This is a genomic window from Janthinobacterium sp. 64, from assembly GCF_002813325.1.
GTDB lineage: Bacteria > Pseudomonadota > Gammaproteobacteria > Burkholderiales > Burkholderiaceae_D > Janthinobacterium.
Map to the genome: position 1 here is coordinate 54,982 of NZ_PHUG01000001.1, position 55,906 is coordinate 110,887.

Here is a 55,906-nt window from a genome sequence, read left to right on the forward strand (position 1 = left end):
TGCGTAGTCGGGGGATTGAAAATAAGTTCCACATTCCAAAATTCCTGTTTTGTTGAAAAACAATCAACTATTTTCAAGTTGCGTTGTATCTCAAACTGCGCTACCGAGAGCATTTCTGCCCGTTGCGGCCTAAGCTCCGCCATACACGTGTCTAAATCGTTTGAAAGGTAGAGGTAGGGTATGCCACGAGGATTTGCGCGACCCTCGCCACAATAGTCACGGTTCGGCTTCATTCTCTGCTCGCTAAATCCTCTGATGATAGATTCGCCGTCTAAATTCTCTTCTGCGAACCCTATCTGTGCCCGGCAAAGGAGATTTCCTTTTGATAAACTCCGCGTTCTTTCCGGTAGAGTCGTTTTCAGCGCCTTAAGGAACTCGACTACAGGACCAGTATGAACATACCGTTGTTTGTAGCGAATATCTCGCTGGAAAATGTCGTAGTCGTTATGGTTCTTAAAGTCCACTTGGTTCCTTGTCCGTGAATTGTTGATTCGCGACATTCTGTGTTGCTTAGTTGCTGGGTGGTGGGTGGCATCACTCAAGAATTTCACTCACCATGTCGCTCGACTGTGCCGGTAAAATAATTGGTTCTTTCCTTCCACCTGGGCCTACTGCCAATCGAGAGTCGGTGTTGAACTTGACGTACCTGATTAATAGCACCTAGTGAGTAGCCCCAGGTGTAGTTTTTCACGGGCTATTTTCTAAGATACTGGTATTAAAACCAACACCAAGTACCAGCCAGGAAACCATCATCATGGGTTGGTGGTAATGTCGTGGTCTACTGATTTTGCTACTCCTGTACCGGATTTGGAACGCCTTGATAAACATCGGCTAGCTCCCAATGGCGTTCCAGTTCTGCTGCATCGTTGGTGTCTAAACCGATAGCGGCAAGTGCCTTGATCGCTGTTACGAGGCCAACTGCGATCAGCAATCGCGTGTTATTGATGTAAAACCGCCAGTCTTGATCGTTGGTGTGTGTGATGCCGAGTAACTTTGATGCTAGCTCCCGTTTCCTATCGGGAGAACATTGTTCAAAGAAATTGGATAGTGAGCCGCCGAGATTACTCACCTCATGAGCAAATGAATTACGGAACTGTGCAACGGCGTTAAGCTGATCTTTGACACCTTTGGAAATCACGCGCAGTTTAACCGCTAACTCTAACCGCTTGCCATTTGGAAGATCGCTAAAGTGGTCATACCAGACGCTACGATTTTCTTCATCCGCAACTGTGCTAACAAGCGCATGTGTTACCGCTGCCTCGCAAAGCACAGCAGTTTTTACGATGTAGGCCCAGTCATCTTTCTCAGAATCGAGATTTTCAATGAATCCGTTGGGAATACCCAACCGAGACTCAAGACTTGTATAAAGGCGTAGCCTTTCTGCGTGGCGCACGGCCTGTTCTGCCAAGTGCTGCCGATCTTCATCGGACCAATCATCGTCTGCTTCATTAACGGCCACTGGGTTCTCCCACTGCTAAATCAGTTAACGCGTGCTGCCGACAAGTCCACGCCAGCAGCAACCATAGCTTTTACCCAGTTCGGCTGACGACCACGGCCAGTCCATTCCTGCGATGCGTCTTGCGGTATTGTACGGCTACTTTGCCGGTTGACTTCTTGATGTTGCCATTGCCGATCAGGTCTTTCAGCGGCTAGCCCATGCGATGTGCAATGGCGTAAATTTCATTGCGTGCGGCTTCAAGGTCAGACTTGGCACAGCTCTTTTCTTCTGCCTTCGCGGCTACCTATGAAGCCGTCTGGCTTCCACACGATGCCAAGCACCAGACTTTCGTGACAAAGCAATCTGTCATCGACAGGTTTATGGCGCATGACTTGCCAGCACGTATTTCACCAGACCCAGATGCAGGCCGTCGCATCATGCACGGTAAGCGTTACACCATCGACCATGGTGCACCAGTGCCAAAGCCCATTACGTTGGTAGATTGCTATTTTATTCTCCTGAAGTGATGCAATACCGACTTCGTACACAAAAAATGCGCAAATTTTGTTTTGAAAGCGTGTACAAAAAATGCACAAATTCTGTTACGGAATTAGTATTGCAGGGGTCAGGACGGATGCATTCTGGCAACTAAGAAATCAACAAAATTATGGCAATAATAACATCAAAAAAATGCCTCGGTAGCTTCTACTCAGCCGATGGCGCGCAAGTTGCGTGCATGGAAGCGCACATGCTCTTCCATGAAGCTGGCGATGAAGTAATAGCCGTGGTCATAGCCGGCATGGCGGCGCAGTCGTAATGGCTGGCCGGCGTCGCGGCACGCCGCTTCGAAGATGTCGGGGTGCAGTTGCTCGGGCAGGAACTTGTCGGCCAGGCCCTGGTCGATCAAAATGCCTTGTGGGAACAGCGGCGGCTGGTCTTGCCGGCCGCGCATCAGTGCGCTGGCGTCGTATTGCTGCCAGCTGGCTGCATCGTTGCCCAGATAGCCCGTGAAGGCTTTTTTGCCCCACGGACACTGGCTCGGTGCGGCGATGGGCGCGAAGGCGGACACGGAACGGAACAGCTCAGGATTGCGCAAGGCCAGCACCAGCGCGCCGTGGCCGCCCATCGAGTGGCCGAAAATGCCCGTGCGCTGCGCATCGATCGCCAGGTCCTGTTCCAGCAGGGCGCGCAGTTCCAGGATGTAGCTGTACATCCGGTAATGGCTGCGCCACGGCGCCTCGGTGGCGTCGACGTAAAAGCCGGCGCCCGCGCCGAAATCCCAGGAGTCGCTTTCGCCCGCAATGTTCGCGCCACGGGGGCTGGTGTCGGGCGCGATCAGGATCAGGCCTTCCTCGGCCGCCACGCGCTGCGCGCCGCCCTTGATCATGAACGTTTCTTCCGTGCACGTCAGGCCCGCCAGGTAAAACAGGGCGGGGCGCTTGGTGCTGGCCGTGGCGCCTGGCGGCGTATCGGGAATGAAGGCCGAGAAACGCATGGGCAAGCCGATCGCTTGCGCGTCGTGGCGATAAAAGCGTTGTACGCCGCCAAAACAGGCGTGTTCACTCAACAGTTCCAGCATGAATTCTCCTCGTTAATCTCACAGTATAGCCAGAGCGGCGCAACGCTGAGGCGGGATCAGTCCAGCATGGCCGCTAATGCTGGCAAGATGTCCTGTGCCGGCGCTTCGGTCTTGAAGGCCAGCAAATGGTCGGCGCGCGTCTTGCCCAGGTTGATGGCGGCCACGGGCTTGCCCGTTTCGGCCGCCATGCGGCACAGGCGAAAGCTGGAATACACCATGACGGACGAGCCCACCACCAGCAGGGCGCTGGCCGCCTGCATCTTGCTTTCCGCTTCGGCCGCGCAGGCGGCGGGCACGCCGTCGCCGAAAAACACCACGTCGGGTTGCACGGTGCCGCCGCAGCGGGGACAGACGGGCACGTGGAATGTGGCCAGCTGCGATGGCTCCAGCAAGGCGTCGCCATCGGGCGCCGGCGTGGCCGTGGCGCCCAGCAGTTGCGGATTGTCGCGTTCGAGCTGGGCCTGGATCAGGCGGCGCGTATGGCGGGCGCGGCAATCGAGGCATACGACGCCATGTATGCTGCCGTGCAACTCCGTGACGGCGGTGCTGCCGGCTTGCTGATGCAAGCCATCCACGTTTTGCGTGACCAGGCCGCCGATGTGCTGGCGCTGCGCCAGATGCGCGATGGCCAGGTGACCGGGATTGGGCATGGCGCGCGCCAGGGTGGGCCAGCCCACCATGCTGCGCGCCCAGTAGCGGCGGCGTACGGCTTCCTGGCGGCGAAAATCGGGGCCTTGCACGGGCGCGTTGCCGCGCCGCACGCCTTCCGTGTCGCGGTAGTCGGGTATGCCGGACGCCGTGCTGATGCCGGCGCCCGTCAGCAGCAGCACGTCGGGATGGCGCTGCAGGAATTGCGCCAGCTGTTCCAGGGCGGCATCGTCGCTGGCGGACTGCTGGCTGGCTGAGGAAAAATTTTGCATGATGCGCCATGCTAACCGAAAAGCATGGCGCCGTTGCAAGGGCAGTGTTTACTCCAGCTTCATGCCGAAACGCTGCAGCCGCGGCTGCCAATGCTCCTGGATGTTGGCCGAGACGAGGATGCGCTCGGCCTTGCCGATCAGCAATGCGCGTGGCACGAAGCCGAAGTAGCGCGAGTCGGCGCTGTTGTCGCGGTTATCGCCCAGCATCATGAAGTGGTCGGCCGGCACCGTCACGGGGGCAAAGCTGCGGGCCGCGCCCGCGATTTCCGGCAAGACCTGGATGCGGTGCTGCTCGGTCGCGTTGCGTTCGCTGATGCGCTGCGCCGTCAGCTGGCCCACGTGGGCGATGGTTTCGGGCGCCGTGTCGAGCGCCGTGTAGCGGGCGGGCTGGCCATTGATGACCAGCTGTTCATTGCGCATTTCCACCGTGTCGCCGGGCAGGGCGATGATGCGCTTGATCAATCGCGTGCCGTCTTTCGGCGAAGAAAAGGTGACGATGTCTCCCCGCTGCGGGTCGCCCAGGCGTTGCAGCACGATATCGGTGAGCGGCACTTTCAGGTTGAAGGCGAGGCGGTTGACGAAGACCACGTCGCCTTCGAGCAGGTTGGGCCGCATCGACGCCGACGGTATCGGATTCCAGTCCGCCACGGCCGTGCGGAACACGCCGAACAGCAGCAGAAACATCAAAAAACCTTTGTTGGCGCGCATCCATGTTGTCATCTTGGCTCTTTCGCTGGGCAGTGCCCGTGATGGTGAGGGAGGCGCCATTGCTGCTGGCGCCCTATGCACGATGCACGGCGAGGCTGAAGCGAGTCTTAAATCAAGCGCATGCGCGGCCGATGGCGTGGCCGTTGTTGCGTGCAAGCATCACGATGCCTGTTTCAGGGATGCCGGCAAGGTGCTTGCGCGTCGTCGTCGCCGTTCCGCAGGTGCTTGCCGTGCATCTCATCCCACAGCTCGCCCAGCGCCACCAGCAAGCCGCCGGCCACGAGGGGGATCGCCACCAGCCATGGAAGGTTGTCGATCCAGGGGCCCAGCACGATGGCCGAGGCCACGGCGATGACGAGGGCGCTGCACCAGAAGCGGCGCGGATGCCTGAGCGTGAACAGGTAGTGAAGGTGGTTCATACATCCTCCTTGGTGAGCAGGCGGAACAGCCGGGCGGCCAGGATGCTGCTGACGGCAATGACGATGCAGCCATCGAGGAAAAACAGCACCTTGCCCACCAGATGCATGCCCTGTACGAGATAGAGGGGCAGTTCCCGCGCTTCCGCCCACTGCGTCATGCGTGCCAGCACGATGGCGGCGGCAAAGATGACAACGGCCAATGCCAGCACCAGCAGCACATGTTCGAACAGGCGTAGCCGCAGTTTCATGTTGGACTCGGCAAGATAGGGGAAATTCCCGAATCCTGACGTTATCAGTCCAATATCGCCGTGCTTTGCGCTGCGACAAAGGCGCGGCCGACAGCACAAAAACTGCGTTGACGCCGGGAAATGCGCTTATTTGAAGGCCTTGATGACGGCATCGAGCTTGACCTTCAGCGACTTGTCGTGCGCCTGGATGGCCGGCACTGCGCGCTGCACGCCGAGCAACTGGTAGACGGCCGTCTGCGCCGCGCGCACCGAGTATTCCACGGTGAAGACGACATCGTCGGCGAGCTCCACGAACTGGCTGACGAAGGCCAGGTTGACGGAGTTGGCCGGCACGGGCAACGGCCGGTCGCTCTTTGCGCGGGGCATGAACATGCTGGTGATGTAGGGCATGCGGCAGGGAATGCAGTTGGCCGTGGCCATGATGTCGAGGTCGAAGTTCAGGTGGCCGCACAGCTCGCGCAGGATGTCTTCGCCGCTGCATTCGGACATGGGCTTGGCGACGAAGTTGCCGATGCGGTCAGGGTGCAGCGCATAGCCCCAGAATACTTGCACGCCCTCGGGCTGGCCGGCGAAATGGGGCTGGTGCGCCAGCACGATGGACATGAACCAGTTGCTGTCCTTGAAGGTGACGAGGCCGCCCGTGCCGGCGCTGTTGCCCGTGAATTGCTCCATCCGGTCAAAGAAGGCGCTGTCTTTCAGGGTGACCGTGTACGAGGCCCAGTACGATTCGGGGATGCTGCTGTTGAAGGCGGCTGGACGGCCCAGCGCCGGGCGGCCTTCGGCCAGTTTTTCCCACAGCAGCCAGCCTTGGCTGTCGTTTTTCGTGCGCTTGGCCGGTGCGCCGTGCATGCTGCCGTAGCTGGCGGCATCCGTCATCGAGGCGTTCTGGAAAAACACCAGGTCGCCGGCGGCGACGGGAATCACGTCGGCCAGGCCGCGTCGCTGGCAGTGCAGGGCGGTGGCAGTCAGGCGGCCTTCGGGTTCCTGGACCTCGATATCGGTCACCGTGCAATCCATGATGATGTTGACGCCTTGCTCCTGCAGCCACGCGACCAGCGGGCGCACCAGCGAGTCGTACTGGTTGTAGACGGTGCGCTTGACGCCGGCCAGGGTTTCGATGCGCGAAAACTCCATCATGAAGCGGTGCAGGTAGCGCTTGAACTCGACGGCGCTGTGCCAGGGCTGGAAGGCAAACGTGGTGGCCCACATATACCAGAACTTGGTGTCGAAAAATTCGGGCGAGAGCCAGTCCGTGATGGCGCTGCTGCCCAGCGTGTCTTCATCGGCTTCCGTCAGCTTCAGCAGTTCCAGCCTGTCCTGCATGGAAAAGCCCATGCTGCTGACGTCGACCTTGAAGCGGTTGCGGTCGACCAGGCGCGCGCGCGAGTGGGGAAGGTGCCGTTCGTTGAAGGCGATGGTTTCATCGTAGACGCTCTGGCCCGCATGTTCGAGCGAGGGGATGCTCTTGAACAGGTCCCAGGTGCACTCGTAATTGTCGGTGGTCAGCATGCGCCCGCCGCGCAAGGTATAGCCATCCTCGGCATTGCCGCCGCCATCGAGGCTGCCGCCCGTCACGGGCGATGTTTCGAAGATGGTGATGTTGCTGCCTTGCATGCCGCCGTCGCGGATCATGAAGGCGGCCGCGGCCAGCGAGCCGATGCCGCCGCCGACGAGGTAGGCTTTTTTGTCTGTATGACTCATGGTTTTTCCCTGAATGTGAGTGCATCCGCATGCGCGAAAGGCTTGCAAGCGGCACGGCTGATGCCGTGCCATATTTGCCTATTTTACAACATCCAGGGGAGGCTCGGCGGATAAATAGAGCGTTCGTTCGGTTTTTTCAGGCGTCAGCGTGTTCCTTGCGCCGTTCAAAGTACAGCAGATCCGACCAGGCATCCTGGAAGCGCATGGCTTTTTCCGAGTGGCCATATTGGTGAAAGCCGTTGCGCTGCATGACGGCGATCGACCCCAGGTTTTGCGGCCGCGCTGTCGCTTCCACGCGCCACAGTTCCAGTGTGCCGAACGCCTCTTCCAGCAACAGGGCGACCACGCGCGTGGCGTAGCCGCGTCCGCCGAACCGTTCGCCGATGCGATAACCGAGCGTCGCCTTGTTGAAGTAGGGGCGCGTGACGGCCGTCAGGTTGACCCTGCCGATGATTTGTCCGTCCAGCTTGGCCAGGTACTGGTAAGCGAGGTCTTGCTGGCGCTCGCGCTGCGCCTGCTCAATGGCGGCGGCGATGGCTTCCTGGTGGTAATAGGACGGTGCGCGCGCCGTGACCCAGCTTTCAAAATACGCCCGGTTGTCCAGTTCGAAGGCCAGCAAGGCAGGAAGGTCGGCGCTGGAGGGTGGGAGCAACTGAAGGCGGTCGAGGTCTGGCATGGAATCGTGTCGGAAAGCGATACGCCATTATAATCAGCTGGCGCATTTCGCCGCACATGCTTGAATTCATGAAGGAGCAGCATGCTGTCCCATCTCTGCCTCGGCACCAACGACTTTCCCCGCGCCTACGCCTTCTACACGGCCCTGCTGGGAGAACTCGATTTGATCGAGAAATTTCATGATCCGGCCAAGCCCTGGGCGGGCTGGATGGCGCAGCAGGCGCCGCGCCCCCTGTTCGTGCTGACGGCGCCCCACGACGGCTTGCCGGCGACGCCAGGCAATGGCCAGATGACGGCCTGGCTGGCAGCCAGCCGCGCCCAGGTGGACCGCAGCTACCAGGCCGCGCTGGCGCTGGGCGCCGTGTGCGAGGGGCCACCCGGCTTGCGGCCCCATTATCACGCCAGTTATTATGGCGCCTACTTCCGCGACCTCGACGGCAACAAGCTTTGCGTCTGCTGCCACGCCGAAGAATGATTCAGCGCGGGCCCCAGACGTCGTCTTCCGTCCAGCCCAGTTCCAGGAAATCCTGCGCCCGCTCGCCCGCTTCGCCAGCGCAATAGAATTCGTCGAGCTGGGGCGCTTCGATGCGCGTGCCCGCCAGCATGGCATGCACTTGCCCCCGGTGGTGGATCTGGTGCTGGAACACATGCGCCAGCAGGCGCTGGCGCGTGTCGATTTGCGGATTGTCGCGCAGGATCGTCACGGGCCGCGCCAGGTCTGCATCGCACAGGCTGCGGCAATGGGCGATCAGGCGCAGGTCCGAGGCGCGCTGCGCCGCCTGCAGCGCGGCGCAGTCGGTAAATGGCTCGTCCTTTTCAAAGAAGACATAGCAGTCGGCGTGGGGCGCTGCGCCGCGCAGCTCGCGTTCGAGCGCGTCGAGATAAAACCAGTCGCATGTGAGGATGTGGTTCAGGGTAAACTGGATGGTGGGGAAAAAACTCACGCGCGTGGCCTGGAATTCGGCCTGGGTCAGTTGCCCGCAAGCCTTCAGCAGGCGGTGGTTGGCCCAGGCGTTGTTGTACGCCTGGCTGGTGATGTAGTGCGCAAGTGGATTGTTCATGCTGGATCGCCTGTCGAGCAGGGCAGGGTTTATGTCGTGCCACTTTAGCATGTTGCGGCAGGTGGACAAAGCATTCACGCCAGCCGCACCAGTGCTGCTGTCATCAAGTAGAATCACGGAGCGAACTTCGCGATAATGATGCATACAGGGCTTGGATAGCAAAATGGGCTGGATAGGAAAATTACTGAACGGCGGCGACGAAAAAGGCAAGCCTGCGCCAGCCACTGCGGCGGCTCCCGAGGCGACACGGCAGCCAGCCACCATCACCGAAATCGATGCCATGTACTACCGCTGGCTGGCGGCTGCGGCTGCGGGTTCTGCGCAGGCTCCGGCCGAGACCGAACAGCAGATTCTGGACGAATTGGCGCGCCTGGCCCGTGAACCGATCGCTGGCGCCGCGCTGGTGCCGCGCATTCCCGCCATCATTCCGCAGTTGATGCGTACCTTGCAAGATGAAAACATGAGCGCGGCCAAGCTGTCGACCCAGCTGGCCCAGGACGTGCTGCTGGTCGCCGAGGTCTACCGCGAAGCGAACCGGCCCTGCTACCAGTCGCGCTATAACGCCAGCCCGTCGATCAGCAACATGGAAGGCGCCATCATGCTGCTCGGGCAAAACGGCATGCGCATGCTGCTCGCCCGCGTCGCCTTCCGTCCCATCGTCAGCATGCAAAGCGGCGGGCTGACCGTGCGCACGGCGCCGCTGATCTGGCGCCAGTCCGAAAAATGTGCACTGGCGGCCAGCCTGGTCGCGCCAACGATGCATGCCAACGCCTTCGATGCCTATCTCGCGGGGCTGATGGCCAATGTCGGCCTGGTGGTGGCGTTCCGGCTGATCGACCAGATGCATGCGCCCGATGTCTTTCCGCAATCGGACGCTTTCATTGCGCAAGTGTTTGCGCAAGCGCGCATCTTGTCGGTACGGATTGCCGAATTATGGGAATTTCCCCAGTCCGTGACCCGCGCGATCGGGCAGGCGGGCGTCGATGCCGATGCCGATGCCGATGCCGATCCGCAGGCGCAGGCGCTGGCGCTGGGCGAGCGCTTGAGCAAGCTGCGCATGCTGGCCGATAGCGGCCGCTTTCCTGCCGACGATCCCTTCGTGACGACCGGACTGGGCAAGAGTGAGCTGCTGGCGTTCGGCAAACTGGCCGACGACGACGAGTGATGCCAGCCGCGTGCGGCGGATATCCCTCAGCGCGCAAAATACAGTTCATGCAGGTGATCGAGGTCGACGTCATCGGCTTTTTGCGACAGTGCCACTTTGCCGCTTTGCATCAGGTAGACGTGGTCGGCCACGCCCACGGCGCGCGCCGTATTCTGTTCCACGAGAATGATGGTGCGCCTGCCGTCGTTCAGGCGCGCGAGGATCTCGAACAGCTCGTTGACCACCAGCGGCGCCAGGCCCAGCGAAGGCTCGTCGATGATCAGCAGCGACGGGTCCGACATCAGGCCGCGCGCCATGGCCAGCATCTGCGCCTCGCCACCCGAGAGTGACCCGGCCAGCTGGCGGCGCCGCTCGTGCAGGCGCGGGAACATGGCGTAGGCCTCGGCCAGGCGCGCCGGCATGTGGCGGCGGTGCTCTTTCGGAAACGCGCCCATGATCAGGTTTTCTTCCACGCTCATGTCGCGAAACGTCATGCGCCCCTCGGGGATCATCGTCACCCTCGCATCGCTCATCTTCCACGTCGGCGTGCCGTTGATGGGAGTGCCATCGAGCGCGATGCTGCCCGCACCGACGGGCAGCAACCCCATGATGGCGCGCAGCAGCGTGGTCTTGCCGGCGCCGTTCGGGCCGATGATGGTGGTCAGCTTGCCCTTCTGGATGGACAGCGACACATCCCACAGCACATTGATGGCGCCATAGCCGGCGCGCAGGTTTTCTATCTCAAGCATGGGCTGCTCCCGTATAACTTTCGATCACGGCCGGATCGCGGAAGACGGCATCGGGCGTGCCATCGGCGATCAGCTGGCCAAAATTGAGCACGGCCACGCGCTGGCACAGATTGCTGATGGTTTCGATGTCGTGCTCGATCATGACGATGCCCACGCCAAAGGCCGCGTGCAAGTCCTTCAGCATGCCCATGAAACGGCGCTTGCCGTTCGTTTCCAGGCCGGCCAGCACTTCATCGAGCAGCAGCAGTTTCGGGTTCGTCGCCAGCGCCTTGGCCACTTCCAGCGCCTTCAATTCCGTCAGCGCCAGTTCGCTGGCCGCATCGCGCCCGGCCTTGTCAAGCAGGCTCGTAAAATCGAGGATTTCATCGATCTTGCGCATGTCCACCTTGCCAGTGCCGAAGCGCTGTGCCACGATCAGATTTTCGCGCACCGTCAGTTCATGCATCGGTTGCGGAATCTGGAAGGTGCGGCCCAGCCCCAGGCGCGCGCGCTGGTACATGGGCGTGGCCATGATGTCGCGCCCTTCGAAGCGGATGCCGCCGCTGGTGGGGCGTACGAGCCCGGAAATGGCATTGAACAGGGTGGTCTTGCCGGCGCCGTTCGCGCCCACGAGGCCGATCACGTCGTGGCTGCCCACGTTCAAGGTGACGGAATCGACGGCCGTCAGGCCGCCGAAGCGCACGGACACATTATCGAGTTCAAGCATGTGATTTCTCCTTCGCTTTCTCCTTGACCAGCGCTTTTTTCAGCCATTTTTGCAGCAGCGGCAGCAAGCCGTTCGGACTGAAGACGATCATCGCCACCAGCAGCACGCCCAGCACCAGCTGGTGGCCAGTGGGGATCAGCGACTTGAAAATCAGCTGGTCGACCAGGTAGACCACCACGGCGCCCAGCACGGGGCCGAGTATCGTGCGGTAGCCGCCGAAGATGGCCGCCACGATGGGCAAGGTCACCCACAGACTATTGAAGGCGTAGTCGGGCTCCAGGAAGTTGATGTAATGGGCGTTGAATGCGCCGAACAGGCCCGCCATGAAGGCTGACACGAGCAGCATCGCGCCTTTGAGCAAGGTGCTGTTGACGCCGACGACGCGCGTGGCGTCTTCGCTGTCGTGCATGGCGCGCAGGGCGATGCCGTAATGGCTGGCGCGGATGCGGCTGTAGGCCAAGGCGCATGCCACCACCAGGGTCAGCACGACCAGGTAGGCGCCCGTCTTGCTGGCCAGATCAAAACCGAAGACGGTGGGCAGGGCGGGAATATTGTTGATGCCGCCGGCGCCGCCCGTCACCGAGCTCCATTCCGTGGCCAGGATGCGGAAGATGTGCGCATAGGCGAGGATGGCCAGCGCAAAATATGGCCCGCGCAGCCGCAGCACGGGCAGCATGATGACGGCGGCGATGGCCGCGCCCGCGCCACCGAGCAGCATGGCGGCAAACACGGGCAGGCCCAGTTTCACGGTGGCCAGCGCGGAGACATATGCGCCCACGCCGAAGAAGGCCGCATGGCCGAAGCTGACCATGCCGCCCAGGTTCCCCAGCAGGGCCCAGGACATGGCCACGCCGCCGATGATCAGGGCCGCCACCACCATGCTCATCACGTACTGGTTGGCGCCCAGGGCCAGCGGCACGGCGACGTAGGCGGCCAGCAGCATGCCCGCCGTGGAAAGGACAGTTGAGCGCTTCATCCGCGCCTCCGTTGTGCGCCGAACAAGCCGTTCGGCATGATGAACAGCACCAGCAGGAACAGCACCATGCCGGACAATTCCTGCAGCGCGGAGCTGGCCAGGGTGACGGTCAGCGCTTCGGCCACGCCCAGCAGCACGGCAGCCAGCAGCACGCCGGGAATCGAGCCGATGCCGGCCAATACCGTGATGATGAAGGCTTTCACCGTCAGCGCGCCGCCGTAGGCGGGCTGGATCACGCCATAGCTGAACAGGGCCACGCCGGCAAACGCAGCCAGGATGCCGGCGACCAGAAAGGACACCAGTTCCGTGCGGCCCGGGTCGATGCCCATCAGCTTGGCCGCGTCGCGGTTGCTGGAGACGGCGCGCACGGCGCGGCCATACCAGCTCGTCGACAGCCAGCGCCACAGGGCCGCCATCAGCACCAGGCTGACGCCAAAGAAAATCACTTCGCTGCGCATGCTGAAAAATGGGCCGATTTCAAACCCTTCCTGCAGCCAGCTCGACGAGGTCGAGCGGATGTCCGCCTTCCATACCAGCAAAATGAAATTAGTGAGTATTACGCCGATGCCGTAGGTGAGGATCAGCGAATTGATTTCGCGGTCTTTCTTGATGCGGCTGACGATCAGGTACACGCCCACGGACGTGAGGCTGACGATCACCAGCGCGATGGGGATGGCGAACATGGGCCCCAGGCCCAGGCCAGATTCGACGCTGTAGGCGATGTAGGCGGCCAGCAGCACCAGTTCGCCGTGCGCCAGGTTGATCACTTTCATGGTGCCGAAGACCAGCGCCAGTCCCAGTGCGATCAGGGCGTAGGAGCCGCCCTGCAGCAAGCCTGAATACAGGGCTTGCAAGATTAATTCCGTCATGTCGTCATCCCGTCAGGCAGCCCTGGCGCATCGCCAAAGATGCACCAGGACTGCCGTTCATCGGTGCGCGCCCGGCAGGCGCGCGCGTGTGCAGCGGGAGGCTGCCTACCAGGGCAGGGCCGGATAGGCCAGCTTGCCCGTCGCGTGCTCCTTCGGCCAGACGATCACCACCTTCTTGTCCTGGTGCTGCGCCATGCGGTGCACGAAGTTCAGGTTGTCGCCATTGGCGGCAAACTGCACGCGGCCGATCAGGGTGTCGCGGTCCGTCTTGCGCATCTCGTCGGCCACGCCGCCTTTCTTGAGCGTGCCCTTGTCGGCCGCGCGCGCGATCGCTTCGAACAGCAGCATCGATTGCACATAGCCGAACTGGCCCAGGTAGTCGGGCTCCTTCTTGTACAGCTGCTTGTAGGCGTCGCTGAAAGCCTTGCCGTCGGCCGTCTTGAATTCCGTGGGGAAGGGCAGCAGGGCCGTGCCGAACACATTCGGCATCAGGTCGGGGAAGTCGGTTGCCATCTTCGGCGTGGCCAGCGACCACACGCCCACCATGGCCTTGATCTTCGGTTTCAGGACGCGCGCGGCGCGGATGATGCCCACGTAATCGTTTTCGTAGCCGACCATGGCCACGACTTCCGATTTATCCTGCAGCTTGATCTTGTTGATGATGGGCTTGAAGTCCGTAATGGCCGGGTCGAACGAATGCGTCGTCACTTTCACGCCCTTGGCCGCCAGGGCCTTTTCCACGTCTTTCGCCAGGCCTGTGGTGGCGTCCTTGGTCGAATACACGATGGAGACGGACTTGGCGCCCACGTCCTGCAGCAATCCCAGCATGGCTTTTTCGTAGCCGGCCGTGTTATTGATGCGGAAAAAATTCTTGCGTCCGCTGGCCACCAGGCTGTCGTCCACGCCGCCCGAGGTGATGTAGACGAGGCCCAGCTTATTGGCCGTGTCCGAGGCGGGCGAAATATTGTTCGAGCCATAGCCGCCCGTGATGGCCACCACGCCCTGGCTGGCCAGCTTTTCCACGGCGGCGATGGCCTTGGCGGGCGCCGATTCGTCGTCGACGGTGATGATCTTGATCGTGTGCTTGCCGTTGGTCTTGTTGAAGACTTCGGCCGCGACCATGATCCCTTCCTGCATGCCGGCGCCGACGCGCGCCAGGTTGCCCGTCAGCGGGATTTCCGCGCCGACCAGGAATTCGTCGGCGCTGGCCTGCGTCATCCAGGCGCTGGCAACCAGCGCTGCCATGGCGATGCGTGTGTAGGTGAGTTTCATCGTGTCTCCTCCGGTGATGTGGCTTGGTGTTATTGTCGGGTCTGGTACTACATGGTTAACTTACCGGGCATTCTGCGCCATTTGCCGCAGCTGCCCTTTTAAAATCTTGCCCGTGGCGGCGGCCGGCAGCGCTTCCATGACGATGATGGCGGACGGGCATTTATAGGGCGACAGCGTTTGCGCCAGCCAGGCCTGCAATTGTGCCACGCTGGCGGGCTGGCGCGGGTCCAGCTCCACATAGGCGATGACATCCTCGTTGCCATCGGCCAGCGTTCGCCCGACCACTGCCGACTGCACCACGCAGGGATGGGCGTTGAGCGCCGTTTCCACTTCCAGCGGATATACATTGAAGCCGGAGCGGATGATCAATTCCTTGGTGCGGCCCACGATGAAGAGGGCGCCGTCCGGGTCCTGGCGCGCCATGTCGCCCGTGTTGAGCCAGCCGCCGTCGCGCATGGTGGCCGCCGTCATGGCCGGTTCGCGGTAATAGCCAGCCATGATGTTCGGCCCGCGTATCCACAATTCTCCCGGCTCGCCCGCCGCCACGTCCAGGCCGGCCACGTCCACCACGCGCACTTCCACGCCCGGGATCGGCATGCCGACGGAATCGTCGCGGCGCGGCGCATCCAGGCGCGTCTGGCTGATGGTGGGCGCGCTTTCCGTCATGCCGTAGCCATTGTGCAGCGCGGTGCCCAGCAGCTTTTCCACCTCGTGCTTGAGCGACGGCGCCAGCGGCGAGCCGCCCGCATACGCAAAGCGCAGCCGCGTCGGCAGGGGAGTCTCCGCGCCGCCCAGGGTTTGCAGCAGCTTGGCGTACATGGCGGGCACGCCCTGCACGATGGTCAACTCATCGTCTTTCAATGCGGCCAGCAGGCCGTCGACGGTAAAGCGCGGCACCAGGTACAGCGCGGCGCCCGCATGCAGGCTGCCCAGGGCCACCGAGGCCAGGCCGTACACGTGCGAAATCGGCAGCACGCCGTAGGCGCGGTCGCTGCGCGTCAAGCCACGCAGGGTGCTGGACACGGCGGCGATGAACAGCAGGTTGCGGTGCGTGAGCATCACGCCTTTCGATTGTCCCGTCGTGCCCGTCGTGTAGATCAGCGCGGCCACCTGTTCGTTGTCGGGCACGCAGGCTTCCGGAATGGACGCTGCATTCAATGCTCCCGCCAGCAGCTCACCCATGCCGTCGACCGTGGCGCTGGCCGCGCCCAGACGTGCCGCATGCGCGGCCGCTTCCGGGGAGGCGCCGGCCAGGAACAGCACGCGCCGCGCCGAGCAGTGGCCTGCGATGCTGTCGATCTCGCGCGCCGACAGCCGCGCATTGACGTTGACGATCCACGCATCGATGCTGGCGCAGGCAAAGATCAGCGCCACCTGCAGTGCGCTGTTTTCGCCCACCACCATCAGGCGGTCGCCGGCGCGCACGTCGAGCTGGCGCAGCAGCTGCGCTGCACTTTCCACACTGTGCTGCAGCTGGGCGTAGGTCCAGTGGCGGCCACCTTCATGCAGCGCCGGCGCGTCAGGCGCGCGCGCGGCCCAGTAGGCGGGGATGGCCGACAGGCGCGCCGGCAAGCCGGCCAGCAGGGCAGGGATGTCCATCGCGGTCGCCGTCACTTTTGCGCTGCCTTGATCATGTTGCGGGCGATGACGATCTGCTGGATCTGCGTCGTGCCCTCATAGATGCGGAACAGGCGCACGTCGCGGTAGAAGCGCTCGGCCGCGTATTCGCTGATGTAGCCGGCGCCGCCGTGGATTTGCACGGAGCGGTCGGCCACGCGGCCGCACATTTCGGAGGCGAACAGCTTGCAGCATGACGCTTCCGTCGAGATGTCTTCCTTGTTGTCGCGCCGGCGCGCCGCGTCGAGCACCATGCTGCGCGCCGCATAAATTTCCGCCTTGCTGTCGGCCAGCATGGCCTGGATCAGCTGGAATTCGGCGATCGGCTGGCCGAACTGCTGGCGCTCCATGGCGTAGGCCAGCGCGTCGGCCAGCATGCGTTCGGCTGCGCCCACGCAGACGGCGGCGATGTGCAGGCGTCCCTTGTCGAGCACTTTCATGGCGGTTTTAAACCCCACGCCTTCCTTGCCGCCGATGATGTTCGCGGCCGGTACGCGGCAATTTTCAAAGATGACGTCGCAGGTATGCGCGCCTTGCTGGCCCATTTTTTTATCGATCTTGCCCAGCGAGAGGCCCGGCGTATCCCTTTCCACGATGAAGGCTGAAATGGCCGAGGCACCGCGCTTGACGGGGTCCGTGCGGGCCATGACGGTGAAAATGCTCGCTTCGGGCGCGTTGGTGATATAGCGCTTGCTGCCGTTGAGGATATAAAAGTCGCCATCGCGCACGGCCGTCGTGCGCAGCGAGGCCGCATCGGAACCCGATCCCGCTTCCGTCAGGGCGAACGAGCCGATGATCTCGCCGGCGGCCAGCTTGGGCAGGTAGTATTGTTTTTGCGCTTCCGTACCGTCGATGACGATGCCTTGCGAGCCGATGCCATTGTTGGTGCCGATCAGCGAGCGGAAGGCGGGCGAGGTGCGGGCGATTTCAAACGCGACGCGCACTTCCTCTTCCATGCTCAGTTCCAGCCCGCCGTACGCTTCCGGAATCGACAGGCCGAACAGGCCCAGTTCGCGCATCTGCGCCACGATGGCGGGCGGTATCGTGTCCGTTTCGGCCACCAGCGCCTCGTTCGGCACCAGCACTTCGCGCACGAAGCGGGCGATGCTGTCGAGCAGGATGTTGAGGGTTTCTTCGTCGCGTATCATCAGGGTCCTCGTAGGCGATGTTGAGAGGGGGCGCGCAGTCTAACCGCGTCCCAGGTTTTTTTCCACTGTCTTGACGAGGGCGACCAGGCGCGGTCCCAGGTCGGACTCGAGTTTTTCGCGCGACAGCAAAAAGGCGGGACCGCCGCAATTGAATGCCATCACCTGCTCGCCATCCGCGCCCAGCATGGGCACGCCCACGGCGTGCACGTCGTTCTGCCACTCGCCGGCCGAGATGCAAAAGCCCCGGTCCTGGTAATCCTTGAAGCCTTGTTCGATGCCGGCCTTGATGCGCGGCCAGCGTTCCGTCTCGTGCACGCGCGCATGGTCCATCAGGTAGTCGCGTTCGGCCTGCGGCAGGATGCACAGCAGGGCCTTGCCCATGGCCGTCGTCATCAGGGGAATGCGCGAGCCGACGTCGAGGCGCAGGGTGACATTGGCGCTGCTGCGGCACGTTTCCACGTAGACCATGCTGAGGCGGTCGCGCGTGCCCAGCGACACGGACGCCTGCGCATGTTCGGCCAGTTCCTCCATCAGCGGGCGGGCCAACTTGCGCACGTCGAGGTTCGACAGCATGCGGTAACCGAGGGCCAGCACGCCGGCGCCCAGCTGGTACTTGCCCAGGCTGTCCGAGTAGTTCAGGTAGCCGAGTTTGGTGAGGGTATAGGTGAGGCGAGAGATCGTCGGTTTCGGGATGCCCGTGCGCTTGGCCATGTCCGCGTTCGACAGATAGATTTCGCCGGGACGGAAGCAGCGCAGCACTTCCAGCCCGCGCGCCAGCGCGTTGACGAACTGGCGGTCCTTGCCTTCCTCGTCGTCGCTGAAGACGATGAGTTCCGGATCTGCTGCGGTCTGAATATTTGTCATATTTGCATTCATTTTCAGGCTCCCTGGAAATCAGTTTGCCTAGCCAAATTGTACGTGTCAACCGTTTTGTGAAACATTCGTTCGCACAGCGAAATGCTGCGGTGCATGAAAAATACCTGGAAAATTGACCTGCGCAGCGGTTTTCGGCCTTGCTGCTTGAACATCGCTATATACGTCTGTATATTGCGCTGTTGATGGCGGCCGCTGCACGAGTGGCCGATTTTTGTATTTTTTTGTATACCGCTATATAAAGCGATATATAACGAAAGAGAACAAGATGACGATGGTGAAACAGGTAATGGCGGGCGCCGTGCTGCTGGCGCTGGCGCAGCAGGCCGCCGGCATGGAAGATGTCGATGCGGCGGCGCCGTTCGTGCTGGGCACGGTGACGGTGGTCGGCCAGCGCGAGCAGGCGGGGCAGATGGAACAGCAGGTGGGTTCGCAAGTGAGCCGTGCCGAGATGCGCCGCTTTAACCGCGACAACGTGGGCGACGCCCTCAATTTGCTGTCCGGCGTGTCGTTGTCGACCAATTCGCGCAACGAAAAAACCATCGCCATCCGCGGCTTCGATGCGCGCCAGGTGCCGCTGTACATCGACGGCATTCCCGTCTACGTGCCGTACGACGGCTACGTCGATTTCAACCGCTTCACCACAAGCGACCTGGCCGCCATCCAGGTGGCCAAGGGCTACAGCTCCGTGGCCTACGGCGCCAACACCCTGGGCGGCGCCATCAACCTGGTGTCGCGCAAGCCGACCGCTTTGACGGAAGGCGATGTGTCCGTGGGATTCGGTTCGGGCAGCGAGCGCCAGGTATCGGCCAACGTGGGCACGAACCAGGGCCTGTGGTATCTGCAGGCGGGCGTGTCGTATATCGACAGCGACGGCTTTCCCATGTCGTCGGACTTCCGCCCGACTGCCACGGAAGACGGCGGCATGCGCAACAATGCGTATCGCAAGGACCACAAGCTGTCGCTCAAGGTGGGCTACACGCCCGATGGCGCGCATGCGGGCGACGAATATGCACTCAGCTACTACAAGCAGCATGGCGAAAAGGGCCAGCCGCCATCGACGAATCCCGTCGGCGCGCGCTACTGGCAATGGCCGTACTGGAACAAGGAAAGCGTGTATTTCGTCTCGCAGACGCGCCTGGGCGAGGCCGAGCGTTTGAAACTGCGCCTGTACCACGACAGCTACGACAATGAAATCACGTCCTACACGAACGGCAGCTACACGACCCTGAAAACCAGCGGCCAGGGCAGCGTCAGCGGTGGGCGCAGCATCTATAACGACCGCACGAATGGCGGCGCGGTGGAACTTGAATCGTTCCGCCTGGCCGCGCACAGCCTGCGGTTCGTGGCCAGCTACAAGGCCGATGAACACCAGGAACGCGATGGCAAAGGCGTGCGCACCACCTGGTACAAGGATGCCTTGTGGACCCTGGGCGCGGAAGACAGCATCGCCCTCGATGCAGCGACGCAACTGTCGCTGGGCGCCTCGCGCAATGCACTGCACCCCGACACCGTCTACAGCGCCGGCAATGCCTACACCTTGCCGGAGAATCAATCGGCCACCGATTTGCAGGCGGGCCTGTTCCATCAATTGCATCCCGAGGCGAAGGTGTATGCCACGGTGGCGCGCAAGTCGCGCCTGCCGACCCTGAAGGACCGCTACTCGCAGCGTCTGGGCACGTATATTGAAAACCCGGCCTTGCGCGCGGAGGAGGCGATGAACTATGAGCTGGGATATCAAGGGAACCTGCAGGGCACCAGCCTGGAAGCGGCGCTGTTCTACAGCGACGTGAAGGACAAGATCCAGAGCGTGGCGAACGTCTCGGGCGTGCGTTCGCAGATGCGCAACGCGGGCAGGGCGCATATCAGTGGCGTGGAACTGGGCTTGCGCGGCAGCGCCGGGGCCTGGCTGGACTGGGGCGGCAACTACACGTACACGGACATGAAGAACGTCAGCGATCGCGCCATCCGCCTGACGGACGTGCCGCGCCACAAGCTGACGGCGCATGCCGTGCTGCACGCGGCGCGCCAGGTCGACGTGGTGGCCATCGCGGAATCGAACAGCGGGCGCTGGGTCTCGAACACCCTGGAACTCGGTGGTTTTACCACGCTGAACCTGAAGGCCGTCTACCGCCCCTTGCCGGCATTGACCCTGGAAGCGGGCGTGGCGAACCTGGGTGATCGCAATTATGCGCTGTCCGACGGCTTCCCCAGCGCGGGCCGCACGTGGCTGGCCAATGCGCAATACCAGTTCTGATTTTTTGATTGTTCCATGAAAGGACACAGCATGTTGAAGAAAATATTCCTTGGCCTGGCTTCGGCCGCACTGCTGGCAACGGCGCCCGCGTGGGCCGACCCGGCGCCGGCGCGCGACAACATGAGCCACGCGCTGACCGTCACGGGCATGGTGGAAACGCCGTTGACCCTGAAGGTGGCTGACCTGCGCCAGCTGCCGCCGGCCAATGGCGGAGAGATTGCCGTCACGCGCCATAACGGCGACAAGGCCGAGACCATCACCAGTTACAAAGGCGTGCGCCTGCGCGACATCCTCGACAAGGCGGTGCTCGACGCACCTGGCCATAACGATGTCAAGAAGCTCGCCATCATCGCCACGGCTACCGATGGCTACGCGGTAGTGTTTTCCTGGGGCGAGCTGTATAACTCTCCGGCTGGCGAGGGCGTCATCGTCTACTACGAAAAAAATGGCAAGGCCCTCGACGACAACGATGGCGAGATCGCGCTGATCTCGGCCAAGGATATCCGTACGGGGCCGCGCCATGTGAAGTGGCTGAACGGCATCGAGGTGCGCAAGCTGGTGGAATAATGAAAAGCGCCGCCGTGGAGCCATCCCCGGCGGCTGATTTTCTTACATTGCCAGTGCTTTTTTCATCGCCTGGCCCGCCACGTCAAACAATCCCCGCGCCGCTGGCGTCAGGCCCAGCATGTGCATAGCCGCATGGATCATGCCGTCAAGCTGCACGCACTCGGCCGCCACTCCGGCATCGCGCAGCCGCTGTGCATACGTAATCCCCTCGTCATGCAGCGGGTCGTACTCGCATACCAGCACGGTCGCCGGTGGCAAGTCCTTCAGCGTACTTGCCCGAAGGGGCGCCGCGTAAGGCTGCATGCCGTCGGCCGGTTCATTCAGGTAGGCCGACCAGCAAAAACGCATGGCCTCGCGGGTCAGCGAAAAGCCTTCCGCATGGCGCTGGTAGGACGGCGTATCGAAGGCAAAATCGAGCGCCGGGTACAGCAGCAGCTGGTGCGCCAGCGCGGGGCCGGCCTGGTCGCGCGCCATCAGGGCGGCGGCTGCCGCCAGGTTGCCACCCGCGCTGTCGCCGCCCACCGCCAGCCGCCGCGCATCGATGCCGAGCGCCGCCGCATGTTCGGCGACCCAGCACAAGGCCCGGTAAAAGTCGTTCAGTGGCACGGGGAACTTGTGCTCGGGCGCCAGCCGGTAGTCGACGGAAAAGATCACGCAGCCGGTGGCGTTGGCCAGCGCGCGGCACGGATTGTCGTACAGGTCCAGCGAGCACAGACACCATCCTCCCCCATGCGCAAAGACGATGGCCGGCAAGGGCTGGCCCGCCTGCGCGCCGGCCGGCACGTAGGCGCGCACGGCCAGCGCATGCTCGCCGGGCAGTACGTAATCCCTGATCGAGCTGACGTCTTCCAGTGGCCCGTGCAGCTGGCGCAAGCCCGTTTCCGTGGATGCGCGCAGGTCTGCCAGCGAGGCGGGCGGCGGCGCATCTTTTGTTTCTTCCAGCCAGGCGGCGATCAGCGGGTCGAGACTCACGCTGGTTCTCCCGCCAGGAAGGGCAGCAGGTGGGCGATGAACGCTTCCGGCTGTTCTTCCATGATGAAGTGGCCGCATTCGGCGACGATGGCGCCTTGCAAATTGTCTGCCTTGCCCTGCATGGTCAGCAGGGGCGCGTCGTTGGTCGCATGGTCGGCACCGATGGCCAGCACGGGCATGGCCAGGCTGCGCTTGGCCCGTTCCAGATTTTGCCGGATGGTTTCGGGGATGGCGCGGTAGTAGGCGAAACCGGCGCGCAGGGCGCCTGGCGTGGCGTAGGCGTCCGCATACACGTCGACGGCCACCTTGTCGCGGCGGTACGACCAGCGGTCGAAGATGAAGCGGATGTACTCGCGCTCCTTGCCCGCCGTGAGCATCTCCGGCAAATCGAGCACCTGGTTGAACATGAAGTGCCACAGGAAGATATTGTCCGACGGCGCGACAAAAATCGGCGGCGCGGGAGCCAGGCCGGGAATCACGGCTTCCGTCAGCGCCAGTTTCGTCACGGCCTGCGGGAAATCGCTGGCCAGCGCATAGCCGACCCACATGCCGATGTCGTGGCCGACCACGTCGTACTGCGCGTGGCCCAGGGCCAGCATGGCGCGGTGCAGGGTGGCCGCCACGGCGCCCGTGTCGTAGCCGCCGGCCGGGCGGCTGGAGTGGCCGCTGCCGGGCGGGTCAATGGCGATGGCCTGATAGCCATTCGCGGCCAGCGCCGCCATCACGTGGCGCCACGCATACCAGGTTTGCGGCCAGCCGGGGATCAGCAGCACGGGTTTGCCGTTGCCGGTACCCGCGATGACGCAATGCAGGCGCTGGCCGTCGATGCGGACGTAATCATGTGTAAATTCGGTCATGGTGTTTCCTTGATTAGTTGTGCTGGATGCCCAGCAATTGATGGATCTGCTGCGCGCTGACGGGGGCGCCGGCGAAGTCGTCGAAGATCTTGTCCGTGACGGCAATGATGTGGGCATTGATGAAGGCCACGCCTTCGCGCGCGCCCACTTCCTGGTCCTTCAGGCAGCACTCCCATTCCAGCGTGGCCCAGCCCGCGTAGTCGTTTTGCGCCATCTTGGAAAAAATCGCCTTGAAATCGACCTGGCCATCGCCGAGCGAACGGAAGCGCCCGGCGCGGTTTTCCCATGACTGGTAGCCGCCGTAAATGCCTTGCCGCCCCGTCGGATTGAACTCCGCATCCTTCACATGGAACATGCGGATATGGTCCTTGTAGATGTCGATGAATTCCAGGTAGTTCAGCTGTTGCAGCACGAAGTGGCTGGGGTCGAACAGCATCTTGCAGCGCGGGTGGCGGCCTACGCGCTCGTAGAACATCTCGAAGCTGATGCCGTCATGCAGGTCTTCGCTGGGGTGGATTTCGTAGCACAGGTTGACGCCCTGTTCTTCGCACACGTCGAGGATGGGCAGCCAGCGGCGCGCCAGTTCATCGAAGGCCGTTTCGATCAGGCCGGGCGGGCGCTGCGGGAACGGGAATAAATATGGCCAGGCGAAGGACCCGGAAAACGTGCCCATGTCGGTCAGGCCCAGGCGCTTCGAGGCCATGGCCGCCAGCTTGACTTGTTCGATGGCCCACTCGGTGCGCGCGGCCGGCTGGCCGTGCAGGTGTTCCGGCGCGAAGCTGTCGCACAGTGCGTCGTAGGCCGGGTGCACGGCTACCAGCTGGCCGAGGATGTGCGTCGTCAGTTCGCTGATGACGAGGCCATGGCCGGCCAGCATGGCGACCAGGTCGTCGCAGTATTGCTGGCTGTGCGCGGCCTGTGCCACGTCGAACAGGCGCGCATCCCAGGCGGGAATCTGCAGGGCCTTGAAGCCCATGCCGGCCGCCCACTCGGCGATGGCGGGCAGGGTGTTGAAGGGCGCCGTGTCGGCGGCGAATTGGGCCAGGTGCAGGCTCGGTCCTTGGATGGTTTTCATATCGGCTCCTATTGTTTGTCGATCGACAAAGAATAGGCGAAATTTTCTGTTCGGTCAAGGCGGTCATGCAAAATAAATCGCGAAGGCGGGTGGCACGCCAGGCGTTATACTGGCCGCCAGTTCGTAAGCAGAGGATGAAAATGGCAGGAAGACCGAGGGAATTTGACCGCGCGCTGGCGCTGGAAAAAGCGCGCGACGCGTTCTGGACGCGCGGCTACGAAGGCGTGTCGATGGCCGACCTGGTGGCGGCGCTGGGCATCGCCTCGGCGCGCATCTATGCGGCGTTCGGCTCGAAGGAGCAGCTGTTCCGCGAAGCCGTGGAACTGTATGAGACGGGCGAGGGCGCATTTGCCGTGCACGCGCTGGCCGCCAGCCTGAATGTGCGCGACGCGGTGGCGCGCATGCTGGAAGAAGCCGTGCGGCTGTACACGCGCAGCGGCCAGCCGCAAGGCTGCATGGTGGTCACGGCCGCCACGAACACGAGCGCGGACAACGCGGGCATCGCCGACTGGCTGGCGCAGCACCGCCGCGCGCGCACGCAGGCCGTCATCGAGCGCCTGCGCGCGGCGCAGCTGGCAGGGGAATTAAAGGGAGACGCGGACGTGCAGGCGCTGGGCGACTATTATGCGGCGCTGCTGCATGGCTTGTCGGTGCAGGCGCGCGACGGCATCCCGGCCGAACGGCTGCTGGCGTTGATTCAGCCGGCGATGGCGCCGCTGGCGCTGGCCTCCCAGGCTACCTTGTAGATAGTCGCAGGTTTATGTCTTGACGTCGATCAGGCTGCCCAGCGCCTGGTCGGCCGCCTTGACGACATTCGCCGACAAATTAAAACCGGCTTTGTAGACGAGGTTGTCCGTCAGTTCGGACGCCAGACCGACGCCGTTCGGCCGGCTTTCGGCTGCCTTGGCCGCATTCGCATTGGCGCCGCTGACGCTTTCGCTGGCGGCCAGCTTGCGCCCTTCGACGGAGAGCGTCACGCCTGTGCCGGCCGGGCTGGCTTCCTGGAACTGGGCTTGTTGCGGCTGGAAGCCCGGCGTATTTGCATTGGCGATATTGTTGGCGGACACATCCAGCGCGCGCTGGTTGGCGGTCAGCCCCGAGGTACCGGTGGTGAGGGCGGAGATGGACATGGCGACTCCTTCAGAATACGCCCAGTTTACTCCTTTCAGCGGGAAAAGTGGCTGATGATGCTTGCCTCAAAAAATATGTGCATCACGTAATTTTTTTATATTGTTCTGTGGCATTTCACTGTCTAGACTGGCAGGGAAGTCATCCACGGAGTCCGCCATTTTCCACCTGCTTCGCCCCATTTGCCTGGGTTTGCTGCTCAGTCTGCCTTGCCTGCCCCTGAAAGCCCAGCTTGTTTCCTCGCGGTTGCCGCTCGATGCGCGCCTGAACGAGCAAGTCATCATGCTGCCGGCCGGCGACGGCTTGCGCGAAACGCTGGAAACGACGCTGTTCCGGCCCGCCGGCCCCGGCCCGTTTCCCTTGCTGCTGATGAATCATGGCAAGCAGGCCGGCCCGGCCCGGCTGCAGCAGCGCGAGCGCTTCATCTATATGGCCACGGAATTCGTGCGCCGCGGCTATGCCGTAATGCTGCCCATGCGCGCCGGCTTTGCCCGTTCCACGGGCGCCTACCGCGATGTCGGCTGCGACATGCTGGGCAACGCCCAAGGCCAGGCGCGCGACATGCTGGCCGCGCTCGCATATGCGCGCCGCCAGAGCTGGGTCGACCCGCAACGCATCGTCGTCGCGGGCCAGTCGTATGGCGGCATGGCGGCGCTGGCGCTGGCCACGCGGGTGGTGCCCGGCGTGCGCGGTGTGCTCAATTTTTCCGGCGGCCTGCGCGTTGACATGCCCGGCTGCGACTGGCAAGCGGCGCTGGCCAAGTCCTTCGCCACGATGGGCGCCTACAATCACATTCCCAGTCTGTGGCTGTATGGCGCCAACGACTCGTATTTCGGGCCGGCGCTGGCGCGGCGCCTGTTTCGCTCTTTCACGGGTTCCGGCGGGCAGGCGGAACTGGTCGCGTATGGCCCGTTCAAGCGCGACGCCCACCTGACTCTGGGCAGCCGCGATGGGGTGGCCGTGTGGCTGCCCGCCACGGAGCGCTTCCTGCAGAAAATCGGCATGCCGGTGCGCCAGGTCTACCGCGTGTCTGATGCGCCGTCGCCGCCGGCCACGCATTTCGCGCCGCAGGACGATATCGCCGCCGTGCCGTATCTGGAAGAGCAGGGCCGCGCGGCCTACCGCGACTTCCTGGAGAAAACCGCGCCGCGCGCCTTTGCCCTGTCGGCCAGCGGCGCCTGGGGCTGGGCCGAGGAGGGCGAAAGCCCCGACGTGCGCGCGCTCGCTTCGTGCCAGCGGCGCAGCAGCCTGCCGTGCCAGTTGTATTCGGTCGATGAAAGCGTTGTTTGGCCGGGCGCGAGCGCCGCCGGCGGTGCGCAATAGGCTGCCGCGCACGATAGTTGTCGCCGAAACGGGGGATGGGCGAATATACTAGGGGAAAAGGGAGGCGTTGCGCTTCCCGTCCGCCCTTATCATCAGCGAGAATTCACCCTTATGGCGTCATCCCCAGAAAACCTCAGCATGGCCGTGTTTTGCGACTTCGAGAACGTCGCGCTCGGCGTGCGAGATGCAAATTACGAAAAATTCGATATCAAGCCCATCCTCGAACGCTTGCTGCTCAAGGGCAGCATCGTTGTCAAGAAGGCATATTGCGACTGGGACCGTTATAAAAGTTTCAAGGGCACCATGCATGAGGCGAACTTCGAACTGATCGAAATTCCCCACGTGCGCCAGTCCGGCAAGAATTCGGCCGACATCCGCCTGGTGGTCGATGCACTGGACCTGTGCTACACCAAGGCCCACGTCAACACCTTCGTCATCATCAGTGGCGATTCCGATTTTTCGCCTCTCGTGTCGAAACTGCGCGAAAACGCCAAGCAGGTGATCGGCGTGGGCGTGAAGCAGTCGACTTCCGACCTGCTGGTGGCGAACTGCGACGAATTCATTTTCTACGATGACCTGGTGCGCGAGAGCCGCCGCACGGCCGCCAAGCGCGACGCGCGCGAAACCCCGGCCGCCAAGCGTTCGCCCGACGAAGAAGTGCGCCGCAAGGAAAAATACGAGTCGCGCAAGACGGAAGCGATCGAGATGGCCGTTGCCACCTTCGATGCGCTGGTGTCCGAACGTGGCGACAGCGGCAAGATCTGGGCCTCGATGCTGAAAGAAGCGATCAAGCGCCGCAAGCCCGACTTCAGCGAGTCGTATTACGGTTTCCGCACCTTCGGCAACCTGCTGGAAGAAGCGCAGACGCGCGGCTTGCTGGAATTTGGCCGCGATGAAAAATCGGGCGCGTACGTCTATCGCAGCAGCGGCCTGGTGCCTGTCGCCGCGCCCGTGAACGGGGAAGTCGCCAGCGAAGCCATCGTCACCGGCGACACCGGCGCGACGGCGGAAGAGGGCAACGGCCGCGAAGGCGGCAGCCGCCGCGATTCGCGCCGCAATGGCCGTGGCGGCCGCAAGCAGAACGAGCAGCGCCGCAGCGAGTCCGCGCCACAGGCCTTCGTGCCCGTGGCCGAGGCCGAATCGGCTGTCATCGAGCAGTATGCGCCGGCGCCGCAGCCGGAAGTGCTGCACGAGGTGGCCGAAGCGGTAGCCGAGGAAGGCAACGCCAAGCGCGGTTCGCGCCGCAATGGCCGTGGCGGCCGCAAGAATGGCGATGGCGCCCGTGAAGCGCGCGCCGAAGTTGTCGAAGTCGAGGTAGCGCCGGTGGTGGAAGCCATGCCTGAGCCTGTGCCTGAGCCGGTAGTGGAAGCCAAGCCGAAGGCCAAGCCGCGCACGCCGGCCCGCAAGGCGGCAGCGGCGAAGAAGCCGGCCAAGAAGGCGGCTGAGGCGGTAGTGGAAGTCATCGAGCCTGCGCCGGTGGAAGTCGCTCCTGTCGTTGAAGACAAGCCGGCCAAGGCGCCGCGCAAGACGCCTGCACGCCGTCCTGCACGCAAGAAGGCGGAAGACGCTTGATTGAAACCCGCAGCGTAAGGCTGGGGTCAGACCCGACGGGTCTGACCCCGGGTGTCTGTTGCGTCTTGGCAAAGCGGTGTTAAGCATGTACCACGGCGAACGCTTCAACAGCATTTCCCATGTGGTGGGCGCCGCGCTGGCGGCCATCGGTGGTGTCATCCTGATCGTCGCGGCGGCCCGCACGGGCGACCCGTGGAAAATTGTCAGCTGCAGCGTGTATGCGGTCATGCTGCTGACCTTGTACCTCACGTCCACCCTGTACCACAGCGTGCGCGGCAAGGCCAAGGCCGTGCTGCAGCGCCTCGACCACTGCGCCATCTATCTGCTCATCGCGGGAACCTATACACCGTTCATGCTGGTGACCCTGCGCGGGCCGTGGGGCTGGTCGCTGTTCGGCGTCGTCTGGAGCCTGGCCCTGTTTGGCATCGTGCAGGAATATGTGTACGCGAAAGGCGCGCGCATATTGTCGCTGGTGATATACGTGGCCATGGGCTGGCTGATCGTCATCGGCATCAAGCCGCTCTTGGCGGCGCTCGAGTGGAACGGTTTCCTGTGGCTGGTGGCGGGCGGGCTGTGCTACACGGGCGGCATCGCTTTCTACGCCACCGACCACAAGCTGCGCCATGGCCACGGCATCTGGCACCTGTTCGTGCTGGCCGGCAGTAGCTGTCATTTTATCGCCATTTTGTTCTACGTTGCCTGACGTAGCCGCTCGCCCTCACTGTTGCCGTGATTCCATTATAATGCCCCGATCTGTGAAACAAGGGCAAGAATGGACATCAACTCGGACGACCTGAAAATCTTCGTCACCGTCATCGACAGCGGCACCCTGAGCGCGGCCGCCGTGCACCTGGGGCAAACCACCTCGGGCGTCAGCCGCGCCCTGTCGCGCCTGGAAGACAAGCTGGCCACCTCGCTGTTGACGCGCACCACGCGGCGCATGGAGCTGACGGAAGAGGGGCAGCTGTTCCTCGACAAGGCGCGCGCCATCCTCGCTTCGATGGAGGATGTGGAGGAATCGATCCGCATCCGCCGCCAGAAGCCGGCCGGGCGCCTGTCCGTCGATGCCGCCTCGCCCTTCATGCTCCATTGCGTGGTGCCCCACGTGGCCGAGTTTCGCGCCATGTACCCGGACATCCGCCTGGAGCTGACCAGCAACGACCAGATCGCCGACCTGCTCGAGCACCGCACCGACATCGCCATCCGCATCGGCGCTCTGGTCGACTCGACCCTGCATGCGCGCCCGCTCAGTGCCAGCCCGCTGCACGTGCTGGCCACGCCCGCCTACCTGGCGCGCCACGGCACGCCCGCCACGCCGGAAGCGCTGTCCGGCCATGCGCTGCTGGGCTTTGCGCAATATGAACTGGGGAATAACTGGCCGCTGCGCCACGAAGCGGGCAACAGCCTGCAGATCGTGCCCGCGCTGGCCGCTTCCAGCGGCGAAACCCTGCGCCAGCTGGCCCTGCACGACCAGGGCATCGTCTGCCTGTCCGACTTCATGACAAAGGACGACATCGCGGCCGGCCGCCTGGTGCAGGTGCTGCAGCCGTTTTATACGGGCTACCGGCAGCAGATCCACGCCGTCTACTACCGCAATACGCAGCTGGCGCAGCGCATCAGCTGCTTCCTCGAATTCCTGCAGCAGAAGCTGTAAGGCCCGCGCCGTACGCTCAGGCCAGGGCGCCGGTATCGTGGATGGCCGCCCGCAGCAGCGCTTCCACCTCGTGCGCCGGCAGCGGGTGGCTGAAGTAATAGCCTTGCGCTTCGTCGCAGCCGTGCTGGCGCAGGTAGTCCAGCTGTTCCGCCGTTTCCACGCCTTCGGCCACCACGCGCAGCTTCAGATTGTGCGCCAGGGCGATGATGGAGACGACGATGGCCGCGTCGTCCGCGTCGCGCGCCACGTCGCCGACGAAACTGCGGTCGATCTTCAGCACGTCGATGGGGAAGGTGCGCAGGTAGGCGAAGCTGGAATAGCCGGTGCCGAAGTCGTCGATCGACAGCTGTACCCCCAGCGCCTTCATGTCGTGCAACTGGCTGACGGCCAGCGCCACGTCGTGCATGAACAGGCTTTCCGTCAGTTCCAGTTCCAGGCAGGCGGGCGGCAGGCCCGTTTCCAGCAGCACTTCGGCGATCGAGGCGACCAGATTCGGCTCGTTGAACTGGCGCGCCGACAGGTTCACGGCCAGGCGCAAGGTGTCGAGTCCCGCCGCATGCCAGCGCTTCACCTGCGCGCACGCTTCGCGCATGACCCAGGCGCCGATCGGCACGATCAGGCCCGTGTCTTCGGCCAGCGCGATGAAGCGCTGCGGCGCCACCATGCCCAGTTCCGGGTGCTGCCAGCGCAGCAGCGCTTCCACGCCGACGATGCGTCCGCTGGCCAGGTCCACCTGCGGCTGGTAATGCAGCACGAACTGCTCGCGTTCGAGCGCGTTGCGCAGCGCCGTCTCGATGCGCAGGCGTTCCAGCGTGGCCTGGTTCATGGCCGTTGTGTAGAACTTGATGTTGTTGCGGCCCTGTTTCTTGGCGCAGTACATGGCGATGTCGGCCTGCTCGATCAGGTTCTGCGTCTCGCCATGCAAGGTCGCGTCGCCGGGGGCGTCGTAGCGCGACATGTCGTACACGGCCACGCCGATGCTGCAGGTGACGAAAAATTCCTTGCCGTCGAGTAGTACCGGCTGCGCCACGGCATCCATCACGCGCTGCACGATGGCGCCGCTGAGCACTTCGTCGGCCTGCTCGCACAGGATGGCGACGAATTCGTCGCCCGACAGGCGCGCCACCGTATCGCTTTCGCGCAGGCTGGCCTGCAGCCGCGTGGCGATGGTTTTCAGCAGCAGGTCGCCGGCCTTGTGGCCCAGGCTGTCGTTGACGAACTTGAAACGGTCGAGGTCGATCAACAGCACCCACAGGGCCCGGTTCTTGCGGCGCGACAGGGCCATGGCCTGCGCCAGGCGGTCGCGCAGCAGGGCGCGGTTGGGCAAGCCCGTCAGCACGTCGTGGTGGGCGATGTGCTGGATTTTCTGCTCGGCCAGCTTGCGTTCCGTGATTTCGGACCCTGTGCCCCGGTAGCCGTGAAATTCGCCCAGCTCGTTGAACAGCGGTTCGCCATTGATGCTGAACCAGCGCAGCTGGCCATCGCGGTCTTTCATCGCATATTCGAGGTTGGAAAAGGGCAGGTGCGCTTCCAGGTTGGCGATATGCTGCTTGCCCCAGCGCGAATTGCGCATCTCCGGGTTGTTGTCCCAGCGCGTCATGCCGATGAAGCGTTCCAGCGGCATGTTTGACTTGTCCGTAAAGCCGCCGGTGATGTGGGTGAAGCAGAAGTTGGCATCCTGCTCCCAGTACCAGTCCGAGGACAGGGCCAGCAGGCGGCGGAAGCGCTTTTCGCTTTCCTGCAGGGCGCGTTCCGTGCGCTGGCGCGCCCGCACGTCGGCGCTGAGCAGTTCATTGCTGCGCTTGAGGTCGGCCGTGCGCTGTTCCACCAGCAGCTGCACGCGGCGCGAGCGCTGCGTCAGCGATTGCACGAAGGCGGCCGTCAGCGCGCTGAACAGCAAACCCGTGATCAGGGTGAACAATGAGCCCAGGTGGTCGGCCAGGAAAGGGCGCGGATGGGCCACCACGCGCACATGCCAGGGCCGGCCGGCGGACGTGAAGGCCCGGTCATAATGGCTGTGATAGGCAAATCGCAGCCAGCGTGGCAGCGACTCCCAGGCGTCGCCCGCTGCGGCGGCAGGCGCCTGGCCATGCCGGAAGATCAATTGGCGCGGGTCGGCTTCAGCGTCGGCGTAGACGCTCAGTTCAAGCTGCGGGTCGCCCAGCAGGTCGGCGCCGGCGAGGATTTTCTGCACCAGTTCCCCGGCGCGGACGATGGCCGCCGTATCGCCGATCAGCGCCGCGCGCCGTTGCGCCACCGTTTGCAGGGGCGCGCCGTGGCGGTACACGGGATGCACGATGACGAAGCCCTGCTGTGGCCCCTGGGCCAGGGCCAGCAAGCCGGTGGCGGTGGTCTGGCCGCTGATGATCGCCTGTTCCAGCGCGCGCGCCAGCACGCCGTTCGGGCTGACGTTCAGGCCGAAGGCGGGGACGTTGCCCTGCAAGGGTTCGAGGTAATCGACCACCAGGTAGCTGGCGCGCGTTGTCGCGGGCACGACGACGCCGTCGTGCATTTCGGTCATCGCGTAGTCGGGCACGATGCGCCGCAGCCCGGCCTCGAATGCCGCGCGCTGCGCATGCGGCACGATGCGGTGGAAATTGAAGGCCTGGATGAACGGGTGGCGCTGCAGCAGCGGCGTGGTGAAGTCGTGGAACTGTTCGCGCGTGACCGGTACGACGGCGGCAAACAGCTGGTTGGTCGTGGTCAGCACCTCGACCGCGTCGTCGAGTCCCTGCTCGATGGCGGCCACGCGCGCGCCGGCGCGCTGCTGCAGACTCAGGCTCATTTTGTCGTATTCGAGCTGGCTGATGGCGGCGAACAGCACGCCGGTGATGCTGACGCCGCAGGCAAGGGTCAGCGCGGCCGCGGCAGAAATCGACAATGGCAGGCGGCCACGCAGCATGTTTTTTCCTATCTCACTTCATGGATACTTGGATTCGGCGGCGCCTGCCGGCCCCGCGCAGGCCATAGTTTGTCATAAACCACATCCATCATGCTGATTTTGCAGCAAATTACTGCCAATAAGCAACAATATCTATGGCCGGGGAAGACGACTTTCAGTCGCTGCCCGCGCCTGACCGCCGGCGCAGGCGCCACAACTGCCATGCGGGCAGCCAGCGGTTCAGGAAACCCAGGCCGCACACGCGCCGCCAGCGCACCAGGCGCACGACACGCAGGGCACGGCCCGCCCCGAGCTTGTCTGGCCTGGCGGCGAAGACGATGCGGTTGTTGCCGGCAATGCCGGCGAAGTGGCAGACGGCGCCGCGGAAGGTGAGCATCAGGCGCGCCAGCATGGCAGGGTAGTGCTCGTCATAACTGAACAGGTTGGCGACCAGCACGCCGCCGGGCAGCAGGGCGCGCAGGCAGTCCGCATAGAAGCGCGCGCTGCCCAGCGCGGGTGGCAGGCCCGTTTCGTCGTAGCCGTCGAGCAGCAGCACGTCGGCGCAGCCCGGATGCTGGCGGATATAGCTGACGGCGTCCGTTTCGATGATGCGCAGGCGCGCATCGTCGGGTGGCAGCATGAACTGCTCGCGCAGGGCGATCACGTCGGCGCGCAGTTCCAGCACCGTGATGCGCGCCTCGGGCAGGTGGCGGTGGCAGAATTTCAGCAGCGAGCCGCCGCCCAGTCCCACCATCAGGATGTGCCGGGGACGCGGTACGAACAGGGTGAAGCACATCATGGCGCGCGCATAGCGCAGCAGCAGATGGTCGGGGCGCGACAGCAGCATTTCGCTCTGGATCATGCCTGGCTGGAATTCCAGGCGGCGCCGGTCGCCACAGGTATGCACCTGGGGCGCGCACACGGCGGGTAATTTGCTATCCGGCATAGGACGACTTCGCTGAGTGGACTGGGGGAGATGCTTTGTTGCATTCAGAGAAATCTGATAAGCTGCCCGTGAGCATACCCGATTAATCCGCGCCGAGCATGCGTATATGCATATGTACATGACGCGCGGCGGCACGGCCGCGCAGTCGGGCACCATGGAGACAAGCATGTTTTTGGATCACCCCATCATTACCGCGACGAACAGTTTTACCGAGCCCGACCGCATCGAGCGGCTGACGCGCGTGTATGGTTATGCGGCGGCGCTGGCCGACGTGGCCGCCAACTTCGGATTCATTGAAAAAGTGGCGCAGATCCACGACCACAAGGGCACCCTCATCGTGTTCTGGCATGAGGCGCCCAGTGACGTGGAAAAACAGTATTTCGTGCAGGCGTGGGCCAGCAAGGTCGGCGACGGCAGCACGAATGTCGAACACGAAATCTGACCTGGCGCGCCGCGCCTGCGCGGCGACGGCGTAGCCCATGGATATCAAGACCCTGGTACTGGCCCTGGCGCTCGGCAACCTGAGCCTGTGCGCGGCCCTGTTCTTCTTCGAGTATGAGCGCAAGAAGTCGCTCAGCCTGTCTACCTGGGCGGTGGCCAAGCAGTGCCAGGCCGTGGCCTGGTGTTTGCTGTATTTCCGCGGCGTGCTGCCCGATTTTCTCTCCATCTTGCTGGGCAACAGCTTGCTGTTTGCCGGCATGGCGCTGGACGCGGGCGCGCTGTGGCAGGCGGCCGGGCGCAGTGGTTGGCGCCGCAGCATGCTGCCGGCGCTGGGTTTGTCGGTGGCGCTGTTTGCCGCCTGCTATCTGTTTGACGTGGCGCCGCTGCTGCGCAGTGCCGGCGGTTCGCTGATCGTGGCCGGATTCTTCCTCGCCGGCGTGGCCGCGCTATGCCTCAAATGGCGCGAGGCGAGCATGCTGCGCCGCTTCCTCGTCGTCAGCATGGGCCTCCTGTCGCTGCTGATCGCCGCGCGCGGCGTGCTCGCTGCCGTCGTGCCCGATGTTGACGCGGAGCTGCTGCAGCTGGCCGGTTTTGGCGCCCTGTACCTGATGATGCTGACGAACGCCTTCGGCTATTTGCTGCTGTCGCGTGAAAAGCTGGGCGGTGAACTGGCGCGTCTGGAGGTGCTCGATGCGGCCACGGGCGTGCCGAACCGGCGCGGCTTTTACCAGGCGCTGGCGCCGTGGATGGCGCTGGCGCGCCGGCCCGGCTTGCCGACGGCGCTGGTGGTGCTCAATATCGACCACTTCAAAAGAGTCAACGACAGCTATGGCCATCCGGTCGGCGATGCGGTGCTGAAAACCATCGTCGACACGTGTCGCCAGCAACTGCGCGACAGCGACCTGATGGGCCGCCTGGGCGGCGCCGAGTTTGCCATCCAGCTGCCGCGCACGACCCTGGACGATGCGCTGATGGTGGCCGAGCGCATCCGCGCCGCCGTCGAAGCGCTGCCCGTCAAGACGGAGCGCGCCGTGCTGCAGCTGACGGCCAGCCTGGGCGTGACCACCATCCGCGCCGAAGACAGCACCGTCAGCCTGTTTAAACGGGCGGACGAAGCGCTGCAATCGGCCAAGCAGGCGGGCCGCAACAGGGTAGTCGAGGCGCCGGGCGCCAGCACCATGGATATTTGAACCGGCTTACTTTTTGCGCGAGCCCAGCCAGCTCGGTTCCTTGCCGCATTCCTTGGGCAGGAACAGGGCATCGAGGCCGGGATCGCAGCGCCGGTCGGGCGCCTTCATCGGCTCGACGGTGAGCCATTCGCTCTTGGGCAGGATCTTTTCTTCGCGCGGCGACACCGGTGGCGCGGGCGGCAGGCTGTCTTGCCACTTTGACTCCACGGCAGGCGCAGGCGGGGTGGCCCAGTTCGCGTCCACCTGCGCTTCGCGCGCTGGCGGCGTGTCCGCATGTGCGGCGGCGCACAGCAGGCTGCCGGCGAAGAGGAAGGTGCGCATGGCCGTGTTGTTTATTGAAATCATGGTCTGTCCCTGGTCGGTGCCGGTAAGGCTTGCCCTGCAGTATGACGGCGGCGGCAAGCAAGAAGACAAGAAAATTGCAACGGCATGTTACCAGACAGGCCATGCTGGCCGCCGGCACGCCGAACATGTGCATACTCTAACTTTCATTTAAGCTAGGCAAGTTATGCTGTGGGGTGCACGCCAGGCTTCCTGGTTGTCCTTTGCTGTCCGCACCGCAGTTCCCCTTTTTTACTCTTGCCAGGCCCATAATGAAAATGCTCAAATCCCTGCCTGTATGGCCGCTTGCCGCCCCGATTGCCGGTTGGCTGTTCCTGTTCGGTTCCACCTTCAATGTCGGCGGCGCCTACCAGATACTGCTGGTGGCTGGCCTGATCGGCAGCGTGCTGGCCGCCGTGTACCACGCGGAAGTGGTGGCGCACCGCATCGGCGAACCGTATGGCACCCTGGTGCTGGCGCTGGCCGTGACCCTGATCGAGGTGGCGCTGATCGTCTCGCTGATGCTGGCCGGCGGACCGGAAACGACGGGCCTGGCGCGCGACACCGTGTTTGCCGCCATCATGATCATTTTGAACGGCATCGTCGGCATCTGTCTGCTGCTGGGCGCCGGGCGCCACCGCGAGCAGACCTTCGGCCTGCTGGGTGTGAGCGCTTCGCTGGCCACCCTGGCGGCGATTGCCGTTCTGACCCTGGTGCTGCCGAACTACACCTCCAGCGCCGCCGGCCCGTACTACAACTCCAGCCAGCTCATTTTCATCGCCGTCATCTCGCTGGTCTTGTACGGCACGTTCGTGCTGGTGCAGACGGTGCGCCACCGCGATTACTTCCTGCCCAAGGAAGCCGTCGGCGACGAAGAGGTACATGCTGCGCCGCCCACGCCCACCGTCGCCTGGGTCAGCGCCGGCGCGCTGCTCGTGTGCCTGGGCGCCGTGGTGCTGCTGGCCAAGTCGCTGGCGCCCGCGCTGGAGACGGCGATTGCCGCCATGGGCGCGCCAAAGACACTGGTCGGCATCGTCATCGCCGCCATCGTGCTGCTGCCCGAAGGCTTGGCCGCCGTGCGCGCCGCGCGCGCCAACCGCTTGCAAACGAGCCTGAACCTGGCGCTCGGTTCCGCGCTGGCCAGCATCGGCCTGACGATACCCGCCGTGGTGGTGGTGTCGCTGGCCACGGGCCTGACGATCACCCTGGGACTCGACATCAAGTCGACGGTGCTGTTGCTGCTGTCGCTGATGGTGGCCACCCTGTCGCTGGGCACGGGCCGCACTACAGTCATGCAGGGCACGGTGCACCTGGTGATTTTCGCTGTCTATCTGTTCACCACCATCGTGCCGTAAACGTCGCCGCTGCGCGACTTCTTGTCACAATCCTGTCACGCCGCTGTCATACGATGGGGGTAGTGTGGTAGGATTTTTAAATCGTTTAAATGATTTATATAGTTTAGCAACTCAGTTTGCCAACTTTTTCAGTTGGCATTGCAATGACAAGACAAGAGGCCAGTATGTATGCAGCGGTGGACCTGGGGTCCAACAGTTTTCGTTTACACGTCGGCAAGCATGATGGCGACACGATCCGCGTGGTCAAGAGCGTGCGCGACCCGATACGCCTGGCCGCCGGCCTGGATGCCAATGGCGACCTGACCGAGGCGGCCATGCAGGGCGCGCTGGCTTGTTTGCAGCGCTTTCGCGCCATCCTCGCCGGCTTCGAACTCGAGGCCGTGCGCGTGGTGGCCACGTCGGCCATGCGCGTGGCGCGCAACGGCGCCGTCTTCCTGCCGCTGGCCGAGCAAGCCATCGGCCATCCGATCGAGATCATCTCGGGCGAGGAAGAGGGGCGTTTGATCTACATGGGCGTGGCCAACGCGCTGGCCATACCCGGCGAACGCCGGCTGGTGATGGACATCGGCGGCGGCTCGACGGAATTGATACTGGGGCGCGGCAACGATATCGAGCGGGTCGAGTCGTTCAGCCTGGGCACGGTCAAGCAAAGCCTGTCGTTCTTCATCGGCGGGCGCATCGACGCGCCGTCGTTCGAGGCGGCCATCCTGTCGGCGCGCAGCCATTTCGAGGATGCGGCGCCGCCGTATCATCCGCAGCACTGGAAGACGGCCTACGGCTCTTCCGGCACCATCCGCACCATCGCCGACATCATCGCCCGCAACAAACTGGGCGACGGCTTGCTCACGAGCGTCAGCCTCGATGCGCTGGCGCGCCGCTTCATCGAACTCGGCCACACCAGCCGCATCGACATGCCCGGCTTGCGCCCCGACCGCGCCAGCACCATCGTCGGCGGCCTGGCCATCTTGATCGGCCTGTTCCGCGAACTGGCCATTCCTGCCATGACGCCGATCGAGGCGGGCTTGCGCATGGGCGTGATGTGGGATTTGTACCTGCGCTCGACCAAGCGCGACCGCCGCGAACAATCGGTGCAGGGCTGCATGGAGAAATTCCATATCGACCAGCAGCGCGCCGGCCGGGTGGCCGAGCAGGCGCTGGCCATGTATGCGCAGCTCAAGCCCACCTCCGACGCGCTGGTGAAATGCCTGCGCTGGAGCAGCCTGCTGCACGAAGTGGGCCTGGCCGTGTCGCAGACGGGCTACCACAAGCATGCATCCTACATCGTGGAAAACGCCGACTTGCCCGGTTTTACCACGCGCGAACAGAAGACCATGAGCCGCTTGATCCTGGCGCAGAAGGGCAACTTGCGCAAGATCGGCGAAGTGCTGTCCGACCCCGATTTCGCCAAGGCCGTGCTGGCGCTGCGCCTGTCGATTCTGCTCATGCATGCGCGCATCGAAGCCGATTTCAGCGAACTGCGCCTGCGCATGAAGAGCCGCATCGAACTCGACATCAAGCGCGGCTGGGTGGCGCACCATCCCACCGTGTCGTTCTGGATCGAGAAGGAGCAGGAATTCTGGGACGAGGTGGGCGTCGATTTCACCATCCGCGCCAGCGCATAGTGGGTCATTGCGCCATGCCGTGCGCATGGCTTGATGTGCAGCAAGCAAGATTTCAAAAAAGAGTATATATTGTTTATATTATTTATTAGATTGGAAAATCCATGACCAAAACCGCCCCAGTGAAAAAAGCCGACAACGCGCCCGTATCGATGTTCCCCACCAGCGCCTCGATCAATGCGGCAGCGGCCAAGGCCGCCCCGGCCGCCAAGCCGGTGGCTACTAAGCCGGCCGCCAAGCCAGCCGCCAAGCCGGTGGCCAAGGCCGCCGCCAAGCCAGTGGCCGCCAAAGCCGCCGCTGCGAAGCCAGCGGCAGTCAAGCCCGTTGCCGCCAAGCCTGCGGTAGCCAAGGCACCCGTCGCCAAACCGGCGGCCAAGGCCGTCGTGGCCAAACCAGCTGCGGCCAAGCCAGTTGCCAAAGCAGCTGCCAAGCCGGCCGCCAAGGTTGCTGCGAAACCAGCCGCCAAGGCCGTCGCCAGGCCGGTAGCGAAAGCCGCCGTCAAGCCAGCCGCCAAGCCAGCCGCCGCGAAAAAAGCGCCGCTCGCCAAGGTCGCCGCCGTCAAGGAAAAAGCCCGCAAGCCGAAACTGGTGCGCGACAGCTTCACCATGCCCGAAGCGGAATATGAAGTCCTCGGTCAGGTAAAAAAAGCCTGCCTGAAAGCCGGTTTCGAGATCAAGAAAAGCGAACTGCTGCGCATCGGCGTGGCGCTGATCAGCCAGATCGACCTGGCGACCCTGCAAAACGTGCTGGCCGGCTTGCCGCAGCTGAAAACGGGCCGTCCGAAGAAGGATTGATGGCGCCAGCGGAGGGGCAGCCCCCGCTTGCCCATTCTGGTTTACCATGGGGCCTGTGATAGTTCCCCATGGTTGCCATGTCAGAAGAAATCAGTATTGAACGCGCCGGCTTCGTCGAGCGCGCCATCGTCCGCCACCAGGCGGGCATCGCTACCCCCGCCATCGACCGCGTCGCCGAGGAAATCCCCGTGGCGCTGGTCTTCAACGGCATTTCCCACGTCGTCATGATGGCCACCCCGCGCGATCTGGAAGCGTTCGCGTATGGCTTCGCGCTGACGGAAGGCGTGGTCGCTTCGGCCGGCGCCATCTTCGACTGCGAAGTGGTCCTGCGCGCAGATTCGGCCGAAGTGGCGTTGAGCATCGCGCAGGAAGATTTCGTGCGCCTGAAGGACCGGCGCCGCCAGCTGACGGGCCGCACGGGCTGCGGCGTGTGCGGCATCGACAGCATCGACATGCTCGACTTGCAGCCGCAAGCGCTGCCGCCGTCCCTGATCCACGTCGACCTGCCCACCGCGCTGGCGCGTGCCTCCGCGGGCTTGCGCGAACACCAGGCGCTGATGCGGGAAACGGGCGGCGTGCATGCGGCCGCCTGGTGCTCGCCCGACGGCGACATCGTGCATGTATTCGAGGATGTCGGCCGACACAATGGTCTCGACAAGCTGATTGGCCACCTCGCGCTGCACGATGTCGACATGCGGCGCGGCTTCGTCTTCCTGTCCAGCCGCGGCAGCTACGAGCTGGCGCGCAAGGCGGCGCGCATGCAGATTCCCCTGCTGGCGACGATTTCCGCCCCCAGTTCGCTGGCCATTGCCATCGCCACGCAGGCGCGCATGAAACTGGTGGGTTTCTGCCGCCAGGATGCGTACGTCGACTACACGCCCGGCATCATGCTGTAAGTTCACCGCCGCAGGGCGCGCTGCGCGCTGCTTTCCGGTCTTTCATCCTGTCTTCCGGCGGTGCGAGTGTGGTAATTATGCACTCTCCCCGAAGGACATTGACTTGCGTCACGGAAATGACATTCGGCTGTCATTTTCCTGACATATTAGGCAAGTACGCTGGAGTCGTCTTGATCACAGGGATGAAACCATGCAGAACATAATCGCATCAAACGAAGCCAAGGCCCGTCCGGTCCAACTGGTGCTGAGCCAGGCCACGACCGCGGCGGAAGTGCGCGAAGTGCAGCGTTTGCGCTACAAGGTGTTTATCGAGACCATGGGATTGACGTCGCTGGCCAATGCCGATGGCCTCGACAGCGATGAATTCGACGCGCATTGCGATCACCTGATCGTGCGCGACGCCGATACCCTGAAAGTGGTGGGCACCTACCGCGTGCTGAGCGCGGCCAAGGCGGCCAAGATCGGCCGGCTGTATGCGGAAAACGAGTTCGACCTGAGCCGCCTGAAGAACCTGCGCGGCCGCATGGTCGAAGCGGGCCGCGCCTGCATCCACCCGAAATACCGCGGTGGCAGCGTGATCATGCTGCTGTGGTCTGGCCTGGCCGAGTACATGCGCCGCGAGCGCTGCGACTACCTGGTCGGCTGCGCCAGCATCAGCCTGGCCGATGGCGGGCATAACGCCGTTGCCGTGTACCAGGCGCTGGCGGAAAAGCACATGGCCCCAAGCGAATACCGCGTCACGCCGCACCTGCCTTTCCCCATTCACCAGGTGGAAGCGGCGCACAAGCCGCAGGTGCCGCCGCTGATCAAGGGCTATCTGCGTTCGGGCGCCTGGATTTGCGGCGAACCGGCGTGGGACCCTGATTTCGAAAGCGCCGACATGTTTATGATGATGCCGCTGGCGAATCTGGACGAGCGCTATGCGCGCCATTATGGCGTGGTGCCTGGCTAAGGCTAGTGCCGGGAAGTGACGCCTGCAGCTGGCTGGCCAGCGCCTGCACGGCGCTGCGCAAGCCGCTGCGCAAGCCGGTCTGCGCGCTGTCGGGCGGCAGCAGTTCGAGCAGGAAGCGCAGCGGCACGGTGACCGCTTCGGGTTCGCCGATGCTGCCGTGGCGCCGCACGGCGTCGTGGTACAGGGCCAGGAATACGGCGCGCGCGGGCGCGTCGAAGGGCTGGCCGTCCAGCACTTGCCACAGGGCCGCCAGCAGGGCGGCGCGCACGGGGGCGCCGGCGTCGATGGCGCGGTGTTCGTCCGCGTGGCGCTGGCGCGCATAGGCGATGGCGTCGTGCAGCAAGTCGCCCAGTTGCGCATCGAGCGCGCGCCACGCGCTGCCGTCGCCATGGGCTTGCAACAGCAAGGCACCCGTCAGTGCCTGGAAAATCAGGTCGCAATCGGCCACGCCGCTGCGCAGCCGCGCTTCTTCGAGCGCGGCCAGGCAGGCTTCGGTCATGGCGCGCAGCGCCGGCGCGCCGGAGCTTCCTTCGGCGCAGGCCAGGCGCGCCTGCAAGGCCCAGTAGCGTCCCAGCAGTGCCAGGCGCTGCGCCGTGGGCGCCAGCGCCACCAGCAGGTCGATATGCTGTTTTCCATCCTGCAGCAACTGCCGCCCCTGCGCCATATCGGGCACGGCAGGCACCTCGATGCCGGCGCCCGCATCGATGCCGCACAGGGCCGCGCCCTGGCGTATCTCCAGTTCCGCCCAGTGCGCCAGCGCGCGCAAGCCCACCTTGCCGTCGGCCGCGCTGTGCGCCGCCCGGTAGTGTTCGATGGCGCGCAGGGTGTTTTCCAGTCCCCCCAGGCCGGCGCGCGTGGCGGCCATGTTTTCGCGGATGTCGGCGCAGCCGAAGAAGCGCGTGCGCACGGCTTCCTCGATGCTGCCCAGCTTTTCCTCGATGGCCGCGCGGCGCGCCGGATCGGCGCCCGCCAGGCGCGCATGCAGGGTTTCCAGGTCGGCCAGCAGGTGGCCGTGGTAGTGGTAATCGGGCGCCTGCCAGGGCCGGCTCTGGGTATTCGGAAAGCGGTAGCGGTCGTCGCCATACGCCTGGTAGGCGCCCCAGGTGTTCGAGGCGGGAAATTGGACATACGCCGCCTCGCGCGCCAGGCGCACGGCGTCGCCGAAGTGTTCGCCGTTCAGCATGGCGTGATAAAAGCTGTGCGCAAAGATGCTGGCCGCCTGGTCGTCGATGCGCCAGCCGGCCGCGATGACCGCCTGCGAGCCCATTTCAATAAAGGCCGTGGCCAGGCTGGCAGCCAGTTTCGACCATGGCGCGATCGCGTCCGGGCGCATGTCGCCCAGGTGGCAGCAATTGATGAAGACGAATTGCGGCACGCGCTTCAATTTACCCACCTGCGCCGCCGTCAGCCGCGTCTTCTGTCCCAGCACCAGACCCGTATGGGCGATGCCGGGGCCGGCCACTTCGCCATGGCCGGCCAGATGGATGGCGAAATAGCGCTCGTCGAACAGGTGTACCAGCACGCGCTGCGCCTGCGGGCGCAGCAGCTCGCGCACCTGGTAGCCGTACGCGTGGAACATGCGCGCCACGTCCTGCGCCTCGGCTTGCGCGGCGGGCAGCTCGGGCAGGCCGGAATCGGTGTCGCCGATCACCAGCACGCTGTTGCTGGGCGGGCTGGTGGCGGGCGGCTGCTCGCGCAGGCTGGCCAGCTGGCGCACCATGCCGATGCGCGTCGACAGCGGGCTTTCCTCGCTGCCCGCCTCGTCGCGCATCAGCTCCCATGGATAGATGGCGGCGCTCTGGTCGACGGCCAGGATCAGGCCGCGCATCTCGGGGATGGCCGCCTTCAGGCCATTGGGCAGCATCAGTTCGTACAGCGCGCGCGACAGGCCCGGCTGGTCGGTGGTGTTGTCGGTGGCGTCCATGATCAGGCCATCGACGGCTTGCCGCTGGTTCGGCTCCTCGTCGACGCTGTTGTGGGCGCGGTCCGTCAGCACGGTGAAGCGCAGGGCGCCGGAGAGATCCGCGGCGACGATCTGCACGCGGCGCCAGCCATTGTCGCCGCTCAGGCTGGGCAGGATGCGCCGGTAGCCTCCGGGGCTGTGGCGGATGCGCCGCTCGAACGTGAAGCCGCCCTGGTAGCGCGCCTCGGCCATGATCTGCTCGATGGCCACGGCGGCGGCGATGGCGCGCGCCTCGGATTGTTCATAGATGGCGATGTGGCCGATGCGGCACGCCATGCCCGCGTCTTCCAGGCGCCGGTTGGCGCTGCGCACGCCATCGATCAGGGCCCGCGCGCACAGGGCGATGCTCAAGCCGCCATAGCCGGAACCGGACAACAGGCTGGCCACGCGCAAGCCGTGTGCGCCCATCGGCGGCACAACCGCATGGCCGGCGGCGCGCACCTGCAGGCAGACGCACGCGTATTCGAGCAAGCCGCCGGCAAAGGCGCGCGCCAGTTCGCCCGGCGTCAGTTCGCCCAGCGCACCGAGGCCGATGACGATGGCGCCGCCGGGCCGGCGCGCCGCATCGGGCTGCAGCACCACCAGGGCAGAGTCGGGGCGCTGCGGGAAGCGTCCCAGCGCGTGGATTTCCTGCAGCTTGCCCGCCAGCAGGCGGTCGAGAAAACTCATGCTGCCGCGCAGCGACTCGTAGGCGTAGCAGCCGCTCATGACGGGCGCGTCGGCCGAGGCCATGCTGCCGTGGATGACGGATAGGCTCAGCTGCGGCGCGCGGCTCTCGGCAGCGCTGACGGGGCCGGCGGCGCCGAGGGCGGCGTCGAGCAGTTCCGGCGGCTGCGGGTACAGCGGCCGCGCATCGGGAGCGTGCGCACGGAAGCGGGGCGGGGCGCAGCCTGGCGCGTGCGGCGGGTGCCGGGACAGGCCCGCGCCCTGGCCGCTGTCGAGCAGTTGCGCGATGGCCGGGTAGGTTTCTTTTTGCAGCAGCAGGTCGCCATGCGCCACCGGCAGGTAGCACGCTTCCACGCCGTCCGGCACCGCGCCTTGCCAGGCCGTGCGGCCATCGCCGTCCGGCGACCAGGCCGTCTCGATGCCGCCGTCGCGCAGGCGCAGCGCCACCGGCGTGTCGGCGCAGCCGGCCAGGTAGCTGCAAAGGCGGGCGTCGAGCGGGGCGGCCTCCAGCAAGGCGACGGTGGCGCGCGCCGCCGCCAGCGCCTGGGCCTCGGGCGCCTGCCAGCCGTCGGGCTGGCCCGCTTGCGCGTCGCCGGCGGCCAGCTGCGCCCACGCCTCGGCGTCGAAATAATCGATGCCGCCCGCCTGCGGCCACGGCAGCATGTCCAGCACGCCGGGAAAGGCGCGCACGAAGCCGAGAAACTGGCGCCGCGTGTGCTTCCAGCCGATCCAGCAGGCCAGCATCTGCACCAGCCGGTCGCGTCCCAGCAGCACTTGCACCATCGCCTGCGTGCCCCGGTTGGCCGTGCCCACCTGCAGCAGGCGGCTGCCGGGCAGGGCGCCGAAGCGCTGCCAGCGCTCTTTCAATGCCAGGCGCGCCACCAGCCCGCCCGTGCCGTGCGCAACGATGCGCAATGGTTGTCCGCGCTGTTCGGCGTCGCGCATGGCCTCGTCGAGCACGGGCAGGAAGGCATTGCCGGAGTGCTGCAGCGACAAACGCCAGTCATACGTAAAGGGCCGCACTTCCTGGCTTTGCGCGAGAAAGCGGGCAAACGGCTCATAGCACGATTCGACCCAGCCGGCGCTGACGATGTGCGGCTGGCCCACGGCCAGGCGCTCGATGCGCCCTTCGACCAGGTTGACTGGGTCGAACCAGATGCGGTTGCTGCCCACTTGCAGATGGCTGCCCATGATATCGGGCAGCAGCAGCACGATGGGGGCGTGCGCGCGCCGCTTCGGCACTTCGCCGCCGCGTCCCAGCGCGCCGTGCTCGATGCCGGCCAGCGGCTGGTAGGCGCTGTCGTCGCCCGTGAGCGCCTGCACTGCCGCCAGGCCGGACGGTGCGCGCTCGAAGTAGTTCAGGTGGTGCGTCTGCGGCCCGCGCAGCAGCAGTTGCCGCACCGGCGTGCTGCGCGTGGCGCCGCCGGCCATCGAGGCGCAATTGACCACCAGGTCGTTCTGGCCGCCGTACAGCTGGTCGCCGAGGCAGTCGCCCAGCCAGCCCAGCAAGCCATCGCCGCTGCACGCGCCGGCCAGCACGTGCAGCGGACTGGCCACGCGCACGTCGGGCGCGTTGAGCAGCGCCACCAGGGGCGAGTCGGGCATCATCGCTTCCAGGCCCGGCAGGATGCGCGCGTCGCAGCGCTGCTGTACCACGGCCAGCAGGAAGGCCATGCCACCATCGGGCAGATCGTCCTGCGGCAGCAGGTTGCACATCACGCTGGCCCAGCGGTCGAGCCGGCCCGACATCAAGGTGGTGCCGCGTGCCGGGCAGGCCACGCGCACGAAGCGGGCGATGCGGATGGCGCGCGTCTTCAACTCCTCGCCCAGTTCGCGCAGGCGCGCCGCATCGGCGTCGTGGCCGCCGCGTCCACCCAGCCGTGCCTGCGCCGTGAAGTGGTCGATATCATGGCTGTTGAACGCTTCGCCGCCCACCGTGTTTTCGCTCAGCCGCTCCAGGCCGTCGCCGGCCAGGTCGACGGCGCCGCGGCTGTCGATGCGCTGCGCGCGCGCCAGCAATTCGCCCACCAGGCCGCCGCGCGAATGGGCCAGCAGGTGCAGCACGGTGCCGTGCGGCAGCTGGCGCACGAGCGCCAGCGCGTTCTCGATGGGGCTGTCGCTGAGGCTGCGGTGCTCGTAGCCGTAGATGCGGTTGCCGTACTGCGCCGCCAGCTGCGGCGCCAGGCCATTGCGCCACAGGCCGCCAAAGCTGCGCTGGGTCGACGAGGCCGTGCCGTGCAACAGCAGCAGCACCGGTTCCGGCCCGGCGGGCACGCTGGTGACGGACGTCATGCTGCCCGCTTCGATGCCGCAGCGGTACAGGCCCAGGCGCTGTTCCAGCTGGCGGTCCTGGAAGGCGCCCGCTGCCGCCAGCGCCGTCATGGCGGCGGCGCCGCAGCGGTACACGCGCACGGCCCGCAGCATCCAGGCGCCCAGGCCGTCGCGGCTGGCGCCGGGCGGCAGGCGCGCCGCCTGCGGGCGCAAGGCCAGCCCCACTTCGATGCTGGCGGGCGCGCCGTCGCGTGCCGCCATGGCCGGCCCCAGGTAGCGTGGTAGGTCCAGGCTGCTCGCCAGCAGCGAACTGCCGTCGCACAGCAGCAGCTGCACCACGTCGGCCGGGCCGATATCGAGGGCGATGCGGCAGCTGCCGATGCCGCGCGCGCCCGACAGCACGTGGGTTTCGGCATGCCAGCCGGGCGCGGCGGGGCAGTCGCCGGCGTCGGCGAGGGGATCGCGCGTGAGCGTCAGGCGCAGCACGGGCGGCGCAGAAGGGATGCTGGACATGCGGGTGGGATCACTGGTTAAAAGCTGACCTTGATACCTGCGGAGACTATGCGTGTTGTGTCAGATCAAGTTTGAGTGGAAATGCAGGGGAGAAGCTGGAGGGGCGTGCTGGAGCGGGAGGGCAGAGAAACGGTCAGCATGGTTTGGGCTGGGTCTCTTCGCTATCGTGCGCGGATCTGGTGCGCTGAGCGAACTGCGCGAATTGCATGGCAAAAGTTCATGGCGCCGGGGACCTGGGTGCCTGGCATGGCAAGACAACAGCGTGTGGTTCAGTGGACTGGCGTGGCGGACAGTTCCTTCAGTTCGCGGATGGTGATGTCCGATTTTTCATGCATGCGCAATAAAATCGTTGCACCGACCGACAGTTTGCCGTGACGAATCTTGCTGATGATGGGGGGCTGGACTTCCAGAACACGGCACAGTTCCGCATCATTTTTCAGGCTCATCTTCTCGATCAGGGTATCGAGCAGCTTGTTGGGCACAAAACTCGATGGTTCGAGCGCACGCGCCCGGTTCATCGCTTCAATCATTTCCAGCTTCTTTTGCCGAACGTTCATATACTCCTCCTTCAGGTTATGCAAGGGACGAGACCACTGTATGTGGTCCCGGCTAAAGTTCGTCATCGCAGTACGGCTGTCTGAGGTGACGTGACAACATGCGCGTTACAACATTAATAACCAGGCAAGTGTTTTCAATAATACTACGATAACAAAACTTGTGACAGATGGTCAGTTAAATTAACTGATTGTTTGATCAATTTGGTTGACCGTTGTTGTATTTTGTAAGCCGCTTTTTGTCAGGATCATGGTTCTGTCCGCCATTTCGGCGGCGGCCAGCGAATGCGTGACCATGATCGCGCAACTGCCGTTGGCCTTGATTTCGGCGCGCAGCAATTGCAGGATGCTGTGCGCCGTATCGGGATCAAGGTTGCCGGTCGGCTCGTCGGCCAGCACCAGGGCCGGCTTGTGCACGAGCGCGCGGGCGATGGCCACGCGCTGCATTTCGCCGCCCGACAATTGTTGCGGAAAGTCGCCGCCGCGTCCGCCCAGGCCGACCGCTTCGAGCATGCTGGCGGCACGCTCCTGGGGCAATCCGTTGAGCAGCAGCGGCAGGGCCACGTTTTGCAGCAGGGTCAGGTGCGGCAAGACGTGGAAGGCCTGGAAGATAAATCCCATGCGGGCGCGACGCAGCCGGGTCGCGGCGGCGTCATCGAGGCTGGACATGGCAATGCCGTCCACCAGGATAGGGTGCGCTTCGGCACCCGCATCGGGCGTATCGAGGCCGGCGATCAGGTTCAGCAAGGTCGACTTGCCCACGCCCGAGTCACCCATGATGGCGATGAATTCCCCGGCCTTGAAGCGGCAGGAAATGTTGGCCAGCACGGGACGCGCATGGGCATAGGACTTCGACAGATGGCGCAATTCGAGCATGGTGATCTTGATTAATAACGGCTATCGTAAGGGGAGGCACGCGGGGGAGAGGGGGCCTGGGAACTGCAAAGGGGCGCGGATTGTTTGGCCGGCAATGTGTAGTATACGACAGGCTTATCATTTTTGCTGGGCAATACCAATTTTGTGTGCACACTGCTCGTTTGATCTTACGTTATCTGTCGCACGGCTGGCTTGTGCGGATTCCGCTATGATGGAAAAAAGTCATCGGAAAAGGCGCCTGCACACCACTATGGCAGGGGCGGCGCCCGGTGGCTGACCGTGCAAGCCCTTCGTGAACCTTGATAGACGACGCCAGCCCATGACCATGCCACTCGCGCAACAGCAGTCAGATTTGTCTCCCGCCAGCAACGCCGAAGTGGCCAGCGCCACTCCTGCCACGATAGTCGAGATCAGCAGCGGCCTGCTGGCGCGCGATGCCTGGACCTCGCCCAAGTACCTGTACGACGCTTTGGGCTCGAAACTGTTCGAAGCCATCTGCGCCTTGCCCGAGTACTATCCGACGCGCACGGAGGCGGCCATCTTCGCCCGTTACGGCGCCGAGATCGCACACGCCGTGGGGCCGGGCAGCACCCTGATCGACCTCGGTGCGGGCAATTGCGCCAAGGCCGCCAGCCTGTTCCCCCTGCTGCACCCGGCCCAGTATGTGGCTGTGGATATTTCCTATGAGTTCCTCAGTGAATCGCTGAGCCGGCTGCAGCAGCGCTTTCCGCACATCGAGATGACGGGCCTGGGCCTGGATTTCTCCAGCCGCCTGGACTTGCCCGACAGCGTGCGCGAGGCGCGGCGCTTGTTCTTCTATCCCGGCTCATCGATCGGCAACTTTGCGCCTGAACAGGCGACCGCCTTTTTGCGCCGCCTGCGCGCGAATGCGGACGGCGATGGCGGCTTGCTGATCGGCGTCGACCTGATCAAGGACGATGCCATCCTCGACGCCGCCTATGACGATGCGCTGGGCGTCACGGCCGCCTTCAACCTGAACATGCTGCGCCATGTGAACGGCTTGATCGGCGCGGACTTCGACGTGCGCGCCTGGCAGCACCACGGTTTTTTCAATGCCGACGAGCGCCGCGTCGAAATGCACCTGGAAGCGCGCAGCGAACAAGTTGTCCATTGGAAAGGTGGCCAGCGCCGCTTCGCGAAAGGCGAACGCATCCATACAGAAGACAGCTACAAATACACCCGTGCAAGCTTCGTCGGCTTGCTGGAGCAGGCGGGGTTTTCCACTGTGCAAGTCTGGACGGACCCGCAGCAGTGGTTTGCCGTCATCTATGCGCGCGTCATCAGGGACTAACAACGCCTGACCAAACCTACTGCGCGTCGCGCTTTGCGGCCTGCGATGCTCACCGTACTAAAGTACGGTTGCGCTTCTTAGCCACAAATCACTGCCGCTCGCTACGGTTTTGTCAGGCGTTCAAGATGCCAACACAAGACAAAAAACTACCATGCTGATCGATTATTACAATACAGTGCGCCAGCACTCGCTGCGCCTGGCCGAACCGCTGTCCGACGAGGATTGCGGCGCCCAGTCGATGCCGGACGCCAGTCCCGTGAAATGGCATCTGGCGCATACCACCTGGTTTTTCGAAACGTTTATTCTGGAAAGCATGGAAGCGGCGTTCGCGCCGTTCCACCCGGCCTTCCGCGTGCTGTTCAATTCCTACTACAACGGCGTGGGCGAAAAACACCCGCGCGCCCAGCGGGGCTTGCTGACGCGGCCGGGCATGGCGCAGGTGCGCGCCTACCGGGCCAACGTCGATGCGCGCATCGCCCGCTTGCTGGCGGGCGAGCTGGCGCGGCCCGAGCGCGAACGCCTGAGCATGCTGCTGGCGCTGGGCCTCGAACACGAGCAGCAGCACCAGGAGTTGCTGTTGACGGACGTGAAACACCTGCTGGCGCAGAGCGCGCTGTTTCCGGCTTATCTCGACAACGCCGCGCCGCCAGCGCCGCAAGCTGCGCAGCCCGCGGCCTGGCTCGCGTTTGACGGCGGCCTGGCGCAGATCGGGCATGCGGGCGATGGTTTTTGCTTCGACAATGAATTGCCGCGCCATCCGCAATATGTGGCGCCGTTCGAGCTGGCCACTGCGCTGGTGACGAATGGCGAATTTCTCGCCTTCATCGAGGCGGGCGGCTACCGCACGGCGCATTGGTGGCTGGCCGAAGGCTGGGACTGGGTGCGCAGTCAACAACTGGCATGTCCGCTGTACTGGCAGCGCGATGACGCCGGGCGCTGGCAGGAATTCACCTTATTTGGCTTGCGTCCGCTGGACTGGCAGGCGCCGGCAGTGCACCTGTCGCTGTTCGAAGCGGACGCTTATGCGCACTGGGCTGGCGCGCGCCTGCCGACGGAAGCCGAATGGGAAGTGGCGGCGCAAGGCGTCGCCGTGCAAGTGGGGCAGCTGCATCCGGCCGCCGGTGCGCCGGCAGCGGGACTGCGGCAAATGTTCGGCCACTGCTGGCAGTGGACCAGCAGCAGCTATGCGCCGTATCCGGGCTACCGCACGGCACCCGGGGCGCTCGGTGAATACAACGGCAAGTTCATGCTGAACCAGTATGTGCTGCGCGGCTCGTCCTGCGCCACGCCGGCCGGCCATGCGCGCGCCAGCTACCGCAATTTCTTCCCGGCCGGCGCGCGCTGGCAATTTTCCGGCATCCGCCTGGCGCGCCAAGTGGAGTAGTTTGCTTAGTTCAAGCGCGGAACGGACGGGGCAGGGCGGGCTGGCGCCTTGGCGCCGGCGTTGTGCTCCAGCTTGAACTGGCTGACGAGAGTTTCCAGCTCGCCCGCCTGTTCATGCATGGCTGCCGCCGCTGCGGCTGCCTCCTCGACCAGGGCCGCATTTTGCTGCGTCGTCTGGTCCATCTGCATGATGGCGGCATTGATTTGCTCGATGCCTTCGCTTTGCTCGTGGTTGGCGACGCTGATTTCACCGACGATGGCGCTGACCCGGCCCACGCTGGCCACCACTTCATCCATCGTGGCGCCCGCCTGGCTGACCAGCTGCGCGCCCTGTCCCACCCTGTTGACGGAGTCGGCAATAAGTTCCTTGATTTCCTTGGCGGCCGCCGCCGAGCGTTGCGCCAGGTTGCGCACTTCGGTGGCCACCACGGCAAAGCCCCGTCCCTGTTCGCCGGCGCGCGCCGCTTCCACGGCCGCGTTCAGGGCCAGGATATTCGTCTGGAAGGCGATGCCGTCGATGACGGCGATGATGTCGACGATCTTGCGCGAAGAGGCATTGATGGCATCCATGGTGCCGATCACTTCCGCCATGGCCGTGCCGCCGCGCTGGGCGATGGTGGATGCCGAGCGGGCCAGGCTGTCCGCCTGGCGCGCATTGTCGCTGTTGCTGCGCACGGTGCTCGTCAGTTCGATCATCGACGAGGCCGTTTCTTCCAAGGCGCTGGCTTGCGCTTCCGTGCGGGCCGACAGGTCGGCATTGCCGCTGGCAATCTGGCTCGACGCCACGGCGATGGTGCCCGTGCCGCCACGCACTTGCCCCACGATGGTGGCCAGGCTGGTATTCATGTCGCGCAGCGCCTGCAGCAGCTGGCCCGTTTCATCCTTGCCGTCGGCCACGATTTTACTGCTCAGGTCGCCTGCGGCCACGGCTTGCGCCACGCGCAGCGCATACGCGATCGGCGTGGTGATCGAGCGCGTGACACGCCATGCAAAGAGCACGCCCAGCAGCAGGGCGGCCGTGCCCAGGCTGGCCATCAGCATATTCGCTGCGGAAATATTCTGCTGGATTTGCTGGCCGCCATGCACGACCACTTCGCGCTGGAGCTCATTGAGGCGGTTCACGGATTTTTGTAATTGGTTCAGGGCAGGCAGCGTATCGTCGCGCACGTGTTTGGCCGCTTCCGCGCGCTGTCCCGCCACCAGCAGCTTGTCGGCCTGGCTGAACGAGACGACATAGGCTTTGCGCTGCTGCTTCAGGGTGGCCAGCAGTTCCTTGCCTTCAGGCAGCACGATCAGGCGGTCGAGGATGACTAGCGCATCGCTGATGGTAGCCTTGTTGGCGTCGATTTCGCCGTGGATGGCGTTGGCGCGGGCCGGATCTTCATGGATGAACAGTTCCAGCACCAGCGCCGCGTTCGAACGCGTGGTGCTGCGGATGGTGGCGATGGCATCGGCCTTGGCCCAATCTTTCTCGATGATGGACTCACTGAGCCCACCGATTTTGTCCAGGCGCAACAATCCCGTGCCTACGAGCACTGCCATCAGCAGCAACACCACGCCAAAACCGGCGCCCAGGCGCACGCCTATCTTCATATCCGTCAATTTCATACTCATTCCCTCGGTAGCTAAAATCTTGTCCCCGGTGGTCTTATTATGAGTCGATTATACGGCGCGTGATACTTCTTTTGCAGCAACAATTGCCTTGGAGAAATGAAAAAGCGGCACGGCGATCAAGCCGTACCGCTTTTTCTCCCTATGAGGGATGCCCGAGCCGTGCTCAGGCGGTGCTGGCCGCCACGTCGGCCGCTGTTGTTTTTTCGGCTTCCGTCTGTCCGATGCGGCGGTTCACTGCCGACAGCACGGCCTTGAACGAGGCGGTGACGATATTGCTGTCGATGGCGGCGCCGAACAGGGTCGGGCCATTATCGAGGCGCAATTCGACGTAGCACGCCGCTTGCGCGTTGGCGCCCGAGCCGATCGAGTGCTCATGGTAATCCATCAATTTGATGTCCAGGCCCAGCGCATTGACGAAGGCGTCGATGGGGCCGTTGCCGCCGCCTTGCAGGGCCAATGGCGTCTGGCGGTGCGACAGGCTGATGTCGATCTGCACGGATTCGTCGCTGCTGGTGTCTTCCACCATGCGGTGCGCGGCGTAGGCGTACGGCGCCGTCTGCTGCAGGTATTCCTTCTGGAAGATGTCATGGATATCGTGCGCGGCGATTTCGCGGCCCGTGGCGTCGGCCACGGCTTGCACAGCGCGCGAGAATTCGATCTGCAGGCGGCGCGGCAAGACCAGGCCGTATTCCTGTTCCAGCAAATACGCCATGCCGCCCTTGCCAGACTGGCTGTTGACGCGGATCACGGCGTCGTAGCTGCGGCCCAGGTCGGCCGGGTCGATCGGCAAGTACGGCACTTCCCAGATGCTGTCCGGTTGTTGCTTGGCGAAACCCTTCTTGATGGCATCCTGGTGCGAACCGGAAAACGCGGTAAACACCAGGTCGCCCGCATACGGGTGGCGCGGGTGGACGGGCAACTGGTTGCACTCTTCCACGCACTTGCGCACGGTATCGATGTCGGAGAAATCGAGGCCCGGGTGCACGCCTTGTGTGTACAAATTCATCGCCAACGTCACCAGGTCGACGTTGCCGGTGCGCTCGCCATTGCCGAACAAACAGCCTTCCACGCGGTCGGCGCCCGCCATCACGGCCAGCTCGGCCGACGCGACGGCCGTGCCGCGGTCGTTATGCGGGTGCACGCTGATGATGATGGAATCGCGGCGCGCCAGCTTGCGCGACATCCATTCGATCTGGTCCGCATACACGTTGGGCGTGCTGCATTCCACGGTCGACGGCAGGTTGATGATCATCTTGTTGGCGGGCGTCGGCTTCCAGATGGCGCTGACGGCGTCGCAGATGTGCTTGGAGAAATCGAGTTCCGTGGTGGAAAACGATTCCGGCGTGTATTCGAAGCCCCATTCCGTTTGCGGATGCTGCGCCACCAGCTGTTTGACGAGGGTGGTGCCGGTGGTGGCGATGTTCGTGATTTCTTCGCGCGACATGCCGAACACGACCTTGCGGAACACGGGCGCCACGGAGTTGTACAGGTGCACGATGGCGCGCTTGGCGCCGACCACCGATTCCACCGTGCGGCGGATCAGCTCTTCACGCGACTGCGTCAGCACGATGATGGTGACGTCGTCCGGGATGCGGCCTTCATCGACGAGTTTGCGCACGAAGTCGAAATCCGTCTGCGATGCCGATGGGAAACCCACTTCGATTTCCTTCAGGCCGATGGCGATCAGCATGTCGAAGAAGCGCAGCTTCTTTTCCGCGCTCATCGGCTCGATCAAGGACTGGTTGCCGTCGCGCAAGTCGGTGCTCATCCAGATAGGCGGTTTGCTGATGATCTGGTTCGGCCATTGACGGTCGGTCAATTTAACGGGAGGAAAGGCGCGGTATTTGGAAGCTGGGTTTTGCAACATCATGATCGGGTACTCCTGAAGATAGGGGGAAATCAATGGTTGTGGCGCAAGCTTGCCGGGCGGCCACGCAACACTAGGCCAGGCAAGCGATCGGTAGTTTTAGCAGGCAAAGCAGGGCAACGGCGCCGGTGGCGGTCGCGTCAGAAGTTACGGGTGTAGCGGGGGATGGTGCAAACATCATCAAACCTTCCAGGGTTTTTTGAAACACGCCGGCGTGTGGCCAGGCGAAGCAATGCGGCAAACTTATGCGCGTGCTAGCAGTAGTCGCGATAGCGACAGCAGGGAAGGGGAGGAATGTTTGAAGGAGGACATGCACTTAATGTAAGGGAAGTGGGGCGGGGCTGTCAAGCATATTTCGGCAGGGAACGATGCTGCTGCCATGCCGCGGCTCGGCTTATTGTTCCTGCGCAACTTACTTTTCCAGCGATATTGAATAATGCAGATTCCGTCTGGCGACCTGTGTCGCCCGCCCTGCTTTGGAGCTGCCAGCATGGAATCGTTGCTGAAGTACTATGAGCTGGAACTGGATATGTTGCGTACGCATCAGCAGGAGTTCGCTGCGCGCTATCCCGGCGTCGCCGGTGCACTGGGTCTGACTGGCAACAGTTGCCAAGACCCGCATATCGAGCGCCTGATCGAGGCCTATGCCTTGTGCAATGCCCGCACGGCCAAGAAAATTGATGATGCACGCCATGTTTTTACCGAGTCCATGCTGGAAGTGAATTTTCCACACTACCTGAGGCCATTTCCCGCGTGTTCGATTGCCCGCGTGGACGCCAGCGGCGTGCCGGGCCAGGCGCGCGACGGCATCGATATCTTGCCACGCGGTACCTTGATGCATGCACCGCCATATCAGGGCGTCGTCTGCAAGTTTCGCACCGCCTATGACGTGGTGCTGGCGCCGCTCAGCCTTGCCGGCGCGCGCTTCGTCCCCGTGATGGATGTTGCTGCGGCGGTCAGCTTACCGTCCGACATAGCGACTGCGATCGCCATCGATATCGTGTCCACGTCGGCCACCGGTACGCTGGAGCAATTGATGCTGCCTGCCGTACGCGTCTTCATCGACGGCACGCCATCGCTCACGGCCACCTTGCGCGATGCCCTGTTTTTGCATGCCGCGCATGCGTGGATCGAGGCCGGCGGCGTGCAGTTGCCACTGGCGCAAGTGCCGCTGCGTGCCGTCGGTTTTTTGCCGGAGGAGGCGCTGTTGCCGCGCAAGCCCGGTTCCCATCGTGCCTACTGCCTGCTGACAGAATACTTTGCTTTTCCTGAAAAATTCCAGTTCTTCGATATCGACCTTGGCCAGATCACACCGCTGTTGCCGCCTGGATGTCAGCGCTGGACCTTGCATCTGGGTCTGCGGAACATCGCTGCCAGCAGCGCTGGCGCACGCCTGCTGCGGTCTGTATCGGCAAGCAATTTGTTGCTTGCCTGCACGCCGGTGATTAATTTGTTCCAGCAAGCTGCAGCGCCGATCCGGTTGACGCAAATGCACAGCGAGTATCCGTTGCTGGCCGAACATAAATATGCGCACGCGTATGACATTCATAGTGTCGACGCGGTGCGCCTGGTGCGCCAGGGCGCCCATGCCGGCACGGTGACGCACTGCCAGCCGTTTTATGCCATACGCCATGGGCAGGCTGGCGGCGCGAAGAGCCGTTACTGGGTGGCGCGGCGCGATGAGGCGCGGGCGCTCAGCCATCCCGGTTACGAAAGCAGCCTGGCGTTTGTCGAGGGCGACGAGGACGATACCTATGCCGGGATCACGACGGTATCGGTCGATCTGACTTGCAGCAATCGCAACTTGCCGAGTGCATTGCCAGTCGGTGCGCCAGATGGCGATCTGCGGCATGAGGGGACGGCTGGCGCGCTGCCGGTGCGCCTGTTGCGCCAGCCCACTCCGGCGTATCGCTTTAAAGCCGACTTGCCTGCGCAAGCCCGTTTGCTGGCATTGCTGTCGTTGAATCATCAGTCTTTGCTGGAG

Annotated in this window: 52 protein-coding genes (2 of these 52 running past the window's edge); 21 read left to right on the plus strand and 31 right to left on the minus strand. The window is 63.9% G+C overall.

All coding sequences use genetic code 11. The features are described 5' to 3' along the window. The 3 genes from CLU91_RS00290 to CLU91_RS28785 form a co-directional block, all read right to left on the minus strand. Nucleotides 1-464, minus strand: partial view of an RES family NAD+ phosphorylase gene (locus CLU91_RS00290; protein ID WP_157814519.1) — the 5' portion only. 289 nt of this gene lie to the left of the window's left edge; the window shows 464 of its 753 coding nt (coding positions 1-464); the start codon lies at nucleotides 462-464; its stop codon lies beyond the left edge, outside the window. Between the two features lie 326 nt (nucleotides 465-790). After that, complete coding sequence (locus CLU91_RS00295; protein WP_157814520.1) at nucleotides 791-1,459, minus strand: hypothetical protein; 669 nt, start codon at nucleotides 1,457-1,459, stop codon at nucleotides 791-793. Between the two features lie 20 nt (nucleotides 1,460-1,479). Next, on the minus strand, nucleotides 1,480-1,587 hold the full coding sequence (locus CLU91_RS28785) for an H-NS family nucleoid-associated regulatory protein (protein ID WP_100876506.1): 108 nt from the start codon (nucleotides 1,585-1,587) through the stop codon (nucleotides 1,480-1,482). 120 nt (nucleotides 1,588-1,707) lie between these two features. Between CLU91_RS28785 and CLU91_RS27670 the strand changes: the two genes are divergently transcribed. Next, complete coding sequence (locus CLU91_RS27670) at nucleotides 1,708-1,965, plus strand: hypothetical protein (RefSeq protein ID WP_157814521.1); 258 nt, start codon at nucleotides 1,708-1,710, stop codon at nucleotides 1,963-1,965. A gap of 182 nt (nucleotides 1,966-2,147) precedes the next feature. Here CLU91_RS27670 and fghA read toward each other — a convergent pair whose 3' ends face one another. From fghA to CLU91_RS00335, 7 genes are all read right to left on the minus strand, one after another. Next, a complete protein-coding gene (fghA, locus tag CLU91_RS00305) occupies nucleotides 2,148-3,017 on the minus strand; it encodes an S-formylglutathione hydrolase (protein ID WP_100872486.1) in 870 nt (289 codons plus the stop codon). A gap of 56 nt (nucleotides 3,018-3,073) precedes the next feature. Next, nucleotides 3,074-3,937, minus strand: a complete 864-nt coding sequence (locus CLU91_RS00310) for an NAD-dependent protein deacetylase (RefSeq protein ID WP_100872487.1) — start codon at nucleotides 3,935-3,937, stop codon at nucleotides 3,074-3,076. Nucleotides 3,938-3,985: 48 nt separating this feature from the next. Further along, a complete protein-coding gene (gene lepB, locus CLU91_RS00315; RefSeq protein WP_100872488.1) occupies nucleotides 3,986-4,657 on the minus strand; it encodes a signal peptidase I in 672 nt (223 codons plus the stop codon). A 161-nt stretch (nucleotides 4,658-4,818) separates the two neighbouring features. After that, nucleotides 4,819-5,064 carry a hypothetical protein gene (locus tag CLU91_RS00320; protein ID WP_100872489.1) on the minus strand — a complete coding sequence of 82 codons (246 nt, stop codon included), beginning with the start codon at nucleotides 5,062-5,064 and terminating at the stop codon, nucleotides 4,819-4,821. Next, on the minus strand, nucleotides 5,061-5,312 hold the full coding sequence (locus tag CLU91_RS00325; protein WP_100872490.1) for a hypothetical protein: 252 nt from the start codon (nucleotides 5,310-5,312) through the stop codon (nucleotides 5,061-5,063). Before CLU91_RS00325 ends, CLU91_RS00320 begins: the two co-directional genes overlap by 4 nt. A gap of 126 nt (nucleotides 5,313-5,438) precedes the next feature. Beyond that, a complete protein-coding gene (locus tag CLU91_RS00330) occupies nucleotides 5,439-7,013 on the minus strand; it encodes an oleate hydratase (protein ID WP_100872491.1) in 1,575 nt (524 codons plus the stop codon). Between the two features lie 136 nt (nucleotides 7,014-7,149). Next, nucleotides 7,150-7,689, minus strand: a complete 540-nt coding sequence (locus tag CLU91_RS00335) for a GNAT family N-acetyltransferase (RefSeq protein ID WP_100872492.1) — start codon at nucleotides 7,687-7,689, stop codon at nucleotides 7,150-7,152. Between the two features lie 81 nt (nucleotides 7,690-7,770). Between CLU91_RS00335 and CLU91_RS00340 the strand changes: the two genes are divergently transcribed. Beyond that, nucleotides 7,771-8,163 carry a VOC family protein gene (locus tag CLU91_RS00340; protein WP_100872493.1) on the plus strand — a complete coding sequence of 131 codons (393 nt, stop codon included), beginning with the start codon at nucleotides 7,771-7,773 and terminating at the stop codon, nucleotides 8,161-8,163. Nucleotide 8,164: 1 nt separating this feature from the next. Here CLU91_RS00340 and CLU91_RS00345 read toward each other — a convergent pair whose 3' ends face one another. Next, nucleotides 8,165-8,749 carry a DinB family protein gene (locus CLU91_RS00345; protein ID WP_100872494.1) on the minus strand — a complete coding sequence of 195 codons (585 nt, stop codon included), beginning with the start codon at nucleotides 8,747-8,749 and terminating at the stop codon, nucleotides 8,165-8,167. 151 nt (nucleotides 8,750-8,900) lie between these two features. On the opposite strand from CLU91_RS00345, the gene CLU91_RS00350 reads away from it, so the two are divergent. After that, entirely contained in the window at nucleotides 8,901-9,914 is a 1,014-nt protein-coding gene (locus tag CLU91_RS00350; protein ID WP_157814522.1) for an HDOD domain-containing protein, read from the plus strand. 26 nt (nucleotides 9,915-9,940) lie between these two features. On the opposite strand, the gene CLU91_RS00355 is transcribed toward CLU91_RS00350, so the two are convergent. The 8 genes from CLU91_RS00355 to CLU91_RS00390 form a co-directional block, all read right to left on the minus strand. Next, entirely contained in the window at nucleotides 9,941-10,642 is a 702-nt protein-coding gene (locus CLU91_RS00355; protein WP_100872496.1) for an ABC transporter ATP-binding protein, read from the minus strand. Beyond that, nucleotides 10,635-11,348 carry an ABC transporter ATP-binding protein gene (locus CLU91_RS00360; RefSeq protein ID WP_100872497.1) on the minus strand — a complete coding sequence of 238 codons (714 nt, stop codon included), beginning with the start codon at nucleotides 11,346-11,348 and terminating at the stop codon, nucleotides 10,635-10,637. Before CLU91_RS00360 ends, CLU91_RS00355 begins: the two co-directional genes overlap by 8 nt. After that, a complete protein-coding gene (locus tag CLU91_RS00365; protein ID WP_100872498.1) occupies nucleotides 11,341-12,324 on the minus strand; it encodes a branched-chain amino acid ABC transporter permease in 984 nt (327 codons plus the stop codon). The genes CLU91_RS00360 and CLU91_RS00365 overlap by 8 nt, the downstream gene beginning before the upstream one ends. Then, nucleotides 12,321-13,193, minus strand: coding sequence for a branched-chain amino acid ABC transporter permease (locus CLU91_RS00370; RefSeq protein ID WP_035817692.1), 873 nt, complete (start codon nucleotides 13,191-13,193; stop codon nucleotides 12,321-12,323). The genes CLU91_RS00365 and CLU91_RS00370 overlap by 4 nt, the downstream gene beginning before the upstream one ends. 105 nt (nucleotides 13,194-13,298) lie before the next feature. Next, nucleotides 13,299-14,465, minus strand: coding sequence for an ABC transporter substrate-binding protein (locus CLU91_RS00375; RefSeq protein WP_100872499.1), 1,167 nt, complete (start codon nucleotides 14,463-14,465; stop codon nucleotides 13,299-13,301). A 60-nt stretch (nucleotides 14,466-14,525) separates the two neighbouring features. Continuing rightward, nucleotides 14,526-16,064, minus strand: coding sequence for a class I adenylate-forming enzyme family protein (locus CLU91_RS00380; RefSeq protein ID WP_100872500.1), 1,539 nt, complete (start codon nucleotides 16,062-16,064; stop codon nucleotides 14,526-14,528). An 11-nt stretch (nucleotides 16,065-16,075) separates the two neighbouring features. Continuing rightward, complete coding sequence (locus CLU91_RS00385) at nucleotides 16,076-17,230, minus strand: acyl-CoA dehydrogenase family protein (RefSeq protein WP_100872501.1); 1,155 nt, start codon at nucleotides 17,228-17,230, stop codon at nucleotides 16,076-16,078. 39 nt (nucleotides 17,231-17,269) lie between these two features. Then, a complete protein-coding gene (locus tag CLU91_RS00390) occupies nucleotides 17,270-18,094 on the minus strand; it encodes an IclR family transcriptional regulator (protein WP_100872502.1) in 825 nt (274 codons plus the stop codon). A gap of 277 nt (nucleotides 18,095-18,371) precedes the next feature. Here CLU91_RS00390 and CLU91_RS00395 point away from each other — a divergent pair, with 277 nt between their 5' ends. Both CLU91_RS00395 and CLU91_RS00400 read left to right on the plus strand, forming a co-directional pair. Next, nucleotides 18,372-20,360 (plus strand): TonB-dependent receptor plug domain-containing protein, encoded by a 1,989-nt coding sequence (locus tag CLU91_RS00395; protein ID WP_198521193.1) that lies wholly within the window; start codon nucleotides 18,372-18,374, stop codon nucleotides 20,358-20,360. Between the two features lie 30 nt (nucleotides 20,361-20,390). Beyond that, on the plus strand, nucleotides 20,391-20,927 hold the full coding sequence (locus CLU91_RS00400) for a molybdopterin-dependent oxidoreductase (protein ID WP_198521194.1): 537 nt from the start codon (nucleotides 20,391-20,393) through the stop codon (nucleotides 20,925-20,927). Between the two features lie 42 nt (nucleotides 20,928-20,969). Here the strand turns inward: CLU91_RS00400 and CLU91_RS00405 are convergent, their stop codons facing one another. The 3 genes from CLU91_RS00405 to CLU91_RS00415 are packed head-to-tail and all read right to left on the minus strand — an operon-like array spanning nucleotide 20,970 to nucleotide 23,831. Continuing rightward, entirely contained in the window at nucleotides 20,970-21,899 is a 930-nt protein-coding gene (locus CLU91_RS00405) for an alpha/beta hydrolase (protein ID WP_232730567.1), read from the minus strand. Beyond that, complete coding sequence (locus CLU91_RS00410; protein ID WP_100872505.1) at nucleotides 21,896-22,756, minus strand: alpha/beta fold hydrolase; 861 nt, start codon at nucleotides 22,754-22,756, stop codon at nucleotides 21,896-21,898. Before CLU91_RS00410 ends, CLU91_RS00405 begins: the two co-directional genes overlap by 4 nt. A 13-nt stretch (nucleotides 22,757-22,769) precedes the next feature. Further along, complete coding sequence (locus tag CLU91_RS00415) at nucleotides 22,770-23,831, minus strand: sugar phosphate isomerase/epimerase family protein (RefSeq protein ID WP_100872506.1); 1,062 nt, start codon at nucleotides 23,829-23,831, stop codon at nucleotides 22,770-22,772. 140 nt (nucleotides 23,832-23,971) lie between these two features. Here CLU91_RS00415 and CLU91_RS00420 point away from each other — a divergent pair, with 140 nt between their 5' ends. Next, nucleotides 23,972-24,577, plus strand: coding sequence for a TetR/AcrR family transcriptional regulator (locus CLU91_RS00420; protein WP_100872507.1), 606 nt, complete (start codon nucleotides 23,972-23,974; stop codon nucleotides 24,575-24,577). 12 nt (nucleotides 24,578-24,589) lie between these two features. Here CLU91_RS00420 and CLU91_RS00425 read toward each other — a convergent pair whose 3' ends face one another. Continuing rightward, nucleotides 24,590-24,961 (minus strand): flagellar basal body protein, encoded by a 372-nt coding sequence (locus CLU91_RS00425; protein ID WP_100872508.1) that lies wholly within the window; start codon nucleotides 24,959-24,961, stop codon nucleotides 24,590-24,592. Nucleotides 24,962-25,151: 190 nt separating this feature from the next. Between CLU91_RS00425 and CLU91_RS00430 the strand changes: the two genes are divergently transcribed. From CLU91_RS00430 to CLU91_RS00445, 4 genes are all read left to right on the plus strand, one after another. Beyond that, nucleotides 25,152-26,282, plus strand: coding sequence for a dienelactone hydrolase family protein (locus CLU91_RS00430; protein ID WP_232730568.1), 1,131 nt, complete (start codon nucleotides 25,152-25,154; stop codon nucleotides 26,280-26,282). Nucleotides 26,283-26,393: 111 nt separating this feature from the next. After that, nucleotides 26,394-27,854, plus strand: coding sequence for an NYN domain-containing protein (locus tag CLU91_RS00435; protein WP_198521195.1), 1,461 nt, complete (start codon nucleotides 26,394-26,396; stop codon nucleotides 27,852-27,854). 85 nt (nucleotides 27,855-27,939) lie between these two features. After that, a complete protein-coding gene (gene trhA / locus CLU91_RS00440; RefSeq protein ID WP_100872510.1) occupies nucleotides 27,940-28,557 on the plus strand; it encodes a PAQR family membrane homeostasis protein TrhA in 618 nt (205 codons plus the stop codon). Nucleotides 28,558-28,626: 69 nt separating this feature from the next. Beyond that, nucleotides 28,627-29,508 carry a LysR family transcriptional regulator gene (locus tag CLU91_RS00445; RefSeq protein WP_100872511.1) on the plus strand — a complete coding sequence of 294 codons (882 nt, stop codon included), beginning with the start codon at nucleotides 28,627-28,629 and terminating at the stop codon, nucleotides 29,506-29,508. 16 nt (nucleotides 29,509-29,524) lie between these two features. On the opposite strand, the gene CLU91_RS00450 is transcribed toward CLU91_RS00445, so the two are convergent. Both CLU91_RS00450 and CLU91_RS00455 read right to left on the minus strand, forming a co-directional pair. Further along, entirely contained in the window at nucleotides 29,525-32,410 is a 2,886-nt protein-coding gene (locus CLU91_RS00450) for a bifunctional diguanylate cyclase/phosphodiesterase (RefSeq protein WP_100872512.1), read from the minus strand. A 154-nt stretch (nucleotides 32,411-32,564) separates the two neighbouring features. Beyond that, entirely contained in the window at nucleotides 32,565-33,335 is a 771-nt protein-coding gene (locus CLU91_RS00455) for a transferase spermidine synthase (protein WP_100872513.1), read from the minus strand. Nucleotides 33,336-33,501: 166 nt separating this feature from the next. Between CLU91_RS00455 and CLU91_RS00460 the strand changes: the two genes are divergently transcribed. Together CLU91_RS00460 and CLU91_RS00465 are read left to right on the plus strand one after the other, a co-directional pair. Next, nucleotides 33,502-33,777 carry a hypothetical protein gene (locus CLU91_RS00460; protein ID WP_099764178.1) on the plus strand — a complete coding sequence of 92 codons (276 nt, stop codon included), beginning with the start codon at nucleotides 33,502-33,504 and terminating at the stop codon, nucleotides 33,775-33,777. A 37-nt stretch (nucleotides 33,778-33,814) separates the two neighbouring features. Beyond that, nucleotides 33,815-34,966, plus strand: a complete 1,152-nt coding sequence (locus tag CLU91_RS00465) for a GGDEF domain-containing protein (protein WP_100872514.1) — start codon at nucleotides 33,815-33,817, stop codon at nucleotides 34,964-34,966. 6 nt (nucleotides 34,967-34,972) lie between these two features. On the opposite strand, the gene CLU91_RS00470 is transcribed toward CLU91_RS00465, so the two are convergent. Continuing rightward, complete coding sequence (locus CLU91_RS00470) at nucleotides 34,973-35,287, minus strand: hypothetical protein (protein ID WP_100872515.1); 315 nt, start codon at nucleotides 35,285-35,287, stop codon at nucleotides 34,973-34,975. Here CLU91_RS00470 and CLU91_RS27675 point away from each other — a divergent pair. From CLU91_RS27675 to CLU91_RS00495, 6 genes are all read left to right on the plus strand, one after another. Further along, complete coding sequence (locus tag CLU91_RS27675) at nucleotides 35,286-35,462, plus strand: hypothetical protein (RefSeq protein WP_157814523.1); 177 nt, start codon at nucleotides 35,286-35,288, stop codon at nucleotides 35,460-35,462. The two genes, CLU91_RS00470 and CLU91_RS27675, sit on opposite strands and share 2 nt — an antisense overlap. Before the next feature lie 97 nt (nucleotides 35,463-35,559). After that, nucleotides 35,560-36,642 carry a calcium:proton antiporter gene (locus CLU91_RS00475; protein WP_100872516.1) on the plus strand — a complete coding sequence of 361 codons (1,083 nt, stop codon included), beginning with the start codon at nucleotides 35,560-35,562 and terminating at the stop codon, nucleotides 36,640-36,642. Nucleotides 36,643-36,806: 164 nt separating this feature from the next. Further along, nucleotides 36,807-38,264 (plus strand): Ppx/GppA phosphatase family protein, encoded by a 1,458-nt coding sequence (locus CLU91_RS00480; RefSeq protein ID WP_100872517.1) that lies wholly within the window; start codon nucleotides 36,807-36,809, stop codon nucleotides 38,262-38,264. Nucleotides 38,265-38,365: 101 nt separating this feature from the next. Next, complete coding sequence (locus tag CLU91_RS00485) at nucleotides 38,366-39,055, plus strand: hypothetical protein (protein WP_100872518.1); 690 nt, start codon at nucleotides 38,366-38,368, stop codon at nucleotides 39,053-39,055. A 77-nt stretch (nucleotides 39,056-39,132) separates the two neighbouring features. Then, nucleotides 39,133-39,951: a formate dehydrogenase accessory sulfurtransferase FdhD gene (gene fdhD, locus CLU91_RS00490; protein ID WP_100876509.1), complete on the plus strand. Its 819-nt coding sequence runs from the start codon at nucleotides 39,133-39,135 to the stop codon at nucleotides 39,949-39,951. 190 nt (nucleotides 39,952-40,141) lie between these two features. Continuing rightward, complete coding sequence (locus CLU91_RS00495; RefSeq protein WP_100872519.1) at nucleotides 40,142-40,903, plus strand: GNAT family N-acetyltransferase; 762 nt, start codon at nucleotides 40,142-40,144, stop codon at nucleotides 40,901-40,903. On the opposite strand, the gene CLU91_RS00500 is transcribed toward CLU91_RS00495, so the two are convergent. From CLU91_RS00500 to CLU91_RS00510, 3 genes are all read right to left on the minus strand, one after another. Continuing rightward, nucleotides 40,836-46,316: a CHAT domain-containing protein gene (locus CLU91_RS00500; protein ID WP_100872520.1), complete on the minus strand. Its 5,481-nt coding sequence runs from the start codon at nucleotides 46,314-46,316 to the stop codon at nucleotides 40,836-40,838. The two genes, CLU91_RS00495 and CLU91_RS00500, sit on opposite strands and share 68 nt — an antisense overlap. 269 nt (nucleotides 46,317-46,585) lie before the next feature. Next, a complete protein-coding gene (locus CLU91_RS00505) occupies nucleotides 46,586-46,873 on the minus strand; it encodes a hypothetical protein (protein WP_100872521.1) in 288 nt (95 codons plus the stop codon). Between the two features lie 180 nt (nucleotides 46,874-47,053). After that, nucleotides 47,054-47,746 (minus strand): ABC transporter ATP-binding protein, encoded by a 693-nt coding sequence (locus CLU91_RS00510; protein WP_086140857.1) that lies wholly within the window; start codon nucleotides 47,744-47,746, stop codon nucleotides 47,054-47,056. A 319-nt stretch (nucleotides 47,747-48,065) separates the two neighbouring features. Here CLU91_RS00510 and egtD point away from each other — a divergent pair, with 319 nt between their 5' ends. Further along, nucleotides 48,066-49,058 carry an L-histidine N(alpha)-methyltransferase gene (gene egtD / locus CLU91_RS00515; protein ID WP_100872522.1) on the plus strand — a complete coding sequence of 331 codons (993 nt, stop codon included), beginning with the start codon at nucleotides 48,066-48,068 and terminating at the stop codon, nucleotides 49,056-49,058. 151 nt (nucleotides 49,059-49,209) lie between these two features. Then, nucleotides 49,210-50,442 (plus strand): ergothioneine biosynthesis protein EgtB, encoded by a 1,233-nt coding sequence (egtB, locus tag CLU91_RS00520; protein ID WP_100872523.1) that lies wholly within the window; start codon nucleotides 49,210-49,212, stop codon nucleotides 50,440-50,442. A 5-nt stretch (nucleotides 50,443-50,447) separates the two neighbouring features. On the opposite strand, the gene CLU91_RS00525 is transcribed toward egtB, so the two are convergent. Together CLU91_RS00525 and leuA are read right to left on the minus strand one after the other, a co-directional pair. Next, nucleotides 50,448-52,049, minus strand: a complete 1,602-nt coding sequence (locus CLU91_RS00525) for a methyl-accepting chemotaxis protein (RefSeq protein ID WP_198521196.1) — start codon at nucleotides 52,047-52,049, stop codon at nucleotides 50,448-50,450. Nucleotides 52,050-52,218: 169 nt separating this feature from the next. After that, nucleotides 52,219-53,925 carry a 2-isopropylmalate synthase gene (gene leuA / locus CLU91_RS00530; RefSeq protein ID WP_100872525.1) on the minus strand — a complete coding sequence of 569 codons (1,707 nt, stop codon included), beginning with the start codon at nucleotides 53,923-53,925 and terminating at the stop codon, nucleotides 52,219-52,221. Nucleotides 53,926-54,412: 487 nt separating this feature from the next. Between leuA and tssF the strand changes: the two genes are divergently transcribed. Next, nucleotides 54,413-55,906 carry the 5' portion of a type VI secretion system baseplate subunit TssF gene (gene tssF / locus CLU91_RS00535; protein ID WP_157814524.1) on the plus strand. The gene runs 348 nt beyond the window's last position, so 1,494 of the gene's 1,842 nt are visible here — the first part of the coding sequence; its start codon is at nucleotides 54,413-54,415; the stop codon falls past the right edge of the window.

What these genes read in the sequence shown, in the direction of transcription:
- fghA (WP_100872486.1), bottom strand. Translation starts at nt 3,017, where the DNA reads ATGCTGGAACTGTTGAGTGAACACGCCTGTTTTGGCGGCGTACAACGC.
- CLU91_RS00310 (WP_100872487.1), bottom strand. Translation starts at nt 3,937, where the DNA reads ATGCAAAATTTTTCCTCAGCCAGCCAGCAGTCCGCCAGCGACGATGCC.
- lepB (WP_100872488.1), bottom strand. Translation starts at nt 4,657, where the DNA reads ATGACAACATGGATGCGCGCCAACAAAGGTTTTTTGATGTTTCTGCTG.
- CLU91_RS00320 (WP_100872489.1), bottom strand. Translation starts at nt 5,064, where the DNA reads ATGAACCACCTTCACTACCTGTTCACGCTCAGGCATCCGCGCCGCTTC.
- CLU91_RS00325 (WP_100872490.1), bottom strand. Translation starts at nt 5,312, where the DNA reads ATGAAACTGCGGCTACGCCTGTTCGAACATGTGCTGCTGGTGCTGGCA.
- CLU91_RS00330 (WP_100872491.1), bottom strand. Translation starts at nt 7,013, where the DNA reads ATGAGTCATACAGACAAAAAAGCCTACCTCGTCGGCGGCGGCATCGGC.
- CLU91_RS00335 (WP_100872492.1), bottom strand. Translation starts at nt 7,689, where the DNA reads ATGCCAGACCTCGACCGCCTTCAGTTGCTCCCACCCTCCAGCGCCGAC.
- CLU91_RS00340 (WP_100872493.1), top strand. Translation starts at nt 7,771, where the DNA reads ATGCTGTCCCATCTCTGCCTCGGCACCAACGACTTTCCCCGCGCCTAC.
- CLU91_RS00345 (WP_100872494.1), bottom strand. Translation starts at nt 8,749, where the DNA reads ATGAACAATCCACTTGCGCACTACATCACCAGCCAGGCGTACAACAAC.
- CLU91_RS00355 (WP_100872496.1), bottom strand. Translation starts at nt 10,642, where the DNA reads ATGCTTGAGATAGAAAACCTGCGCGCCGGCTATGGCGCCATCAATGTG.
- CLU91_RS00360 (WP_100872497.1), bottom strand. Translation starts at nt 11,348, where the DNA reads ATGCTTGAACTCGATAATGTGTCCGTGCGCTTCGGCGGCCTGACGGCC.
- CLU91_RS00365 (WP_100872498.1), bottom strand. Translation starts at nt 12,324, where the DNA reads ATGAAGCGCTCAACTGTCCTTTCCACGGCGGGCATGCTGCTGGCCGCC.
- CLU91_RS00370 (WP_035817692.1), bottom strand. Translation starts at nt 13,193, where the DNA reads ATGACGGAATTAATCTTGCAAGCCCTGTATTCAGGCTTGCTGCAGGGC.
- CLU91_RS00375 (WP_100872499.1), bottom strand. Translation starts at nt 14,465, where the DNA reads ATGAAACTCACCTACACACGCATCGCCATGGCAGCGCTGGTTGCCAGC.
- CLU91_RS00380 (WP_100872500.1), bottom strand. Translation starts at nt 16,064, where the DNA reads ATGGACATCCCTGCCCTGCTGGCCGGCTTGCCGGCGCGCCTGTCGGCC.
- CLU91_RS00385 (WP_100872501.1), bottom strand. Translation starts at nt 17,230, where the DNA reads ATGATACGCGACGAAGAAACCCTCAACATCCTGCTCGACAGCATCGCC.
- CLU91_RS00390 (WP_100872502.1), bottom strand. Translation starts at nt 18,094, where the DNA reads ATGACAAATATTCAGACCGCAGCAGATCCGGAACTCATCGTCTTCAGC.
- CLU91_RS00395 (WP_198521193.1), top strand. Translation starts at nt 18,372, where the DNA reads ATGACGATGGTGAAACAGGTAATGGCGGGCGCCGTGCTGCTGGCGCTG.
- CLU91_RS00400 (WP_198521194.1), top strand. Translation starts at nt 20,391, where the DNA reads ATGTTGAAGAAAATATTCCTTGGCCTGGCTTCGGCCGCACTGCTGGCA.
- CLU91_RS00410 (WP_100872505.1), bottom strand. Translation starts at nt 22,756, where the DNA reads ATGACCGAATTTACACATGATTACGTCCGCATCGACGGCCAGCGCCTG.
- CLU91_RS00415 (WP_100872506.1), bottom strand. Translation starts at nt 23,831, where the DNA reads ATGAAAACCATCCAAGGACCGAGCCTGCACCTGGCCCAATTCGCCGCC.
- CLU91_RS00420 (WP_100872507.1), top strand. Translation starts at nt 23,972, where the DNA reads ATGGCAGGAAGACCGAGGGAATTTGACCGCGCGCTGGCGCTGGAAAAA.
- CLU91_RS00425 (WP_100872508.1), bottom strand. Translation starts at nt 24,961, where the DNA reads ATGTCCATCTCCGCCCTCACCACCGGTACCTCGGGGCTGACCGCCAAC.
- CLU91_RS00435 (WP_198521195.1), top strand. Translation starts at nt 26,394, where the DNA reads ATGGCGTCATCCCCAGAAAACCTCAGCATGGCCGTGTTTTGCGACTTC.
- trhA (WP_100872510.1), top strand. Translation starts at nt 27,940, where the DNA reads ATGTACCACGGCGAACGCTTCAACAGCATTTCCCATGTGGTGGGCGCC.
- CLU91_RS00445 (WP_100872511.1), top strand. Translation starts at nt 28,627, where the DNA reads ATGGACATCAACTCGGACGACCTGAAAATCTTCGTCACCGTCATCGAC.
- CLU91_RS00450 (WP_100872512.1), bottom strand. Translation starts at nt 32,410, where the DNA reads ATGCTGCGTGGCCGCCTGCCATTGTCGATTTCTGCCGCGGCCGCGCTG.
- CLU91_RS00455 (WP_100872513.1), bottom strand. Translation starts at nt 33,335, where the DNA reads ATGCCGGATAGCAAATTACCCGCCGTGTGCGCGCCCCAGGTGCATACC.
- CLU91_RS00460 (WP_099764178.1), top strand. Translation starts at nt 33,502, where the DNA reads ATGTTTTTGGATCACCCCATCATTACCGCGACGAACAGTTTTACCGAG.
- CLU91_RS00465 (WP_100872514.1), top strand. Translation starts at nt 33,815, where the DNA reads ATGGATATCAAGACCCTGGTACTGGCCCTGGCGCTCGGCAACCTGAGC.
- CLU91_RS27675 (WP_157814523.1), top strand. Translation starts at nt 35,286, where the DNA reads ATGGCCGTGTTGTTTATTGAAATCATGGTCTGTCCCTGGTCGGTGCCG.
- CLU91_RS00470 (WP_100872515.1), bottom strand. Translation starts at nt 35,287, where the DNA reads ATGCGCACCTTCCTCTTCGCCGGCAGCCTGCTGTGCGCCGCCGCACAT.
- CLU91_RS00475 (WP_100872516.1), top strand. Translation starts at nt 35,560, where the DNA reads ATGAAAATGCTCAAATCCCTGCCTGTATGGCCGCTTGCCGCCCCGATT.
- CLU91_RS00480 (WP_100872517.1), top strand. Translation starts at nt 36,807, where the DNA reads ATGTATGCAGCGGTGGACCTGGGGTCCAACAGTTTTCGTTTACACGTC.
- CLU91_RS00485 (WP_100872518.1), top strand. Translation starts at nt 38,366, where the DNA reads ATGACCAAAACCGCCCCAGTGAAAAAAGCCGACAACGCGCCCGTATCG.
- fdhD (WP_100876509.1), top strand. Translation starts at nt 39,133, where the DNA reads ATGTCAGAAGAAATCAGTATTGAACGCGCCGGCTTCGTCGAGCGCGCC.
- CLU91_RS00495 (WP_100872519.1), top strand. Translation starts at nt 40,142, where the DNA reads ATGCAGAACATAATCGCATCAAACGAAGCCAAGGCCCGTCCGGTCCAA.
- CLU91_RS00500 (WP_100872520.1), bottom strand. Translation starts at nt 46,316, where the DNA reads ATGTCCAGCATCCCTTCTGCGCCGCCCGTGCTGCGCCTGACGCTCACG.
- CLU91_RS00505 (WP_100872521.1), bottom strand. Translation starts at nt 46,873, where the DNA reads ATGAACGTTCGGCAAAAGAAGCTGGAAATGATTGAAGCGATGAACCGG.
- CLU91_RS00510 (WP_086140857.1), bottom strand. Translation starts at nt 47,746, where the DNA reads ATGCTCGAATTGCGCCATCTGTCGAAGTCCTATGCCCATGCGCGTCCC.
- egtD (WP_100872522.1), top strand. Translation starts at nt 48,066, where the DNA reads ATGACCATGCCACTCGCGCAACAGCAGTCAGATTTGTCTCCCGCCAGC.
- egtB (WP_100872523.1), top strand. Translation starts at nt 49,210, where the DNA reads ATGCTGATCGATTATTACAATACAGTGCGCCAGCACTCGCTGCGCCTG.
- CLU91_RS00525 (WP_198521196.1), bottom strand. Translation starts at nt 52,049, where the DNA reads ATGAAATTGACGGATATGAAGATAGGCGTGCGCCTGGGCGCCGGTTTT.
- leuA (WP_100872525.1), bottom strand. Translation starts at nt 53,925, where the DNA reads ATGATGTTGCAAAACCCAGCTTCCAAATACCGCGCCTTTCCTCCCGTT.